Annotated in this window: 39 protein-coding genes, 1 tRNA gene and 1 riboswitch (2 of these 41 only partly in view); of the genes, 14 read left to right on the top strand and 26 right to left on the bottom strand. The window is 71.9% G+C overall.

What is annotated here, in order from left to right:
- The 3 genes in view from IE278_RS14700 to IE278_RS14685 are tightly spaced (at most 58 nt apart) and all read right to left on the bottom strand, a layout consistent with a single transcriptional unit that may run on beyond the window.
- Positions 1–703 carry the start of an amidohydrolase gene (locus tag IE278_RS14700; protein WP_189772377.1) on the bottom strand. Its footprint begins 872 nt before the window's first position, so only the first 703 of its 1575 coding nucleotides appear in the window; its start codon is at positions 701–703; its stop codon lies off the left edge, out of view.
- 12 nt (positions 704–715) lie between these two features.
- Positions 716–946 (bottom strand): MbtH family protein, encoded by a 231-nt coding sequence (locus tag IE278_RS14695; RefSeq protein ID WP_189772375.1) that lies wholly within the window; start codon positions 944–946, stop codon positions 716–718.
- A gap of 58 nt (positions 947–1004) precedes the next feature.
- Entirely contained in the window at positions 1005–20408 is a 19404-nt protein-coding gene (locus tag IE278_RS14685; RefSeq protein ID WP_246570317.1) for a non-ribosomal peptide synthetase, read from the bottom strand.
- A gap of 188 nt (positions 20409–20596) precedes the next feature.
- Between IE278_RS14685 and IE278_RS14675 the strand changes: the two genes are divergently transcribed.
- The 3 genes from IE278_RS14675 to IE278_RS14665 are packed head-to-tail and all read left to right on the top strand — an operon-like array spanning position 20597 to position 23602.
- The gene (locus tag IE278_RS14675) at positions 20597–21619 is read left to right on the top strand and encodes a FecCD family ABC transporter permease (protein WP_373311995.1); all 1023 of its coding nucleotides are present in this window, start codon (positions 20597–20599) and stop codon (positions 21617–21619) included.
- A 2-nt stretch (positions 21620–21621) separates the two neighbouring features.
- Complete coding sequence (locus IE278_RS14670) at positions 21622–22731, top strand: FecCD family ABC transporter permease (protein ID WP_189772373.1); 1110 nt, start codon at positions 21622–21624, stop codon at positions 22729–22731.
- 4 nt (positions 22732–22735) lie between these two features.
- Positions 22736–23602 carry an ABC transporter ATP-binding protein gene (locus tag IE278_RS14665; RefSeq protein ID WP_189772372.1) on the top strand — a complete coding sequence of 289 codons (867 nt, stop codon included), beginning with the start codon at positions 22736–22738 and terminating at the stop codon, positions 23600–23602.
- A gap of 210 nt (positions 23603–23812) precedes the next feature.
- Here the strand turns inward: IE278_RS14665 and argB are convergent, their stop codons facing one another.
- Together argB and IE278_RS14655 are read right to left on the bottom strand one after the other, a co-directional pair.
- Positions 23813–24655 (bottom strand): acetylglutamate kinase, encoded by an 843-nt coding sequence (gene argB, locus IE278_RS14660; protein WP_265650809.1) that lies wholly within the window; start codon positions 24653–24655, stop codon positions 23813–23815.
- Between the two features lie 116 nt (positions 24656–24771).
- Positions 24772–25719 carry a methionyl-tRNA formyltransferase gene (locus tag IE278_RS14655; protein ID WP_189772371.1) on the bottom strand — a complete coding sequence of 316 codons (948 nt, stop codon included), beginning with the start codon at positions 25717–25719 and terminating at the stop codon, positions 24772–24774.
- Between the two features lie 86 nt (positions 25720–25805).
- Here IE278_RS14655 and IE278_RS14650 point away from each other — a divergent pair, with 86 nt between their 5' ends.
- The 5 genes from IE278_RS14650 to IE278_RS14630 all read left to right on the top strand — a co-directional run bounded on the left by IE278_RS14650 (position 25806) and on the right by IE278_RS14630 (position 32720).
- On the top strand, positions 25806–27149 hold the full coding sequence (locus IE278_RS14650) for a lysine N(6)-hydroxylase/L-ornithine N(5)-oxygenase family protein (RefSeq protein WP_189772370.1): 1344 nt from the start codon (positions 25806–25808) through the stop codon (positions 27147–27149).
- Positions 27150–27374: 225 nt separating this feature from the next.
- Positions 27375–29069, top strand: coding sequence for an ABC transporter ATP-binding protein (locus IE278_RS14645; RefSeq protein ID WP_189772369.1), 1695 nt, complete (start codon positions 27375–27377; stop codon positions 29067–29069).
- Positions 29066–30988 carry an ABC transporter ATP-binding protein gene (locus IE278_RS14640; RefSeq protein WP_189772368.1) on the top strand — a complete coding sequence of 641 codons (1923 nt, stop codon included), beginning with the start codon at positions 29066–29068 and terminating at the stop codon, positions 30986–30988. The genes IE278_RS14645 and IE278_RS14640 overlap by 4 nt, the downstream gene beginning before the upstream one ends.
- Positions 30988–32055 (top strand): iron-siderophore ABC transporter substrate-binding protein, encoded by a 1068-nt coding sequence (locus tag IE278_RS14635; RefSeq protein WP_189772367.1) that lies wholly within the window; start codon positions 30988–30990, stop codon positions 32053–32055. The genes IE278_RS14640 and IE278_RS14635 overlap by 1 nt, the downstream gene beginning before the upstream one ends.
- Positions 32056–32183: 128 nt before the next feature.
- The gene (locus IE278_RS14630) at positions 32184–32720 is read left to right on the top strand and encodes an NUDIX hydrolase family protein (RefSeq protein WP_189772365.1); all 537 of its coding nucleotides are present in this window, start codon (positions 32184–32186) and stop codon (positions 32718–32720) included.
- On the opposite strand, the gene IE278_RS42250 is transcribed toward IE278_RS14630, so the two are convergent.
- From IE278_RS42250 to IE278_RS14615, 3 genes are all read right to left on the bottom strand, one after another.
- Positions 32683–33111, bottom strand: coding sequence for a hypothetical protein (locus IE278_RS42250; RefSeq protein ID WP_246570316.1), 429 nt, complete (start codon positions 33109–33111; stop codon positions 32683–32685). The genes IE278_RS14630 and IE278_RS42250 overlap by 38 nt on opposite strands.
- Positions 33112–33200: 89 nt before the next feature.
- Positions 33201–33956 (bottom strand): esterase/lipase family protein, encoded by a 756-nt coding sequence (locus IE278_RS14620; RefSeq protein WP_189772363.1) that lies wholly within the window; start codon positions 33954–33956, stop codon positions 33201–33203.
- Between the two features lie 293 nt (positions 33957–34249).
- A tRNA-Pro gene (locus tag IE278_RS14615) sits at positions 34250–34323 on the bottom strand.
- Positions 34324–34473: 150 nt separating this feature from the next.
- Here IE278_RS14615 and IE278_RS14610 point away from each other — a divergent pair.
- Both IE278_RS14610 and IE278_RS14605 read left to right on the top strand, forming a co-directional pair.
- Positions 34474–35172 carry a thiamine pyrophosphate-binding protein gene (locus IE278_RS14610; protein WP_189772361.1) on the top strand — a complete coding sequence of 233 codons (699 nt, stop codon included), beginning with the start codon at positions 34474–34476 and terminating at the stop codon, positions 35170–35172.
- Positions 35173–35288: 116 nt separating this feature from the next.
- Complete coding sequence (locus IE278_RS14605; RefSeq protein ID WP_189772360.1) at positions 35289–36200, top strand: transketolase family protein; 912 nt, start codon at positions 35289–35291, stop codon at positions 36198–36200.
- Positions 36201–36252: 52 nt separating this feature from the next.
- On the opposite strand, the gene IE278_RS14600 is transcribed toward IE278_RS14605, so the two are convergent.
- Positions 36253–36612, bottom strand: a complete 360-nt coding sequence (locus tag IE278_RS14600) for an MmcQ/YjbR family DNA-binding protein (RefSeq protein ID WP_189772358.1) — start codon at positions 36610–36612, stop codon at positions 36253–36255.
- Positions 36613–36840: 228 nt separating this feature from the next.
- Here IE278_RS14600 and IE278_RS14595 point away from each other — a divergent pair, with 228 nt between their 5' ends.
- Positions 36841–38118 (top strand): RICIN domain-containing protein, encoded by a 1278-nt coding sequence (locus tag IE278_RS14595; protein ID WP_189772356.1) that lies wholly within the window; start codon positions 36841–36843, stop codon positions 38116–38118.
- On the opposite strand, the gene IE278_RS14590 is transcribed toward IE278_RS14595, so the two are convergent.
- From IE278_RS14590 to IE278_RS14540, 11 genes are all read right to left on the bottom strand, one after another.
- Entirely contained in the window at positions 38113–38691 is a 579-nt protein-coding gene (locus tag IE278_RS14590; protein ID WP_189772354.1) for a GNAT family N-acetyltransferase, read from the bottom strand. The genes IE278_RS14595 and IE278_RS14590 overlap by 6 nt on opposite strands.
- The gene (locus IE278_RS14585; protein ID WP_189772460.1) at positions 38688–39242 is read right to left on the bottom strand and encodes a helix-turn-helix domain-containing protein; all 555 of its coding nucleotides are present in this window, start codon (positions 39240–39242) and stop codon (positions 38688–38690) included. Before IE278_RS14585 ends, IE278_RS14590 begins: the two co-directional genes overlap by 4 nt.
- 64 nt (positions 39243–39306) lie before the next feature.
- A complete protein-coding gene (locus IE278_RS14580) occupies positions 39307–40224 on the bottom strand; it encodes a LysR family transcriptional regulator (RefSeq protein WP_189772352.1) in 918 nt (305 codons plus the stop codon).
- Between the two features lie 21 nt (positions 40225–40245).
- Complete coding sequence (locus tag IE278_RS14575; RefSeq protein WP_189772457.1) at positions 40246–41445, bottom strand: glycine C-acetyltransferase; 1200 nt, start codon at positions 41443–41445, stop codon at positions 40246–40248.
- Between the two features lie 48 nt (positions 41446–41493).
- Positions 41494–42522, bottom strand: coding sequence for an L-threonine 3-dehydrogenase (tdh, locus tag IE278_RS14570; protein WP_189772455.1), 1029 nt, complete (start codon positions 42520–42522; stop codon positions 41494–41496).
- Between the two features lie 292 nt (positions 42523–42814).
- Positions 42815–43555: a GAF domain-containing protein gene (locus tag IE278_RS14565; RefSeq protein WP_189772350.1), complete on the bottom strand. Its 741-nt coding sequence runs from the start codon at positions 43553–43555 to the stop codon at positions 42815–42817.
- Positions 43552–44151: a GTP-binding protein gene (locus IE278_RS14560; protein ID WP_107019936.1), complete on the bottom strand. Its 600-nt coding sequence runs from the start codon at positions 44149–44151 to the stop codon at positions 43552–43554. Before IE278_RS14560 ends, IE278_RS14565 begins: the two co-directional genes overlap by 4 nt.
- Entirely contained in the window at positions 44129–44500 is a 372-nt protein-coding gene (locus IE278_RS14555; protein ID WP_189772349.1) for a DUF742 domain-containing protein, read from the bottom strand. Before IE278_RS14555 ends, IE278_RS14560 begins: the two co-directional genes overlap by 23 nt.
- Positions 44501–44502: 2 nt before the next feature.
- Positions 44503–44937 (bottom strand): roadblock/LC7 domain-containing protein, encoded by a 435-nt coding sequence (locus IE278_RS14550; protein ID WP_189772348.1) that lies wholly within the window; start codon positions 44935–44937, stop codon positions 44503–44505.
- Between the two features lie 71 nt (positions 44938–45008).
- Positions 45009–47192: an ATP-binding protein gene (locus IE278_RS14545; protein WP_189772347.1), complete on the bottom strand. Its 2184-nt coding sequence runs from the start codon at positions 47190–47192 to the stop codon at positions 45009–45011.
- A gap of 332 nt (positions 47193–47524) precedes the next feature.
- Positions 47525–48835 (bottom strand): MBL fold metallo-hydrolase, encoded by a 1311-nt coding sequence (locus IE278_RS14540; protein WP_189772346.1) that lies wholly within the window; start codon positions 48833–48835, stop codon positions 47525–47527.
- Between the two features lie 328 nt (positions 48836–49163).
- Here IE278_RS14540 and IE278_RS14535 point away from each other — a divergent pair, with 328 nt between their 5' ends.
- Together IE278_RS14535 and IE278_RS14530 are read left to right on the top strand one after the other, a co-directional pair.
- Complete coding sequence (locus IE278_RS14535; RefSeq protein WP_189772453.1) at positions 49164–50327, top strand: glutamate dehydrogenase; 1164 nt, start codon at positions 49164–49166, stop codon at positions 50325–50327.
- 376 nt (positions 50328–50703) lie between these two features.
- A complete protein-coding gene (locus IE278_RS14530; protein WP_189772345.1) occupies positions 50704–51369 on the top strand; it encodes a TetR/AcrR family transcriptional regulator in 666 nt (221 codons plus the stop codon).
- A 68-nt stretch (positions 51370–51437) separates the two neighbouring features.
- Here IE278_RS14530 and IE278_RS14525 read toward each other — a convergent pair whose 3' ends face one another.
- The 4 genes from IE278_RS14525 to IE278_RS14510 all read right to left on the bottom strand — a co-directional run bounded on the left by IE278_RS14525 (position 51438) and on the right by IE278_RS14510 (position 54913).
- Positions 51438–52223, bottom strand: coding sequence for an SGNH/GDSL hydrolase family protein (locus IE278_RS14525; protein WP_189772451.1), 786 nt, complete (start codon positions 52221–52223; stop codon positions 51438–51440).
- Between the two features lie 146 nt (positions 52224–52369).
- Complete coding sequence (locus IE278_RS14520; protein ID WP_189772344.1) at positions 52370–53089, bottom strand: DUF6250 domain-containing protein; 720 nt, start codon at positions 53087–53089, stop codon at positions 52370–52372.
- Positions 53090–53285: 196 nt separating this feature from the next.
- A complete protein-coding gene (locus tag IE278_RS14515; protein ID WP_246570315.1) occupies positions 53286–53951 on the bottom strand; it encodes an O-methyltransferase in 666 nt (221 codons plus the stop codon).
- 68 nt (positions 53952–54019) lie between these two features.
- Positions 54020–54913, bottom strand: coding sequence for an SDR family oxidoreductase (locus IE278_RS14510; RefSeq protein ID WP_189772342.1), 894 nt, complete (start codon positions 54911–54913; stop codon positions 54020–54022).
- A 223-nt stretch (positions 54914–55136) separates the two neighbouring features.
- Here IE278_RS14510 and IE278_RS14505 point away from each other — a divergent pair, with 223 nt between their 5' ends.
- Positions 55137–55715 (top strand): TetR/AcrR family transcriptional regulator, encoded by a 579-nt coding sequence (locus tag IE278_RS14505; protein ID WP_189772340.1) that lies wholly within the window; start codon positions 55137–55139, stop codon positions 55713–55715.
- A gap of 192 nt (positions 55716–55907) precedes the next feature.
- Here the strand turns inward: IE278_RS14505 and IE278_RS14500 are convergent, their stop codons facing one another.
- Both IE278_RS14500 and IE278_RS14495 read right to left on the bottom strand, forming a co-directional pair.
- Positions 55908–56861 carry a M23 family metallopeptidase gene (locus tag IE278_RS14500; protein WP_189772338.1) on the bottom strand — a complete coding sequence of 318 codons (954 nt, stop codon included), beginning with the start codon at positions 56859–56861 and terminating at the stop codon, positions 55908–55910.
- Positions 56862–56863: 2 nt separating this feature from the next.
- A riboswitch (cyclic di-AMP (ydaO/yuaA leader) is annotated at positions 56864–57041 on the bottom strand.
- A gap of 284 nt (positions 57042–57325) precedes the next feature.
- Positions 57326–57671, bottom strand: the end of a protein-coding gene (locus tag IE278_RS14495; protein WP_189772447.1) for an alpha-galactosidase. 1736 nt of this gene lie beyond the right edge of the window; only the last 346 of its 2082 coding nucleotides appear in the window; its start codon lies off the right edge, out of view; its stop codon occupies positions 57326–57328.

The raw sequence follows: 57671 nt of genomic DNA, 5'->3' as shown, positions 1-57671 counted from the left end.
GGACCCGCAGGGGCAGTTTGCCCTGCTCCGAGGCCAGTTGGTACGCGCCCAGCTCGACCGGGCTGTGCCCGAACAGGGCCCCGCCGATGCCCGCCTCGGCGCAACCGGTGATGCCCTCCGCCAGGCAGCCGCGTGCCGCGTGACCGATCGCGTCGGCCAACTCCTGCTGGGAGTACGGCAGGCGCAGGGCCCGTGCGGCGCCCATGGCTCCCTCGGCGAGGAAGCCGTTCCCGTCGGCGAGTTCGGCGGGCAGCAGGTCCAGGACGGCCGTGTTGACCATGCAGCCGTGTCCGGAGTCGTGCATGAGGAACACCTTGCGGCCGGCGCTGACCCCGTCCAGTTCGGCGGCGGTCAGATGGCGGCCGAGGCCCCGCTGGTCGTAACCCGCGAGGTCCGTCCAGCCGCCTTCCGGTGTGCGGGCCACCGCCTCGGCCACCGCGGCCAGGACGTCCTCGACCGACCGGCACGGCGCGATGCTCGGCGTGCCCGCCTTGAAGCCGGTCCAGGCCAGATGGACATGGCTGTCGATGAACCCGGGCAGCACGGTGGCGCCCTGGAGGTCGACCACCCTGCGGGCGGGCAGGGCGGCCACCTCCTCGTCCAGGCCCACGATCCGGCCCCGCCAGATGCCCAGTTCGCGGGCGACGGGACGGTCGGGGTCCATGGTGAGGAAGCGGGCGTTGGTGAGTCGCGTGGAGAGCATCGGTCCGGCGCCTCAGCCGGCCTGTTCCGCCGCCGTCCGCGTCCGCTCCACGAGGCTCTTGGGGCGCATGTCCGTCCAGTTGCTCTCGATGTGGTCCAGGCACTCCTGGCGGGGAGCCGGGCCGTGCGCGACGGTCCAGCCGGCCGGCACGTCCACGAAGTCGGGCCACAGGCTGTACTGGCCCTCGTCGTTGACGAGGACGGAGTAGGTGCCTTCGGGGTTCTCGAACGGGTTGGTGCTCATGAGGGTCCTCCGACTCGCTTGGTGTGAAAGGGGGTTCGGGTGGGAGACAGGGGTCGGTTCAGTCACCGGTCGTACGGCCCGCCGCGCGGGCGACCAGCGCCCTGAGCGCCCGGAACCAGGTCTCGGCCAGGTCGCGGACCGCCTCCTCGTCCAGGACCGCCTCCGGCCAGGACCAGTGGGCGGCCAGGACGGGGCCGTCGGCGCGGTCCTCGGTCACCACGTTGATGCCGAGGGCGTGCCCTTCCCGCATACCGGGTTCGGGGCCGATGTCCGAGACGTCCTCCTCGGGGGCGTAGGACCAGTCCGTCGCCTCCGGGATGCCGAAACGGCCGAGGTAGTTGAACTCGATCGGCGGCGCCTCGAAGCCGGCGAGCACCGGTGCCGTACGGGGGTTGAGGTGGCGGAGCATGCCGTAGCCGACGCCGTTCGCGGGCAGCGAGGCGAGGTGCTCGCGGGTCCGGTCGAGCGCGTCCTCGACGGCCGGGCCGCCGTCCAGGGCCGCGTCCAGGTCGACGGGGCCGGGGTCGAGCAGGACCGGGAAGACGCTGGTGAACCAGCCGACCGTACGGGACAGGTCGACGTCCTGCGCCACCTCCTCGGCGCGGCCGTGGCTCTCCAGGTCGACCAGGACCGGTCCCCCGGCGCCACCGCCGTCGTGTCGTCGCCGCCAGTCGGCCACGGCGAGTCCGAGGCCGGTGAGCAGGACGTCGTTGACGTTCGCGGTGAAGGCGGACGGTACCGCGGACAGCAGCGGGCCCGTGTGCTCGGCGGGCAGCCGCAGCTCCAGCCGGCGTACGGTGCCGACCGTGTCGCGGGCCGGGTCCAGGGGGCTCTTCAGCGGCAGAGGGGCGGCGCCTGCCAGCACGCCTGTCCAGAACGGCAGTTCGTCTTCCCTGGCCGGGTCCTGGGCCAGTTCTTCGAGTGTGCGGGCCCAGGTGCGGAAGGACGTGTCGACGGGCGGCAGTTCGGCGGGGCGTCCCGCCTCGACTGCCCGCCAGGCGGTCTCCATGTCCGGGAGCAGGACGCGCCAGGACACGCCGTCGGTGACGAGGTGGTGGGCCATGAGGAGCAGCCTGCCGGGCTCGTCGCCCGCGTCGAACCAGACCGCCCTCACCATGACGCCGGCCTCGGGGTCGAGTGTCGCGCGGGCGGCGTGGGCGCCGTCCGCTACGGCCGTCCGCAGTGCGTCGGGGTCGAGCCCGGTGACGTCGACGCGGTGGATCCAGGTTCCGGGGTCCACGGCTCCCGCGGGTGGCACCGCGATGCTCCAGTCGCCGCGGTTGCCCTCCGGGCTGGTGGTCGATTGTTGGGTGCGGGTGAGTGCGTGCTGAGCGCGCAGTTCCCCGCGCCCCTCAACGGGCGCCTGCGGCAGCCCCTGCGCGTGGGTGGCCGCGGCCTCGGTGCCCTCCGGGGCCGCGGTTGCTTGTCGGGTGCTGGTGAGTGCGTGCTGGCCGCGCAGTTCCCCGCGCCCCTCAACGGGCGCGTTGCGGATCAGCGTGCCTCGTAGCATGGCGTGGCGGTCGGCCAGGGCTTGTAGGACCGTCGTCAGCTTCTGGTGGTCCAGGGTGGCCGGGGTGCGGACCAGGGCCGACTGGTGGTAGCCCTGGAAGGGGCCGCCCAGTTCGCGGAGCCAGTGCATGACCGGGGTGAGCGGCACGATGCCGGTTCCCTCGTCGGCGGGGCGGGTATCGGCGGCTCCGGTGGTGGTCGCCACCTCCGCGAGCCCGGCGACCGTGCGGTGCCTGAGCACCAGGCGCGGAGTGATCCGTACGTCCGCCGCGCGGGCCCTGCTGACGAGCTGCATCGCCATGATGCTGTCGCCGCCCAGGGTGAAGAAGTCGTCGTCGACGCCGACCTCGGCCAGGCCGAGCACATCGGCGAACACCGTGCACAGCGTCTTCTCCAGCTCGGTGCCGGGCGCGCGCCCCGTGGAGAGCGCGGAGAAGTCCGGGGCGGGCAGCGCGGCCCGGTCCAGCTTGCCGTTGGCGAGCTTCGGCAGCCGGTCCAGGAGGACCACGGCGGCCGGGACCATGTGGTCGGGCAGCTGTCCGCCGACGTGGGCCCGCAGCCGACCGGGGTCGGGCAACACCCCGGCGACCGGGACCACGTACGCCACGAGCAGTTTCCGCGTGCCCTCCTGACGGACCGTCACCACGCCCTGCGCGACGTCCTGGTGGGCGGTGAGTACGGACTCGATCTCGCCCGGTTCGATACGGAAGCCGCGGATCTTGACCTGGTCGTCGGCGCGGCCCAGGTAGTCCAGGTACCCGTCGGACGTCCAGCGGGCGAGGTCGCCGGTCCGGTAGAGGCGGGAGCCGGGCGCGTCCGCGAACGGGTTGGCGACGAAGCGCTCGGCCGTCAGCGCGGGGCGGCCCAGGTAGCCGCGGGCGAGGCCGCCGCCGGCCAGGTACAGCTCGCCCGTCACCCCGGGCGGGACCGGTTGCAGCCGGTCGTCCAGGACGTAGGCGCTGGTGCCAGCGACCGGGCGGCCGACGAGCGGGCGGTCGCTGTCGCGCACCCGGGCCACGAGCGCGTCGACGGTGGACTCGGTGGGCCCGTACAGGTTGAACGCCTCGGTGCCGTTCAGCCGTCCGAGCCGTTCCCAGAGGGCGCCCGGCACGGCTTCGCCGCCGACGCCGACGACCGCGAGGGGGCTGCTGCCGTCCTCGCGTACGAGGCCGGTCTCCGCCATCTGCGCCAAGAACGACGGGGTGACCTCCAGGAAGTCGAAGCCGTGCTCGACGACGGCCGCGGCGAGGAGGTCCGGGTCGCGGCGCGTCTCGTCGGAGACGACGTGGACGCAGTGTCCGTCCAGGAGCCACAGCTGCGGCTGCCAGGAGGCGTCGAAGGAGAACGCCCAGGCGTGTCCGGCACGCAGTTGCCGCCGACCGGTGATCGCCTTCGCGGGCTCGTACAGCGTCTCGCGGTGGCTGTGGAAGAGGTTGCCGACCGTCTCGTGGGTGATGACGACACCCTTGGGGCGGCCGGTGGAGCCGGAGGTGTAGATGACGTAGGCGGGGTGGCGCGGGGTCAGGGGCGCGATGCGGTCCCTGTCGGTCAGGTCGGTCGCGGGCTCGGCGGCGAGCAGTTCGGTGGTCGCCTCGGCGTCCAGTTCCAGGACCGGTGGGCCGTCCGCAGGGAGCAGGGGTGCGATCTGCCGGGTGGTGAGCGTCAGGACCGGGCGGGCGTCGGCGAGCGTGTCGTGCAGGTGGGCGGTCGGGGCGTCCGGGTCGAGCGGCAGGTAGGCGGCGCCCGCCTTGTGCACGGCGAGGATCGCGAGGAGCGTGCGGGCGGTGCGGGGCAGGGCGAGCGCCACGAGCCGTTCCGGTCCCGCGCCGTGGGCGACGAGCAGCCGGGCGAGCCGGTTCGCCTTGGCGTTGAGCTGGGCGAACGTCAGCTTGATGCCGTCGGAGGCGACGGCGGGGGCGTCCGGGGAGAGCGCGGCCTGCCGTTCGAAGAGGGCCGGCACGGTGGTCGGTCCGGCGAGCGGCGGCCGGTCGTTCCACTCGGTGAGGATGCGTCGGCGCTCGGCGTCGCCGAGGATGTCTATCCGGCTGATCGGGGTGTCGGGGGCGGCGACCACGGCCCGCAGCAGCCGCACGAGCCGTCCGGCGATCGCCTCGGCCGTCCGGCGGTCGAAGAGGTCGGTGCTGTACTCCAGTACGCCGTCGACGCCGCCACCGCCCTCCGCGTCAGGACCGCCGTCGCGTTCCACGAAGTCGAAGGAGAGGTCGAACTTGGCGCCGGTCGCGCCGGCTTCCTCCCGTCGGGCGTCCAGCCCGGCGAGGAAGTCCCCCGCACCGCCCGCGGCCAGGTACACGACCATGACCTGGAACAGCGGGTGCCGGGACAGTGAGCGGGCGGGGCTGAGCACGTCCACGACCCGTTCGAACGGCACGTCCTGGTGGTCGAAGGCGGCCAGGTCGGCCTCCCGGACGCGGGCGAGCAGTTCGCGGAACGCCGGGTCGCCGGAGGTGTCGGTGCGCAGCACCAGGGTGTTGAGGAAGAAGCCGACCAGGTCCTCCAGCGTCTCCTCGGTGCGCCCGGCGATCGGGCTGCCCAGCGGGATGTCCGTACCGGCGCCCAGCCTGGTCAGCAGAGCCGCCACGGCCGCCTGGACGATCATGAACATACTGACGTTGCCGGACCGGGCCAGCTCGCGCAGTCCCGCCGCCAGCTCCGGCTCCAGGGCCATGTCGACCACGCCGCCGCGGTAGCTGGCCTCCAGCGGGCGCGGCCGGTCGACGGGCAGCGCCAGCTCCTCCGGGAGACCTTCCAACGCCTGCTTCCAGAAGCCGAGTTGACGGGCCGCCAGGCTCCCCGGGTCCTTCTCGTCGCCGAGTACCGCACGCTGCCACAGGCTGTAGTCGGCGTACTGGACGGGCAGCGGTGCCCACGCGGGCGCCCGGCCCGCCGCTCGCGCCTCGTAGGCGGCGGCCAGGTCGCGGGTGAGCGGCCGGTCCGACCACTCGTCGCCCGCGATGTGGTGGAGCAGGAGCAGCAGGACGTGTTCGTCCTCCGCGGTGCGGAAGACGTGCACGCGCAGGGGCGCCTCCCGGTCCAGCTCGAAGCCGTACCCGGTGGCTTCGGCCAGCCGTTCCGCCAGCTCCTCCTCGCCGGTCACGGAGTCGGTCCGTACGGCGACCCCGGCCCTTTCCGGCTCCAGGATGAGCTGGTACGCCCGCCCGTCCTCCTCGGGGAAGACGGTGCGCAGCGGCTCGTGGCGGGCCACCAGGTCGTCGACCGCGCGCCGCAGCGCGTCGGCGTCGAGTGCGCCGGTGAGCCGCCAGACCAGCGGGATGTTGTACGTGGGACTGGGCCCCTCCACCCGGTACAGGACCCACAGCCGCTGCTGGGCGAAGGAGAGCGGCAGCCGCTCGGGCCGGTCCGCCGGGGCGAGGACGGGCAGGTCGGCGCGAGCGCCGTCGGCCGCCCCGTCGCGGAGTGCCTCGGCGAGACGGGCGGGCGTCCGGGCCTCGAAGACCGTACGCAGGGAGGCTTCGGCGCCGAGCACCGCGCGGACGCGGGCGGCGAGCCGCATGGCCACGAGGGAGTGGCCGCCGAGGACGAAGAAGTCGTCGTGGACACCGACCCGCTCCAGCCCCAGGACGTCGGCGAACAGCCCGCAGAGGATCTCCTCGCGTGGGGTGCGCGGGAGGGTGTCGGTGGTGCCGGCGGCGAAGTCGGGTGCGGGCAGCGCCCTGCGGTCGAGCTTGCCGTTGGGGGTCAGCGGCAGGGTGTCGAGGGCCATGAAGGCCGCGGGGACCATGTGCTCGGGCAGCTCGGCGGCGGCGTGGCGGCGCAGAGCTGCAGCATCCGTGACACCTGCCGGGCCCGGGACCACGTACGCGACGAGTCGCTGGCCGTGCGGGACGACGACGGCCTGGGCGACCGTGTCGTGCCGTCCGAGGACCGCCTCGATCTCGCCGAGTTCGACACGGAAGCCGCGGATCTTGACCTGGTCGTCGGTGCGGCCCAGGTATTCGACCGTGCCGTCGGACGTCCAGCGGGCCAGGTCGCCCGTGCGGTACATGCGCTCGCCGGGTCCGCCGTACGGATCGGCGACGAACCGCCCGGCGGTCAGGGCGGCGCGGTCGAGATAGCCGCGGGCCAGCTGGGCGCCCGCGAGGTACAGCTCCCCCGCCACGCCCGGCGGCACCGGGCGCAGCGCGGCGTCCAGGACGTACACGCGGGTGTTCCACACCGGCCGCCCGATGGGCACCGAGGTGGCGCCGGGGCGCACCTGGACCGCGGTGACGTCGACGGAGGCCTCGGTCGGCCCGTACAGGTTGTGCAGCTCGACCTCGCCGAGCGTGCGGTGGAAGCGGTGGGCGAGCGGGACGGGCAGGGCCTCGCCGCTGCACATCACGTACCGCAGGCCCGTGCACCCGGCGGCCGACGGTTCCTCCAGGAACAGTTGCAGCATCGACGGCACGAAGTGCGCGACCGTGACACCCTGCCCCTGGATCAGTTCGGCCAGATAACGGGGGTCCTTGTGGCCGTCCGGCCTGGCGACCACCAGGGCCGCCCCGGTGATCAGCGGCCAGAAGAACTCCCACACGGACACGTCGAAGCTGGACGGGGTCTTCTGCAGCACCCGGTCCGCACCCGTCAGCCCGTACGCGTCCTGCATCCACAGCAGGCGGTTCACGATGCCCGACTGCGGTACGACCACGCCCTTCGGCCGCCCCGTGGAACCGGAGGTGTAGATGACGTAGGCGGGACTCGACGGGTCGTACGCGGCGGGAAGGGCGCCCTCCGTCCCCTCGGGCAGGCGGTCGCGGATCACGCACACCGGGCGGGCGTCCGCCACCATGTACGCGAGGCGTTCCTGCGGGTAGTCGGCGTCCAGGGGCAGATAGGCGCCGCCCGCGCGATGCACGGCGAGCAGGGCGACGACCAGGTCCGCCGAGCGCGGCAGCGCGACGGCCACCGTGCGCTCGGGACCCACGCCCAGACCGGCCAGCACGCGTGCGGTGTGCTCGACTCGCGCGTCCAACTCGGCGTACGTCAGCCGCTGTTCGCCGAAGACCAGCGCGAGCGCGTCCGGTGTGCGGGCCGCCTGGGCACGGAACAGCTCGGGGAGGGTGGTGGGGGCCGTCTCGTGGGCTGTGGCGTTCCAGTCCGTGAGGACGAGCGCCCGCTCGGCCGGCGTCAGCACCTCCACCTCGCGCACCGGCAGGTCCGGTGTGCCGGCGACCTGTTCCAGCAGCCGGACAAGGCGTCCGGCGAGGTGCCGCGCCGTCGTCTCGTCGCACAGGTCGGCCGCGTAGTCGAGCAGCAGGACCAGCCGGTCCGACTCGTCGACGAAGGTGAAGTGCAGGTCGAACTTGGCCTGGCCGGTGTCCATGTCGAACCACTGGGTGGCCAGGCCCAGCAGGTCGGGGTCGCCGTCGGGGCGGTAGTGGTAGCCCAGCATCACCTGGAACAGCGGGTTGCGGCCCGCCACGCGCGGCGGGTTGACGGCCTCCACGACCCGGTCGAAGGGCAGGTCCTGGTGCTCGAAGGCGGCGAGCGCCGACTCACGCACACGTCCGATGAGTTGACGGAACGTCAGGTTGTCGCCCGACAGGTCGGTCCGCAGGACCAGGGTGTTGACGAAGAAGCCGACCAGCTCGTCCAGGCCGCTGTCCGTGCGGCCCGCGATAGGCGCGCCGAGCGGGATGTCGTCGCCCGCGCCGAGCCGGTGCAGCAGGGTCGCCGTGGCCGCCTGGAGGAGCATGAACATGCTGGTGCCGGTCTCGCCGGACAGCTCGCGCAGGGTCCGGCCGACCTCGGCGGGCACCTCGTGGCGGACCTTGCCGCCGAGTCCGGTGGGCTCGGCGGGCCGCGGCCGGTCCAGGGGCAGCGTCAGCTCCTCCGGGAGCCCGCTCAGGGTCCGCGTCCAGTGGTCGGTCTGTTCGTCGCCGACCTGGGCGAGCAGGTGTTCCTGCCACAGCGTGTAGTCGGCGTACTGCACCGGCAGTGGCGTCCAGCCGGGTGCTTCGCCCGCGACCCGGGCCGCGTACGCGGTGTTCAGGTCGGCCAGGAACGGCCGGTCGGACCATTCGTCGGTGGTGACGTGGTGCAGCACGACGGCCACCACGTGGTCGGCCGGACCGACCCTGAACACCTCGCAGCGCAGAGGGAGTTCGCGTGCCAGGTCGAAGGGGCGGCGCTGCGCCGACTCGATCAGCCCGTCCAGTGCCTGCTCCGCGCAGTCCGTCACGGTGAACCCGGGCGCGGCCTCGGAGGCCGGGACGATGACCTGGTAGGGCTCTCCGTCGTGCTCGTGGAACATCGTGCGCAGCGTCTCGTGCCGCCCCGCCACATCGCTCAACGCGGTCCTCAGCGCGTCGACATCGAGCGCTCCGCGCAGCCGGAAGACCAGCGGGAAGTTGTACGCGACACCGCTGCCGGTGATCCGTTCGACCAGCCACAGCCGCCGCTGGGCCGGTGAGAGCGGGATGCGGTCGGGGCGTACGGCGGGGGCGACGGCCGGGCGGGCGGGGCGTCCGGTGTCGGCCCGGGTGGCGAGCAGTTCGGGTGTCGGCGCCTCGAAGAGGTCGCGGATCGCCAGTTCGGCGCCCAGTTCGGTGCGGGCCCGGCTGATCAGCCGGGTGGCGAGCAGCGAGTGGCCTCCGAGGTCGAAGAAGTCGTCCTCCGCGCCGACTTCGGGCAGGCCCAGCACCTCGGCGAAGAGGCGGCACAGCACCTCTTCCTGCGGGGTGCGCGGGCCACGGCCGCTGCCGAGGGCGACGGCGGGTTCGGCGTCGGGCAGGGCACGTATGTCCAGCTTGCCGTTGTCGTTCATGGGCAGCCGGTCGAGGGTCACGAACGCGGCCGGGACCATGTACTCGGGCAACTGCTGCTTGAGGTCGTCGCGCAGCCGCCGCACGAGGCTGTTCGCGCCGCGCGCCGCGGTGGGCTCGTTGGCGTACGGGGCCTCACCGCCACCGGGGAGGTACAGCCCGGCGGTCCGCCCGGGACCGTCACCGCCATCACTGCCGATGCCGGTGTCGGCGATGAACACCGCGTCGTACGTGCCGGGTTCGCGGGACCAGGTCGTCAGGACCCGGCAGCCCAGCCGGGCGCCGAGGTCGTGCAGCGTCTCGGGGTCCACTCCCCCGGCGGCGCCCAGGCGGGCGTCGGGAACGCCGGTGAACCGCAGCGGGGTGACCGCGCGGACGAGGTCGGGCAGGTCGAGGTCGTCGGTGAAGCCGACCGACGGTACGCGTTCCAGGGTGAGGTCGGGGTCACCGGCGTACAGGACGGCGTCGTAGCGGTGCCGGGTCAGTTCGTTGTGGTGGCGGGCGCGCTTGGTGCGCAGGTCGACGCGGTGGCCGAGGGTGGTGAAGTAGTCGGGGTCGACGAGGAGTTCCTTCTCCAGGCGCAGCCCGCGTTCGACGGCCCGCTCAAGGCCCTCCCCCGTGACGCCCCTGGCCTGCTGGATCTCCGTCTGGAAGGTGCGGGCGAGGCGCAGGTTGCGGACGTCGCCGACGAACAGGGCGCCGCCCGGGGCCAGGAGACGCATCGCTCCGTCGATCACCGAGGTCAGGTAGTCGATGCTCGGGAAGTACTGGATGACGGAGTTGATGACGATCGTGTCGAAGTAGCCGTCGTCGGGCAGGCCGGTCAGGTCGTCGGCGGGCTGGGCGCGCAGGGTGACCCGCGCGGCCAACTCCGGGTCCCTGCGCAGCTCTTCGCCGATCTTGCGGATGACGGGGGCGGCGAAGTCGGTCGCCCAGTAGGCCTCGGCCTCCGGTGCGAGCTTGGAGAGCAGCAGACCGGAGCCGACGCCGATCTCCAGGATGCGGCGCGGCCTCAGCGAGCGGATCCGGGCGACGGTGGCCTCGCGCCACTCCCGCATCTCCTCGAAGGGGATGGGCTGCCCGTCGTACGAGGAGTCCCAGCCGGCGTAGTCCTCGGTGAAGACGGCGGTGCTGATCTCCTCGTACTCGTCGGAGTAGATCTCCTGCCACTCGCCGACCTGTTCGCGTTCGGCGCCGTCGCGGTCGTCGCCGGTGAGCGGGGCCGGGACGACATAACCGACGAGCCGTTCATCGCGGACGACGACGGCGGCGTGCGCGACCTGGGGGTGCCGGGAGAGCGCGGTCTCGATCTCGCCCAGCTCCACACGGTAGCCGCGGATCTTGACCTGGTCGTCGGTGCGGCCGAGGAAGTCGAGGTTGCCGTCGGGGTTGCGGCGTACGAGGTCGCCGGTGCGGTACATGCGCTCACCGGGTTCGCCGAAGGGGTCCGCGACGAACCGCTCGGCCGTCAGGCCGGGCCGCTCCAGATAGCCGCGGGCCAGACCGATGCCCGCGATGTACAGCTCACCGGGCACGCCCTCGGGCACGGGCCGCAGCCAGGCGTCCAGGATGTGGGCGCGGGTTCCGCGGATCGGACGGCCGACGGTCGGGGTGGGGCTGTCGAGGGTGCCGCCGCCGAGGGTGTTGATGGTGTACTCGGTCGGCCCGTAGAGGTTGTAGCCGTACGTGCCCTCGGTGTCGCGGAGCCGGTTCCACACGGTCTCGGAGACGGCCTCGCCGCCGAGCAGCACGAGCGGCGGCCGGTGGCCCTCCAGCAGGCCCTGTTCGATGAGCAGGGCCGCGTAGGTGGGTGTCACGTTGATGACGTCGACGCGGTGGGTCTCGCAGTACGCGACCAGGGCCTCGGCGTCGCGCCGCAGCTCCTCGTCGCAGATGTGCACCTCGTGGCCCTCGACGAGCCACAGCAGCTCTTCCCACGACATGTCGAAGGCGAACGACACGGTGTGCGCGATGCGCAGGCCGCGCCCGCCCGCCGAGGCGATGGCCGGTTCGAAGATCTCCCGCTGGTGGTTGAGCTGCATGTTGGTGAGGCCGCGGTAGGGCGTGACGACACCCTTGGGCCGGCCGGTGGATCCGGAGGTGTAGATGACGTACGCGGGATGCTCCAGGCTGAAGACCCGGCGCTCCAAGTCGGCCGGCAGGGCGGCGAGTTCGGCGGCCACCTCCGGGTCGTCGAGGAGGGCGCGGGGGGTGTCGGCCGCCGCCAGTCGCGCTGAGACGGCCGCGTTGGACAGGAGCAGGGCGGGCCGGGCGTCCTGGAGCATCGCCACGAGGCGGTCGTCCGGGTAGTCCAGCTCCAGGGGCAGGTACGCGGCGCCCGTGCGCAGCACGGCGAACAGCGCGACGACCATGTCGAGGGAGCGGGGCAGTCCGAGCGCGACGACCCGCTCGGGCGCGGCGCCCCGGGCGAGCAGCAGCCGCGCCATGCGGTTGATGCGGGCGTCGAGTTCGGCGTAGGTGAGGGTCTGGTCGCCGAAGACGAGCGCGGTGGTGTCGGGCGTGGCCAGGGCCTGCGCGGCCAGCAGGTCGGCGATGGTGTCCTCGGGGTCGGGCACCCGTCCCTCGGCCCGTACGCGCTCCAGTTGGGCCTGCTCGGCGGGGAGTTGTGCGTCGAGTCGGCCGACGGGGGCTTCGAGGTCGTGGGTGAGCCGGTCCAGGAGCAGGGTGAACCGGTCGAGGAGTTCCTGGGCCTGCGGGCGTGCGATGACGTCGGCCCGGTGGGTCAGGGTGACCTGGATGGAGCGGCCGGGGGTGACGACGAGGTTGACCGGGTAGTGCGTGGCGTCGACGTTGGCGACGGCGGTGGCCCCGTGGCGGTCGCTCAGTTCGGCGAGGCGTTCCTCGGTGTCGCTGTTGCGCAGCACGAAGAGGGTGTCGAACAGTCGCCGGTGTCCGGTCTCGGCCTGCAGCACACCGAGGCCCAGGTACTCGTACGGCATGACGGCGAGGCGTTCGTCCTGGACGCGGCGCAGCAGGGTGAGTACGGGTTCGGCCGGGTCGTAGGCGATCCGGGCGGGGACGGTGTTGAGGAACATGCCGATGACGTTCTCGATCTCCGGCACCTCGCTCGGCCGGCCCGCGACGGTGGTGCCGAAGACGACGTCACCGCGGCCGGTCGCGCTCGCCAGGGTCAGCCCCCAGGCGGCGTTGAGGACGGTGTTGAGGGTCAGTCCGTGCCGGCGGCCGAGGTCGCGCAGCCGTGTCCCCACCTCGTCCGGGACGAACGCGTCGAGGCTTTCGGGGATGTCCGGTTCGAGGCCCTGGTCGGCGGCGGCGAGCAGGGTCGGTTCGTCGAGTCCGGCCAGGGCGGTGCGCCAGGCGGCGGTGGCGACGGCCGTGTCCTGGACCTCCAGCCAGGTCAGGTAGTCGCGGTACGAGCCGGGGGCGGCCAGACCGCTCGGGTCGCCGCCGGACGCGTACAGGGCGAAGAGCTGGTCGAGGAAGAGCCACGCCGACCAGCCGTCCCACAGGAGCAGATGGCGGCCGATGACCAAGCGGTCGCCGCGCTCCTCGCCGAGGCGGATGACGAGGATGCGGAAGAGCAGGGGGCGGGTCAGGTCGAAGCGGCGGGATCGTTCGGCGTCCGTCAACTCCCGGAGCCGGGCGTCCTGTTCGGCGGCGGGCAGGCCGGAGAGATCGATCTCTTCGAGGGGGATCTCGGGGTCGCGGACGATGAACTGCACCGGCTGGCGCAGTCCTTCACTGGTGAACCCGGCGCGCAGGCTGGGGGTGCGGTCCAGCAGGGCCCGTACGGCGGTGCGCAGGCGGTCCGTGTCGAGCGGGACGGCGATGTCGAACGACTCGTGGACGGTGTAGACGTCCAGGGTGCCGGCGTCGTACGTGGAGTGGAAGAACAGACCTTCCTGGAGCGGGGCGAGGGGCCAGATGTCGTCCACCGGGCCGGGGCTGAGGCGGTGGACGCGCTCGGTCTCCTCGGCGGTGAGGGCGAAGTCGGAGCGCGGGGAGCTCGTCTCGGCGACCGGGGTGGCCGCCGCCGCGAGGGCCGCCGGGGTGCGGTGCTCGAAGACGTCACGGGGGTTCAGGTCCAGGCCGGCCCGGCGGGCGCGGCTGGAGACACCGATCGAGGTGATGCTGTCGCCGCCGAGCATGAAGAAGTCGTCGTCGATACCGACCTCGTCGAGCTTCAGCACCGCCGCGAAGATCCCGGTGAGCGCTGCCTCCCGCTCGTCCCGGGGCGCGCGCACCTCGGCCCGTACCGTCTGCGGGGCGGGCAGTGCGGCGCGGTCGAGCTTGCCGCTGGGGGTGAGCGGGAGGGCGTCCAGGACGACATAGGCGCCGGGCACCATGGGCTCGGGCAGAACGTCGGCGAGTGCGGCCTGGAGGTCGGCGGGCTCGGGGTGTGCGTCGCGGGCGGGGACCACGTAGGCGACGAGCGCGCTGCCGCCGCTGCCGGTGGAGGTGACGGTGACGGCGGCCTGGGCGACGGACGCCTGGCGGGCCAGCGCGGCCTCGATCTCGCCGAGTTCGACGCGGTTGCCGCGGATCTTGACCTGGCGGTCGGTGCGGCCCAGGTACTCCACGACTCCGTCGGCGCGACGGCGTACGAGGTCGCCGGTGCGGTACATGCGCTCGCCGGGCCCGCCGTAGGGGTCGGCGACGAACCGCTCGGCGGTCAGACCGGGCCGGGCGTGGTAGCCGCGGGCCAGCTGGACGCCGGTCAGGTACAGCTCGCCGGGCACCCCTTCGGGGACCGGGCGCAGGCAGGAGTCCAGGACGCGCAGACCGGTGTTCCACACCGGCCTGCCGATGGGCACGGTCGTGCCCGGCGTCCCGTCGTACGGGTGGTACGTGACGTCGACGGCGGCCTCGGTGGGGCCGTACAGGTTGTGCAGCGGCACCCCCGTGAGGTCGCGCCAGCGGGCCGACGCGGCGGTGGGCAGTGCCTCGCCGCTGCTGAAGACGCGCCGCAGGGAGGCGGCCCACGTGGGGTCGTCGGTGATGTCCGGTGACTGCAGGAACGCTTCGAGCATCGACGGCACGAAGTGCAGGGTGGTGACGCCCTGTTCGCGGATCAGCCCGGCGAGGTAGGCGGGGTCGCGGTGGCCGTCCGGGCGGGCGAGCACGACCGTGGCGCCCTCGCACAGCGCCCAGAAGAATTCCCAGACACTGACGTCGAAGCTCGCCGGGGTCTTCTGCAGCACCCGGTCGTCGGCGGTCAGTCCGTACTCGCCCTGCATCCAGGCCAGCCGGTTGACGATGGCGCGATGGGTGACGACGACACCCTTGGGGAGGCCGGTGGAGCCGGAGGTGTAGATGAGGTAGGCGGGGTCGTCGGGACCGGCCTGGGCGGCTGGGGTGGCGGCTTCCGGCTGCTCGTCGGCCGGGGCGTCCACCAGCAGGTGGGTGAGGCCCGGGACCTCGGGCAGCCGGTGGGCGGTGCCGGAGGTGGTGACGACCGTCGTCGCTCCGGAGTCGGTGAGCATGTGGGCCACCCGGTCGGCGGGGTAGTCCACGTCGACGGGGAGGTAGGCGGCCCCGGCCTTGAGCACGCCGAGCAGGGCGACCATGAGGTGGGCGGAGCGCGGGACGGCCACCGCGACGACGGTGCCGGGCCCGGCGCCGGTCGTGACGATTCTGCGGGCCAACCCTGCAGCCTCGGCGTCGAGTTGCGCGTACGTGAGGGTCTCGTCCTCGTACACGACCGCCGTGGCACGCGGGGTGCGGGCGATCTGGGCCGCGAAGGCGGCGGCGAGGGTGGTGGCGGGCACCTCCCGGCGTTCGCCGGCCGGGTGAGCGTCGGACAGCTCCGCCGCGGAGAGCAGTTCCACGGCGGCGGCCGGCTGCCCGGGGTCGGCGGCCAGGGCGTGCAGGATCCGGGTGAGGCGGTCGGCGATACGGCGGACGGCGTCGGCGTCGAGCCGCTGGGCGTGGTGCTTGAGCCGCAGGTCGAGACGGCGGCCCGGCTTCACGATCAGGGCGAGCGGGTAGTGGACGGCGTCGTGGAACTCGTGGCCCGTGAGCCGGACTCGGCCGGAGGGGTCGGCGAGGCCGGTGGCGGCCGGGTAGTTCTCGAAGACGACGAGGGTGTCGAACAGCTCGCCGGTGCCCGCGAGCCCCGCGACCCGCTGGATCTCGGCGAGGCCGAGGTGCTGGTGGTCGAGAAGAGCGGCCTGCTCGTCCTGGAGCCGCCCGAGAAGGCCCGCGAGGGTGTCGGAGGGCTCCCAACGGAAGCGGGTGGGAAGGGTGTTGATGAACAGCCCGACCATGGACTCGATGCCCTCGACCTCGGCGTCCCGGCCGGAGACCGTGGTGCCGAACACCACGTCCTGCCGGGCGGTCAGCCGTCCGATCAGCAGGCCCCAGGCGCTCTGGACGACCGTTCCCAGTGTCACGCCCAGTTCGCGGGCGCGGGCCGACAGCCGGGCGGTGACCTGCTCGGACAGTTCGACACGGACCTGTGCGGGCGTGATCGGCGTGCCGTCGGCGGGCGTCTCGACGAGCCGGGTGGGCTCCTCGATCCCGGCGAGCGCGTCCCGCCAGGTCTCGCGCGCGGCGCCGCGGTCTGCGGCGGCGAGCGTGCGCAGATACGTCCGGTACGGGGCGACCTCGGGCAGCGGGGCCGGGCTCTCGCCGTAGGAGGCCAGCAGCTCGCGGTGCAGGACAGGCAACGACCAGCCGTCCGCGACGCTGTGATGGAACGTCAGCAGCAGACGGGCGCGGTCCTCACCGAACCGGATGAACGCGCAGCGCAGCAGGGGCGGGCGGGCGAGGTCGAAGCGGCGGGAGCGCTCCTCGATGGCGACCGCGTCGGCGGCATCCGGTTCCGCCGACAGGTCCACCTCGCGCCAGGGCAGTTCCAGCCCCTCGGCGATCATCTGCACGGGGCGCCCGTCGGCGAGCGGGCGGAAGCAGGCCCGCAGCGGGGCGTGCCGGTCGAGGACACGCTGGGCGGCCCGGCGCAGCGCCTCCGCGTCGACCGGGCCGGACAGTTCGAGGGCCTGCTGGACCACGTAGGCGTCGTGGTCGGCGCCGTCGACGAGGGCGTGGAAGTAGAAGCCCTCCTGGAGGGGGCTGAGCGGCAGCAGCTCCTGCACGGTGACCGGGTACTCGCCCTGCAGCTCGGCGAGTTCGGCGTCGGTGAGCACGACGAGCGGAGGCTGCCCGCCGGGAGCCGCCGTGGCGGTGCCGGTGTCCGCGTCCGCATCGGCGCGGACGCTCGCCGCCTCGGCGAGGGCCGCGACCCTCCGGTGCCGGAAGACATCGCGGGAGCTGAGCCGTAGCCCGGCCCGGCGGGCGTGGATGAGCAGTTGGATGGCCGTGATGCTGTCGCCGCCGAGGGCGAAGAAGTCGTCGTCGATGGTCGTCGAACGCAGGCCGAGCACTTCGGCGTAGGCCGCGCACAGCACTTCCTCGCGGGCGTCGCGCGGCGGGCGGCCGGAGCTGAGGGCCCCGTAGTCCGGCACCGGGAGCGCGGCGCCGTCGAGCTTGCCGCTGGGGGTGACCGGGAGGCGGTCCAGGGGGACGACGGCGGACGGGACCATGTACTCCGGCAGCTGCTCGGACGCGTACGAACGCAGCGCCTTCATCAGGGAGTTCACGTCACGGAAGGGCGCCGGACGGTTGGCGTGCGGCACGGTTCCGGACGGCCGGTACACCCTGCCCGACGCGTCGGCCAGGCCGTCGCCGGGGCCGAACACGACGTCGAGACTGCCGTCGTCAGCGACCCCGTTCCAGGTGACGACGGCCGTCAGCCCGTGCCGGGCGGCGAGCTCGTGAAGGACCTCAGGGTCCGGCGCATCAGCGGGAGACACGGCACGGCTGCTGTCGTCGAGCGCGGACAACGCGGCCAGATCCTCGGCGAGCCGAACATTGGGCAGACCGGTGACGCGGAGGGGGGTCGCACACCCGGCGAGCATGACACCGAGCGCACCGATCCCCCGCGGGCCACCCGCGGGACCACCGTCCCTGACCAGATCGGCCCAGGCGACCTCGCCGCCTTCGACCGGGCCGCTCGGGTTGGCGGGGTCGACCGAGGCCGTCGGGCGGGCCACCTCCGCCGAGCCGGTCGGGCCGGTCGGGTCCGCCAAGCCGTTCAGCCGGGCCGCGTCGGCTGAGGCGGCAAGGCCGTTCCGGCCGGCCGGAGTGGTCGGAGTGGTCGCAAGGCCGCCGGCCGGGGCCGAGCCGCCGACCGCCGGGGCACCGGCTGCGGCCGGGTCGTCCCCCGCGATCGGGGCGCCCGCCGTACTCGGGGCGCCCGTCGCCGCCGCAACACCGGCCCCGGGCGGCGTGTGCTTGGTCAGGACCACGTCGTAGCGGTATCGCGTCAGTTCGTTGTGGTGGGTGCCGCGCTTGACCCGGATGTCGGCGTCGAAGCCGTCGAGGGTCGCGAAGTAGTCGGGGTCCAGCAGGAGTTCGCCCTCCCAGGCGAGCGACCGTTCCACGGCGGTCCGCAACGCCTGCTTGTCGCCCGGGTCGGCCGCACGGCGCGTCTCCACCGCCGCGCGCAGGACGCGTAGCAGCCGGGCGTTGCGCACGTCACCCACGAACAGCCGTCCCCCCGGGGCCAGCAGCTCGGAAGCGGCGCCGATGACGTCGGTGAGGTAGTCGGCGCCGGGGAAGTACTGGGCGACGGAGTTGAGGACGACCGTGTCGAAATAGGCCCGGGGCAGCCCGGCGGTGTCGTGCGCGGGCCGGGCGCTCAGCTGCACCCGGCCGGCCAGTTCCGGTACCGCGTCGACCTGCGCGCGCAGCGCCCGTACCGCCTCCTCGGAGAGGTCGGTGCCCCAGTACGCCTCGCAGCCGGGCGCGATCCTGGAGAGGATCAGACCGCTGCCGACGCCGATCTCCAGCACGCGGCGCGGCGCCAGTTCCTGGATGCGCGTGACGGTCGCCTCGCGCCACTCCCGCATCTCCGCGACGGGGATGGGCAGTCCGTCGTACATGCTGTTCCAGCCGGCGAAGTTCTCCCGGAAGCCCGCGGACGCTCCACGACGGCCCTCGGACGCTTCGCGAGAGCCCGCGGACGTGTCCCGGCCGCCCTCGGAGCCCGCCGCCGCGTACAGCAGTTCGTGCAGGTCCTTCCACTCCTGGACCTGCTCGCCGAAGTCCCGGTCCACGTCCAGCGAGGGAACCACGTAGGCGGCGAGCCTGCGGTCGCCCGGGCGGTCCTCGCGGACCAGGACCGCGGCCTGCTCCACGGCCGGGTGGGCGCGCAGCACGGACTCGATCTCGCCGGGTTCGATACGGAAGCCGCGGATCTTCACCTGCGCGTCGGCACGCCCCAGGAACTCCAGCCGGCCGTCGTCCTTCCATCGCACCAGGTCACCGGTGCGGTACAGCCGTTCGCCGGGCGCGCCGAACGGGTCGGCGACGAACCGTTCGGCGGTCAGGTCGGGCCGCCCGAGGTAGCCGCGGGCGAGTCCGGCGCCGCCGAGGTAGAGCTCTCCCGGGACACCGGCCGGTACGGGCCGGAGCCGGGCGTCGAGCACATAGGCCCGGGTACCGGGGTCGGGGACGCCGATCGGCACGATCGTGCCGGCGGGGGTGTCGGGGTCGCACAGCCCGAGCGTGGAGTTGGTGGTCGCCTCGGTCGGGCCGTACGCGTTGAACATCATCCGGCCGCGCGCGTACCGCCCGACCAGCTCGGGCGAGACACGCTCGGTGCCAGCGAGCAGCGTGGCGGGCGGCAGTTCGACGTCCTCCGGCATCGCGGCGAGCAGCGCCGGCGGGAGGATCATGAAGGTGATGCCGTTGGCGTGCGCGTAGTCGGCGAGCGGTGCGCCGGGCACCCGCAACTCGGCGGGTACGACGACGAGTCGGCCACCGGAGAGCAGCCCGAGGCACAGATCCCAGAACGCGACGTCGAAGCTCGGCGACGCGAACTGCAGGACCCGGCTGTGCGGTCCGATCCCGAACCGCTCGGTCTGCGTGGCGACCAGCTTGGCGACGCCCGCGTGGGAGAGCACCACGCCCTTGGGCCGGCCGGTGGAACCGGAGGTGTAGATGACGTAGGCGGCGTTCTCGACCGAGAGGGGACGCACGGGCCCGCCGGGCTGATACTCCGTCAACTCCCTTACGGTGTCGGCCGCGTCCAGGACCACAACCTCCATGCCCTCGCACGGCGGGATGTCCGCCGCGACCTCGGCGGTGGTCAGCAGGCAGGCGGGTCGCGCGTCGGCCAGCATGTACGAGATGCGGTCGGCCGGGTAGTCGGTGTCCACCGGCAGATAGGCGGCGCCGGACTTCAGTACGGCGACCTCGGCGACGACCAGCTCGGCCGAGCGGGGCACCGCGAGGGCCACCACGCGTTCGGGTCCGGCGCCGCGCGCGACGAGGGCGTGGGCCAGCCGGTCGGCCCGGTCGTCGAGTTCCGCGTAGGTGAGCCGGGTGTCCTCGAAGACCAGCGCGATCTCGTCGGGCCGCTCACGCACCTGGTCGGCGAACATCTCCGGCCAGGTCCGCAGGGGGACATCGTGGTCGGTGTCGTTCCACTCCTCCAGGACGCGGTGCCGTTCCTCGGCGTCCAGCAGGTCCAGTTCGCCGACCGGGGTGTACGGCCGGGCGACCGCGTCGGCCAGCAGGGTGGCGTAGTGGCTTGCGGCGCGCAGCGCGGTCCCGTCCCGGAAGAGGTCCTGCCGGTACGTCACCCGGACCTCACCGGCGCGGACTTCGAGCGAGAGGTCCAGCGAGCCGCCCGAGGCGCCACCGGCAAGGCCACCGGAGGGGCCGCCAGAGGGGTCGCCGGAGGGCCCGTCGGAGGGGTCCTCGGACATCGGCGACCCGAAGGCCGTGTTGAACAGCAGCCCGCCGCCCCGGGTCGGCTGCGGCCGCAACCAGCCGACCAGCGCGGCCGGTTCGATACGGTGGGCCTCGGCCTCCTCGCACGCCTCACGGACGCGCCGGACCAGTTCGGCGAACCCGGTTCCGCCGTCGAGGGTCACCCGGACCGGCAGTCCCCGGTACCCGACGGTGAGGTCGTGCGCCCCGCCGTAGCGGTGCAGCAGCGCCACGAACGCGGACAGGAGGGTGACCTCGTCGGCCGTCGCGTCCAGCGTGCGGCTGATCGTGCGCGGCTCGCCGCCGGGGTGGAGCGGATACGGGAAGTCGACCGGGAGGACCGCCTCCTGGGGGAGGGGGTCGAGCCGTCGACGCCAGTACGCCGTCACATCGACCTCGTCGACACCGGACACACGTGATTCGAAACCGGACACAGCTGACCGTGCCTCCAGAGTGTGCGGAACCGGCTCAGCCGGAGGACCGCAGGTCATACTAAGGTAAGGATTACCTAACCAAAAGGCCCAGTCTCGGCGGACCCAGTCCCCCGCACTACGATTAAGGCCTGCCTAACCTAAGGGAGCTGGCCGTTGGAGACCGCAAGGTGACGGGTAAGAGAGTGCGCCCTGTCCTTCTCGTGACACTGCTGGGTACCGTCCTGGCCGTCCTCTGTCTGCTGTCACTGGCACTCGGCGCGGCCAACATCCCGCCGGACCAGGTGATCTCGGCCGTATTCGGTGAGGCACCGAGCCGGTTCGTGGACAACGTCATCTGGTCGGCACGCGTGCCGCGCACCGCGCTCGGGCTCACCGCGGGCGCGGCCCTCGGGCTGGCCGGGGCACTGATGCAGGCCCTGACCCGCAACCCGCTCGCCGACCCCGGAGTACTGGGGGTCAGCGCGGGCGCCGCCTTCGCCATCGTGCTCGCCGTCGGCGTGCTCGGCATCAACTCGCTGTACGGATATGTGTGGTTCGCGTTCGGCGGGGCGCTGATCGCCACGGTGGCCGTCTATCTGCTGGGCGGCCTCGGGCGGTCCGGGATGACCCCGGTGAAACTGGCGCTCGCGGGCATCGCGGTCACCTCGATGCTGTGGTCGTTCACGCAGGCCATCGTGCTCACCGACGTGGACGCGCTCAACAAGTACCGCTTCTGGTCGGCCGGTTCGCTCGCGGAGGCGGACAACGGCATGGTCTGGCGGGTCCTGCCCTTCCTCGTCATCGGCGCGGTCCTGGCACTGGCCTGCGCCCCGGCCCTCAACAGCCTGGCCCTCGGCGACGACGTGGCGGCCTCGCTCGGCCGGCGCCTCGGCCTGGTCCGGCTGGCGGGCGTCGCGGCGATCACCCTGCTGACGGGGGCCGCGGTCGCGGTCATCGGCCCGGTGGTCTTCATCGGCCTGGTGGTCCCCCATGTGGCCCGCGTGCTCGCCCAGTCGGCGGGCATCGGCCCCGACCAGCGCTGGCTGCTGCCCCTGTCGGCGGTCCTCGCTCCCATCCTGCTGCTCGCCGCGGACATCCTCGGACGCCTCGTGGCACGGCCCACCGAGATCCAGGCGGGTGTCCTGGTCGCCTTCATCGGCGGTCCGTTCTTCATCGCCATGGTCCGTCGGCGCAATCTGGCGGAGGTGTGAGCGTGCCGAACCAAGACACGGAAACCGTTCTCAAGTCCCGGCCTGGCGGGCCTCGTTCGGCCGCCGGCGCCGCCCACCACCGCACGTACCGGCTGGCGCTCCCGCCCGTCTCCGGCGTGTTCCGCCCCCGTCTGGTCGCCCTGTCCGCGGTGCTCGCCGCGGGCACCTTCGTCCTGTTCTGCTGGGGTCTGACGACCGGCGACTACCCGATCGGCTTCACCGACGTCGTACGGGCCCTGTTCGGCTCCGGTGACCCCGGCACCGTCCTCGTCGTGGAGGAACTGCGGCTGCCCCGCGCCCTGGTCGGACTCCTCGCCGGGATCGCCTTCGGGGTCTCCGGCGCGCTCTTCCAGACCATGACCCGCAACCCGCTGGCCAGCCCCGACATGATCGGCCTCACCCAGGGCGCGGGCACCGCCGTGGTCGCGGGCATCGTGCTGGGCTGGGACGGCGGCCTCGGCACGCAGGCCCTCGGCCTGCTCGGCGCCCTGGTCACCGCCCTGACCGTGTACGCGCTGGCCTGGCGGCGCGGCACCACCGGGTACCGCATCATCCTGGTCGGCATCGGCGTGGCCTGGATCTGCACGAGCGCCACCGACTACCTGGTGGCCAAGGGCGGACGCTTCCAGGCGCAGGCCGCGCTCGGCTGGCTGGTCGGCAACCTCAACGGCCGCACCTGGGACCAAGTGGGCCCGCTGGCCATCGCGTTGGCGGTGTTGCTGCCGACTGCCCTGCTCCTCGGCCGGCTGCTGCGCACACTCCAGTTGGGCGACGACGTGGCCACCGGCCTCGGTACGCGCGTCCAGCCCGTACGCCTCGCCATCCTGCTCACCGGGGTCGGCCTGATCGCCTTCGCCACCGCGTCCGCGGGTCCGGTGGCCTTCGTGGCACTCGCCGCCCCGCAGATCGCCCAGCGGCTGGCCGGCACGGCCTGGCCGCCCACCGTCGCCTCGGGACTGACCGGGGCGCTTGTGGTCCTGGGCGGCGACCTCATCGCCCGTACGCTCGTCTCCGGCACGGAACTGCCGGTCGGCATCGTCACCGGTGTGCTCGGCGCGCCGGTCCTGCTCTGGCTGCTCGTCCGCGCCAACCGCGCGGGCTCAGGAGGTTGATCCCATGTCGGCTGAACCCTTGTCGACCCCCGACCCCGATCCCGATCCCGATCCCGACCTGCGGGCGAGCGGTCTGCGACTGGCGTACGACAACCGGCTGGTGGTCGACGGTCTCGACCTCGCCGTGCCGCCCGGCCGGATCACGGCCATCGTCGGCGCCAACGCGTGCGGCAAGTCAACCCTGTTGCGGGCGCTCGCCCGGCTGCTGGCCCCCAAGGAGGGTGCCGTACACCTCGACGGCCGGGCACTGCACTCCATCCCGAGCAGGGAACTGGCCCAGCGGCTCGGCATCCTGCCGCAGAGCCCCGTCGCCCCAGAAGGGCTGACCGTCATCGACCTGGTCAACCGGGGGCGCTCACCGCACCAGACCTGGTGGCGGCAGTGGTCGAAGGCGGACGAGCAGGCCGTGCACCAGGCGCTGGCCGCCACGAACATGACGGACCTCGCCGACCGGCCCGTCGACGAACTCTCCGGCGGCCAGCGGCAGCGCGCCTGGATCGCCATGGCGGTCGCCCAGGGCACGCCGGTCCTGCTCCTCGACGAGCCGACGACGTACCTCGACCTGGCACATCAGATCGACGTCCTGGACCTGGTCACCGACCTCAACCGCCGGGAGAACCGCACGGTGGTGATGGTGCTCCACGACCTCAACCAGGCGTGCCGCTACGCCGATCACGTCGTCGCCATGAAGTCCGGAAAGATCGTCGCGGAGGGAACCCCGGCGGAGGTCATCACCGCGGAAACGGTGGAAGACGTCTTCGACCTGACCTGCCGCATCACCCTGGACCCGGTAAGCAACACTCCCTTGGTCATCCCCATGGGCCGCCACCACAGCACCCCCTTGGAACCGGCAGTCCCAGCAGCAGACTGAGGAAACCCCTTGGGGGGAGGCGCCCCGAAGGGCGCCACCCCCGCAAGGGGCGCGGGGAACGGCGCAATCTTTTGGTCTTTGGGGGCGCGGGGAACGGCGCTCTCTTTTGCCGTTAGGGGCGCGGGGAACGGCGCAATCCTTTCGCCTTTAGGGGCGCGGGGAACTGCGCAATCCGTTTGCCTCCAGGGGGCGCGGGGAACCGCAACCGACCTACACCCCCCGGCAGCCCCCGTCCGGCAGGACACTCGTCCCGACCCCGACCCCGCCCCCACCGACCAGCCCGTCAAGAAGCGCATGCGGCGCCCGCCCGTCAAGAACCCGGGCAACGCCCACCCCACCCCGCACGGCCCGCAGACAGGCCTCCATCTTCGGCCCCATCCCCCCGTTCAGCCCGGGCAGCACCCGCTCCAACTCCCCCGCCCCGATCCGGTCGACGACCCGGTCGGAGCGGGGCCAGTCGGCGTACAGCCCCGGCACATCGGTGAGGACAACGAATACCCGCGTCCCGAGCGCGGCGGCCAACGCCCCCGCGGCCGTGTCCGCATTGACGTTGTAGACCTGCCCGTCCTCGCCCCGTCCGACGGAGGAGACGACCGGGATGTGGCCACCGTCCAACAGAAGCCGTACGACAGTGGTGTTGACCCGTGCCACATCCCCGACCAGTCCGATGTCGACGCTCTCACCGCCGACTTGGGCGTACCGCTTGACGGCGGTGAGGGTGTGCCCGTCCTCGCCGCTGAGACCCACCGCGTGCGGCCCGTGCTCGTTCAGCAGTCCGACCAGGTCCTTCTGGACCTTGCCGGACAGCACCATCCGTACGACCTCCATGGTCTCGGGGGTGGTGACCCGGAGCCCGTCGAGGAAGTCGGACTTGAGCCCGAGCCGGTCCAGGTGGGCGGCGATCTGCGGGCCCCCGCCGTGCACGACGACCGGCCGGACACCGGCCCCGTACAGGGTGAGGACGTCCTGCGCGAAGGCCCGCCGGAGCGTGTCGTCGGTCATCGCGTGGCCGCCGTACTTGACGACGACCGTGTGCCCGCGCAAGGGCTCCAGCGCCACGAGCCGCTCGGCGAGGCCGACGGGTACGGTGCCGTCGGCCACCGCGCCCGTCAAAGCCGTGTCCGCCGAAGCCGTGTCGGCCACGACCGCGCCGCTCACCGCCGTGCCGCTCACGGGCGACCCGTGAGATAGCCGCCCATCGTGCGGAAGTAGTCCGTCGCCGCGTGCTCCGCCCCGTCCTCCGTGCGGACCCGCTTGACGACCAGCCCGCGCAGCCGCCCGTTCCTCGCCTCCGTTCCGGCAACGATGACCACGCCGTCACCCTCGCGGATGAAGACGCGCCCCGGAGTGCCGCCGTAACGGCCCTCCGACACCGCGGACTCGACGATCCGGATGCGCTGCCCGCGGTGGTGGGTGAAGGCGTTCGGGTACGGGTCGCACTGGGCCCGTACCAGCCGCTCGATGTCCTCCGCCGGCCAGGTCCAGTCGATACGGCTGTCCTCCAGGGACCGCTTGTGGAAGAAGCTGGCCCGGCTGCGGTCCTGCGGTATCCACTGGGCGCGGCCCGAGGCGATCAGGTCGAGCGACTCGTTCACGACCGGGCCGATCAGATCGACCGTGCGGTGGAACAGGTCGGCGACGGTGTCGGCCGCGCCGACCGGTACGGCCCGCTGCAACAGGACGTCACCGGCGTCGAGTTCCTCGTTCATCCGGTGCGCGGTGACACCGACCTCCCGCTCGCCGTTGATGAGGGCCCAGATCAGCGGGGAGAAGCCCGCGTAGGCCGGGAGCAGCGAGTCGTGGATGTTGAGCGTGCCGTGGGGCGGCAGGTCGAAGACCTCCTGGGGCAGCACGGTGCGCCAGTTGTTGGCGACGATCAGGTCCGGTTCCGCGTCCTTGAGTGCGGCGATGAGCTCGGGGTCGTCGGGCCGGTTGCGCAGCAGCACCGGTACGCCGTGCTTCTCGGCCAGGTCGGCCACCGAGTCGTCCCAGATCTTCTCGTACACGTGGTCGCTCTTGGGGTGGGTCACGGCCATGACCACCTCGTGGTCGGAGTCCAACAGAGCCTGGAGGGTGCGATGCCCCCAGGTCTGGTAGCCGAACATGACGACCCGCATAGTCGATCCTCTCTTAGGACACACCATTGCAAGGTAAGGCTAACCTTATTTAACATCAGTGGCGCCTAGGGGAAGGAAAAGTTGCGGTGAACGCACTGCACGACGAACCGGACGCCGTCCTTGACGTGCTCGGTATAGGGTTTGGGCCGTCAAATCTCGCACTGGCCATTGCGGTTGAGGAACACAACGCCCAAGCCGCTCCGGAGAACCGGATCCGCGCGGGATTCCTGGAGCGTCAGCCGTCGTTCGGCTGGCACCGGGGCATGCTCATCGAAGACGCCACGATGCAGGTGTCCTTTCTCAAGGACCTGGTCACCATGCGCAACCCGACCAGCGACTTCAGCTTCCTGTGTTTCCTGCGGGAGCGGGGCAGGATGGTGGACTTCCTCAACGCCAAGACGCTGTTCCCCCTGCGGATCGAGTTCCACGAGTACTTCGAGTGGGCCGCCGCCCGGGTGGCGCACCTCGTCGACTACTCGGACGAGGTCGTGTCCGTCGATCCGGTGACGGGCCCCGACGGCGAGGTCCGCTGGTTGGACGTCGTCAGCCGCGTACCCGGCGAACCGGGCCGGACCGTCACCCGGCGGGCCCGGAACATCTCGGTGGCCGTCGGCCTGGAGCCCCATCTGCCCCCGGAGACCGCCCTGTCGGACCGCATCTGGCACAACAGTGAACTGGTGCCGCGCGTCCGCGAGCTGAACGCCTCCGGTGGCGGCGACGCGGTGGGCCGTGTCCTGGTGCTCGGCGCGGGCCAGAGCGGCGCCGAGGCGCTCGACTACCTGCACCGGTCCTTCCCCGAGGCGGAGATCTGCGCGATCTTCGCGAAGTACGGGTACACACCCGCCGACGACAGTCCCTTCGCCAACCGGATCTTCGACCCGGAGGCCGTGGACGTCTACTTCCGGTCCACGCCGGAGGTCAAACAGTCCCTGGTCGACTACCACCGCAGCACCAACTACTCGGTGGTCGACATGGATCTCATCGAGTCGCTGTACGCGACGATGTACCGCGAGAAGGTCCAGGGCCGTGAGCGGCTGCAACTGCGCAACGTGTCCCGCATCCGGGACGTCCGCGGCTTCGACGACCACCTGGAGGTCACCGTCGAGTATCTCCCCACCGGGGAACGGGAGGTGATCTCGGCGGACCTGCTGGTCCATGCCACCGGCTACCGCCCCAGAGACCTCGACACCCTGCTGGGCAGAACCGCGAAACTCTGCCTGCGGGACGACAAGGACGCCGTACGCGTCGGGCGCGACCACCGTGTCGAGCTGACCCCCGACGTCACGGCGGGCATCTATCTGCAGGGCGCGACCGAGCACACGCACGGCCTCACCTCGACCCTGCTGTCCACCACGGCGGTACGGTCCGGCGAGATCCTGGAGTCCCTGATCGCCCACCGCGCGAGCGACTTGGCGGTTTCTGCGGGCTGAGGGGCCCGCCCCGTGCGGGTGTGACACCACGCCACACCCGCGCGGACGGACCAGTACCGCCACACCCGCGCGGACGGATCCGTACCGCCGCACCCGTGTCGGACACCCCTACCACCGCGTCCGCGTGGGGCTCCCGCACACATGCCCGCCCTGGGCAATGCCATGGCCAGCAACTTAGAGTAGCCTCACCTAAGTTTTCTTCGTCCGATCCCGGAGGGGTTGCGGGTGAGTCCTACATATCCGTCAGGGCGTGACGTCCTGCGGGAGTCGGTCAGGGAGCAACGCCGGGACGTCGGTCTCGGCGCGCTGCTCGCCTCCGGACACCAAGTCGGGGAAGCCCTGGTTCCGGTCCTGATCGGCGTAGTGATCGACCGGGCCGTCACCGGCTCCGACACCGGCGCCCTCCTCCTGTGGCTCGGTGTCCTCGCCGTGGTCTATGTCGGGCTCGCCCTGTCCTTCCGTTTCGGCGCCTGGGCCGGCGACCGGTCCGCGGTCCGCTCCGAACACTCCCTGCGCATCGCCCTCGTACGACGGGTACTGCATCCCGGCGGTGGCGCCGAGGACGGCCGGCTGCCCGGCGCGCTCGCCAACACCGCGACTGAGGACGCCAAGCGCGTCGGCGGCGTCAACACGGCCGTGATGTACGGGATCGCGTCCCTGGCCGGCATCCTCACCTGCGCCTTCGTACTGCTGCGCACCTCGGTCCTGCTCGGCCTGGTCGTCCTGCTCGGCACACCCGTGCTGCTCTGGCTCGGGCATCTGCTGAGCAAGCCCCTGGAGACCCGCAGCGAGGCCGAGCAGGAGCGCGCCGCCCACGCCTCCGCCGTCGCCGCCGACCTGGTGGCCGGCCTCAGGATCCTCAAGGGCATCGGCGGCGAGTCGGCGGCGATCGACCGCTACCGCACCACCAGCCGCGACTCCCTGGCGGCCACGCTGAAGGCGGCCCGCGCGCAGGCCTTCCAGAGCGGCATGGTGCTCTCCCTGACCGGCTGCCTGATCGCCCTGGTCGCCCTGGTCGGCGGCCGGCTGGCCGCCGAAGGCAGCATCAGTCTCGGCCAGTTGGTGTCGGCCGTCGGGCTCGCGCTGTTCCTGGTCGGCCCCCTCGAAGTACTCGCCTGGGTGAACGCCGAACTCGCCCAGGGCCGCGCCTCGGCCGGCCGCGTCGCGGAGGTCCTGGCCACCCCGCACGCCGTCACCGCCGGCGAACTGAGCCTGCCCACGGAGGTGCGCGGCGGGCTGCGGCTGACCGGTGTCAGCCACGGCGGACTGCGCGAGGTGGACCTGGACATCGCGCCCGGCGAACTGCTCGGCGTGGTCGCGACCGACCCCGCCCACGCCACCGATCTGCTGCGCTGCCTGGCCCGGCGAACCGACCCCGACACGGGCACGGTGGAACTGGACGGGGTGTCCCTGCGGGACCTGGACCCGGCAGAGATGCGTACGGCCCTGCTGGTCGCCGAGCACGACGCGGACCTCTTCGAAGGCACCGTCCGTGACAACGTGACGGCCGCCGCCCCCGAACACGTCGACCCCGAGCCCGCCATGACGGCGGCCGGAGTGGCCCAGGTCGCGCAGACCCTGCCCGAGGGCGAGGACACCGCGGTCAGTGAGCGCGGCCGTTCCCTCTCCGGCGGACAGCGCCAACGGGTCGCGCTCGCCCGCGCGTTGGCCGCCGACCGCGCCGTCCTCGTGGTTCACGATCCGACCACGGCGGTCGACGCGGTGACGGAGGCGGGGATCGCGACCGGTCTGCGCGAGGTCCGCAAGGGCCGCACCACGGTGCTGGTGACCACCAGCCCCGCGCTGCTCGCCGTGACCGACCGGGTGGTGCTGCTCGACGGCGGCCGGGTCACCGACACGGCGCCGCACGCCGACCTGATTGCCCGTCATGAGACCTACCGAGCGGCGGTTCTGGCATGAGTGCGACTGCCGACGAGACGCGTGACACCGCCACCACCGTGCACCGCGAGTTGCTGCCCACCGCGACTCAGGCCCGTACCCGTGCCGCCGTACGCGAGCTGGTACGCCCGCACCGGCGCCTGGCCCTCGCCGGGTTCGCCATGATGGTCGTGGCCACCGCCGTCGGCCTGCTGGTCCAGCCGCTGCTCGGCCGCATCGTGGACCTGGTCGCCGACCAGCGCCCGCCGGGGAGCATCACCCAGCCGGTCGTCCTGCTGGTGCTGGTCGCCCTCGCGCAGGGCGCAACCACCGTGCTGGGCCTGTCACTTGTGGCCCGGCTCGGCGAGACCGTCCTCGCGCAGCTGCGTGAGCGGTTCGTCGAGAAGGCCCTGCGGCTGCCCCTGGAACAGGTGGAGAAGGCCGGGGCGGGCGACCTCACCGCACGGGTCACCCGGGACGTCTCGGTGGTGGGCGAGGCGGTGCGCTCGGCCCTGCCCGAACTGGCCCGCTCCCTGCTGGCCATCGTGCTGACCCTGGCCGCGATGGCCGCGCTGGACTGGCGGTTCTTCCTCGCGGCCCTCATCGCGGTGCCCGTCCAGGCCTCCACCGCCCGCTGGTACGTACGCAACGCCGTACCGCTCTACGCCGAGCAGCGCATCGCCACCGGGTCCCAGCAGCAGCAGTTGCTGGACACCATCGCGGGCGCGGGCACCGTACGGGCGTTCCGTCTTGAGGAGGAGCACACCGCGCGGGTGACCCGGCGGTCGTCGGCGGCAGTCGAGCTGACCCTGCGCGGCGTACGGCTGGTGCTGAACTTCTACAACCGGCTGCACGTGGCGGAGTACGCCGGACTCGCGGCGGTCCTCGTCACCGGGTTCCTGCTCGTGCGCGGCGGCTCGGTGTCCATCGGTACGGCCACGGCCGCCGCGCTCTACTTCCACAGCCTGTTCACGCCGGTCAACCAGGCGCTCGTCCTCCTCGACGACGCGCAGTCGGCGACCGCCGCGCTCGCCCGCCTCGTCGGAGTCGCCGACCAGCCGTCCCCGGCGCAGCCGTCCCTCGCCAGGACGTCCCTCGCCGAGCCCACCGCCTCCGAGCCGTCCGCCTCCGGGCCCTCGGCCGCGCACGGCACCGTCACCGTGACCGGCATCGACCACGCCTACGAGCCGGGCCGCCCCGTCCTGCACGGCGTGGACCTCACGCTGCGGGCCGGTGAGCGGGTCGCCCTGGTCGGCGTGAGCGGCGCAGGCAAGACCACCCTGGCCAAGCTGATCGCGGGCGTACACCGTCCGACGTCCGGCTCGGTACACGTGACGACCGACGACGGCGTGCCCCGCGAGGGCCTGCCCGTCGCACTGGTCACCCAGGAGACACATGTCTTCGCCGGGCCGCTGGCGGACGATCTGCGGCTCGCGCGGGCCGGCGCCACCGACGACGAACTGCGTACCGCGCTGGCCGCGGTGGACGCCCTCGACTGGGCCGGGGCGCTGCCCGACGGCCTGGACACGGTCGTCGGCGACGGCGGGCACCGCCTCACCTCCGCCCAGGTCCAGCAACTCGCCCTGGCCCGCCTGGTGCTCGCCGATCCCCCGGTGGCCGTACTGGACGAGGCCACGGCCGAGGCGGGCAGCACCGGCGCCCGGCTCCTGGAGCAGGCGGCCGACCGGGCGGTCGAGGGCCGCACGGCGCTCATCGTCGCCCACCGTCTCACCCAGGCGGCCACCGCGGACCGGATCGTCGTCATGGACGGCGGCCGGATCGTGGAGAACGGCACCCATGACGAGCTGTGCGCCGCGGCCGGCCCCTACGCCTCCCTGTGGGCGGCGTGGTCCGGCACCCGCGCCACGGCCGACCGGACCCCCACGCACCACGACAGCCCTCACACCAGCACCAGCCACGTCACCACCAGCCCTGACACCACCACCGTGAAGGACCACTGATGCCCGGCTCTTCCAGAGGCGCACGCCTTGTCGCGACGCTCGCCTCCGCACTCCTCCTGTTCACCACCGCGGCGGCCTGCGGCTCCGACGACGACTCCGGCTCGGACGCGGCGGGCGCGGACAAGTCCGCGTCCGCGAACAGCGCCTTCCCGGTGACCCTGGCCCACAAGTACGGCGACACCACCGTCAAGTCCGAGCCGAAGCGGATCGTCACGGTCGGGCTGACCGACCAGGACGCCGTGCTGGCCCTCGGCAAGGTGCCCGTCGGCACCACCGAGTGGCTCGGCGGCTACAAGGGCGCCATCGGCCCCTGGGCCACCGACAAACTGGGCGGCGGGAAGACCCCGACCGTGCTGAAGGACACCGGCACGGGTCCGCAGACGGAGAAGATCGCGGCACTGAAGCCCGATCTGATCCTCGCGGTCTACGGCGGCCTCACGAAGGACCAGTACGCGACCCTCTCGAAGTTCGCCCCGGTCGTCGCCCAGCCGAAGCAGTACAACGACTTCGGTGTGCCGTGGCAGCAGCAGACCGAGATCATCGGAAAGGCCCTCGGGCAGGAGTCCGCGGCGAAGGACCTCGTGAAGGGCGTCGAGTCCGACTTCGCGACCGCCGCCAAGGAGAATCCGAAGTTCGCCGAGTCCACCGGCGTGATGGCGACTCCGTACGAGGGCATCTTCGTCTTCGGCAGCCAGGACTCGCGTTCGCGGGTCCTGACCGACCTCGGCTTCAAACTGCCGACCGACCTCGACAAGGTCATCGGTGACAAGTTCGGTGCCAACATCAGCAAGGAGCGCACCGACCTGCTGAACACCGGCGCCGCCGTCTGGATCGTCGGGGACCGGGCGAAGGACGAGGCCAAGCTCCACAAGAACGCCCTCTACGGCGATCTGGACGTGGTGAAGCAGGGCCGCGAGGTCTTCGTCGAGGAGACCAGCGACTACGGCAACTCCGTGTCCTTCGTGTCGGTGCTGAGCCTGCCCTACATGCTGGACCGCCTGGTGCCGCAACTGGCCGCCGCCGTCGACGGCGACACCGCCACGAAGGTGACCGAACCGACCTCTTGAGAGTGACCTCGCGATTGCCGCGGGGCCCAGCGGACAGAAGGTCCGGGGCACGGATGATCCGTGGCCCCGGACCACGCTGTGTCGGGCGACACGCTCGCGACACCAGAGGCTGAAAGTATGATCACCCAATGTCTGACTTGACCGAAACCACGCCCGGCTGGCTGCCCCACGACGAGCTCGAGCAGGCCCGCGCCCGCATGCCGATCCTGTACGTCGAGGCCGTGCCGGTACGCGTCGACGACAGCGGCGAGGTGACCAGCATCGGACTGCTGCTCCGCATGGGCTCGGGCGGAGCGGTCAGCCGCGCGCTCGTCTCCGGCCGGGTACTGCACCACGAACGGGTCAGGGACGCCCTGCTGCGCCACCTGGAGAAGGACCTCGGCCCGGTCGCGCTGCCCCGGGTCCCGGCCTCGCTGCAGCCCTTCACCGTCGCCGAGTACTTCCCGACGCTGGGGGACACGCCGTTCCACGACCCCCGCCAGCACGCGGTGTCGCTCGCCTACATCGTGCCGGTGACCGGCGACTGCCGTCCTCGCCAGGACGCCCTCGACCTGGTCTGGTTCAGCCCTCAGGAGGCGTCGTCCCCCATGGTCCTGAACGAGATGCCGGGTGGCCACGGGGCCCTGCTCAAGCAGGCCCTCGCGCATGTGGGCGCTCTGTCCTGAAGGGCGCGGGGACCGCTGTCCGGCAGCCCGGCGTCCACTCAGGCCGTGGGAGTGGACGCCGGCGTGGGGAGACGCCCTCGGCATCGTCCACCACCGGCAGCCCCTTGAGGGTGCCGAGTGTGGCGTCGACGGCCGCGGCGAACCCCGGTCCGGCCATGCCCTGTTCGGCGATCTTCGAGATGTGGTAGCCGATGGCGCCGGTGTGGACGGTGCCGCGTACCCCGACGGAGGCGATACCGGTGGTCCTCGCCCGCGTCACAGCCTCGGCGGCGGCGCTCAGTGCCACGGGCAACGCGGTCGACCACCAACCGGAGTTCACCGCCGCGTGCCGCACACCGGCAGCGGACCGGGCCGTACCCGACGGGGCGACCGGCACGGCCTGGACGGCCATCGTCGTCGCTTTCGCGGCCCGGCGGTCACAAGCGCCCCCGAACGCAGGGTAGGGGCCACCCCTTGGATGACCCCTACCCGCACTGACGATCAGGAAGCGACGAAGCGGGCGATCTGCCCGAGTACGGCGCTGTCCGTCAGAAACCCGATGTGGGTCTGGCAGAGCACGTTGTTGTTGGTCGCGCCGTCGAGCCGGGTGCTCGTGTACGGGAGGATGATGCCGTCGCACGCCGAGTACCAGGTGGCGTACCTCGTGGAGCCGGGCGTCTCGTCACCGGAGGTGATCTGGGAGATGAACGAGGAGCCCGGGTACATCTGCTGGCAGGTCGTGTAGATCAGACAGGCGCCGGCGTAGGTGGTGCCGTGGTTGGCGCCCGCGATCGAGGCGAGGTGGCTGACGTTGGTGTTGCCGCCCAGCACCTTGAGGTAGTACTGGCTGACCAGCCCGCCCATCGAGTGGTTGACGATCGCGACCTTGCTCGCGCCGGTCCGCGCCTTCACGGTGTTGACGTAGGAGGCGAGGCCCTGGGCGTTGGTGACGTTGTTGCCGTACGAGTTGTACTCGTAGGCGAACAGGTTGGAGCTGGACCAGCCGTTGGCGCGGAAGACGCTCATCCCGGTGACCCAGTTGGAGGCACTGCCGGTGTAGCCGTGCACGAAGACGACCGGCGTACTGGTGGACAGCGGCTGCGCGGCGGCGGCCTGCTCGGTGCCGGCCCGCGCGACCGTGGCCGCGGTGTCGGCGGCGCCGGCCGTCGTGGCGGAGGAGAAGAGGGTGAACGCGACGGCGGTGGCGGCGAGTACGCCGAACAACCGGCGCGGGGAACGACGAGGTGTGGAGCCCATGGAGCCCTCCTGACGGGGATGCGGGTACCGGATCCCGACCAGAGTCATGGGCCCGGCCCCGGGCGCCATCGGCTAAATCACCAGTGCACGCGCGCGGCCCGCTCGCGCCGCACGGAACGCCGGAGGAGCGCACCTCGGTTCCGTCGGTGGAGCCGGACGCGTTGCCGCCACCTCGTGAGCGCGTCCGTCACGGAGCGGACACCGTGAGCCGACCGGCCCGCCGACAGGGGCACAACAGAAAAAGGGCCGTTCGAAAACGGCCCTTCACCTGCGACGTTCGATCGAACGAACTGTCGGGACGACAGGATTTGAACCTGCGACCCCTTGACCCCCAGTCAAGTGCGCTACCAAGCTGCGCCACGTCCCGTTGTCCGTCGTGACCTGGGGTTTCCCCTGGCTGAACGGACATCGAAACTCTACCGCACTCGGGTCGGTGGTCGCGCACTCCTTTTGTCCCACCGCCGCCGCACACGCTCCCCTTGACCTCAACCTTGCTTGAGGTTGCACGATCGTCCGTATGACGACGACAACGGCTGAACACCGGTACGAAGCCCTGCCCGGCCTGATGGAGCTGATGAGCGGGGACGAGAAGCACGGACCTGCGGCGACGTCCACGCTCGACGCGCTCTGGGTCCTCTACGACCGGGTGCTGCGGGTCGGCCCCGACCGGACGGGCGACCCCGGGCGGGACAGGTTCCTGCTGTCCAAGGGGCACGGCCCGATGGCCTACTACGCGGTCCTCGCAGCCAAGGGATTCGTCCCGGTCGACTGGCTCCCGGGCTTCGGCTCGTACGACTCGCCGCTCGGCCACCATCCGGACCGCGTACTCGTGCCCGGCGCCGAGATCGGCAGTGGTTCGCTCGGGCACGGGCTGCCGATCGCGGTCGGCACGGCGCTGGGACTGCGGGCCCAGGGGCTCGACGACCCGCAGGTGTGGGTGCTCGTCGGGGACGCCGAACTGGACGAGGGCAGCAACCACGAGGCCATCGCCTACGCGGGCCCCGCCGGGCTCGACCGCCTGCACACCGTCGTGATCGACAACTCCTCCGCCAGCTACGCCCGGCCCGGCGGGATCGCGGCACGGTTCGAGGCGGCGGGCTGGTCCGCCGAGACCGTCGACGGGCGGGACCACGAGGCCCTGTACGCCGCGTTCACGGCACCTCACCCGGGGCGCCCACGCGTGATCGTCGCCCAGGTCGAACCGAAGGACGACTGAGACCGGCCACCACCCCTCGGCCCACCCTCCCCTGCGCCCCTCCGCGCTTCTCGCCCTGCATCTGCTTTCCGCTTTCTGCTGTCTCCTTCTGCTGTCTGATTTCTGAGAGGTTTTCCATGGACACCATGCGTGATCGGTTCGCTCCCGTCGTGTCACGGCTGCTCGACGAGGATCCGCGCGTCGCCGTCGTCCTCGCCGAGATCGGTCTGGCCGGTTTCGAGGACGCTCGGCGCCGCCATCCGGACCGTGTCATCAACGTCGGCATCCGCGAGCAGCTCCTGGTCGGGGCGGGCGCGGGTCTGGCGCTCACCGGTCTGCGGCCGGTGGTACACACCTTCGCCAGCTTCCTCGTGGAGCGGCCCTTCGAGCAGCTCAAGCTGGACCTCGGCCACCAGGACGTGGGCGCGGTACTGGTCAGCGCGTCCGCGTCCTTCGACTGGCCGGCGGGCGGCTACACCCACATGTCCCCCGGCGATGTCGCTCTCCTCGACACCCTGGACGGCTGGACCGTACATGTGCCGGGACATCCGGACGAGGCCGAGACGCTGCTGCGGCACGCCGTCGCGGCGGGCGACGACAAGGTGTACGTACGGCTGTCCACGCAGTCGAACTCGCAGGCTCTCCCCGTCGACGGCGCCCGGTTCCGCACCGTTCGCGAGGGGCGGGCCGGGGTGGTCGTCGCGGTCGGTCCGATGCTCGACCCGGTACTCGAAGCGACCGAAGGGCTCGATGTCACCGTGCTGTACGCCACGACCGTGCGGCCCTTCGACGCGACGGCGCTGCGCCACGCCACGGAAGGGGCGGGCACCGACGTGGTCCTGGTCGAGCCGTATCTGGCCGGTACGTCGGTCTCCGCCGTGAACGACGCCCTCGTGGATCTCCCGCACCGCGTGCTCGGCCTCGGCGTCGGCCGCCGGGAGCTGCGCCGCTACGGCCTCGTCGAGGAGCATGTGGCCGCGCACGGGCTGGACGCGCAGTCCCTGCGGGAGAGGATCGACGGATTCCTGGGGGTACGGGCACACGCCTGACCGAAGCTGCCCGGACCCCGCTGGTTTCCGGTCCCCTCCCTCCCCCTCCCCCTCAGCCGTCCGCCACGACCCCCAACTCCGGGTAGGAGTCCAGCAGCCGCGTCGGGGCCGCCTGGCGCCAGGAGTCCGCGAGGATGTCACGCAACTCGTCCGCGTCCTCGACGGCCGCCAGGCGCACCCGCACCCACGCGGACCCGGCCTCGTGAGCGGCGACCCAGAACTTCTCGGGCTCGGCGAGGACCAGTTCGTCGCGCTCCGTCTTCGGACAGCGCACGGCCATGGAGGTCTCCTCCTCGGGCAGGGTGACGAACATCTTCCCCGCCACCCTGAAGGTGGGCATGCTCCAGGCGATCTTCTCCACCGTGTCCGGCAGAGAGAGACAGATTCGGCGTACGTCATCGGCATCCTGCATGGAACGCACCGTAACCAATGGCACTGACAAGACCGTCGATCCGGGCCCGAAGGTGCCACAACCCGGGCCTGAGCTCCGGTAATTCACCGCCTGGGCGACAGCTTCCGACACAACACCAACTACTCTGGCCCCAGCCGTACGGCCCGCGCCCCCGCACCCCGGGTCGTGCCCCGCCCCACAACAGTTTCCTCTCTTCCCCGTTGGCCCAGAGGAAAGGTATGGAAGTACATGTCCGACCAGCAGCAGGCATCGGGAGAGTCCTCCGCCCGCTCAGCGGCATCCAGCACTCCCGACGCCGAGGCCGTCGCGGCCCAGCTCACCGGTGCAGGCGCCGGGAAGCCCCAGACCGCCTCCACGTCTGAGGGCACCGCCGCGGGAAGGGCCGCCGCGAGCGAACCGCAGGCCGGTACCGACACCGGCACGGACGCCGAAGCCGAAGCCACCGCCACCGCCACCCCCAAGGCCGAAGCCGACCCCGACGCCGATGCCGATACCGACGCGGATACCGACGCCGAGAAGGCCGCGAGTGGCCCCGCGGAGGGCGGCAAGCCCGAGGCGGAGGCCGAAGCCGAGGCCGTCGCGAGCGCGCAAGCAGTCTCCGCCGCGGCCACCGGGGAGCAGCACGAGGCCGTCGCGACCGCGGCCACCGGCAAGAACACCGCCGCCACCACCCAGGGCGCGGTCGGCAGGCCCCGTAAGCCGGTGCTCGCCGGCGCCGCGCTGGCGGGCGCCATCCTGATCGCCGTACCGCTGCTGATCACGGTGACGGACAAGGACGAGGACAAGAAGGCCGTCGACACCGCGGCGGCCGACACCGTCCTGAACGAGGCCACCGGTCCGGCCGGTGTCTTCGCGACCCAGACCCCCTCGCCTTCGAAGACGGCCCCAAAGAAGAAGAAGGAGGAGAAGGCGAAGGCCGTGGCCGCGCCGCCGGTCGCCGAGGAGGCCGCCGCACCCGCTCCGAAGCCCAGCCCTTCGCCCAGCAAAAAGAAGAAGAAGGCTGTCACGAAGAAGGCGCCGAGCACGCTGCCCGCCGTCATGACCAGGGTGCTGATCAAGAACAACACCAACGGCACCTGCGTGGACGTCCCCGGCTTCAGCAGTGGCAAGGCGGACGGGCCGGTGACGCACGCGACGTGCAACAGCAACACCGACGACAACCAGCTGTGGAATGTCGAGAAGCGGTACGACAAGGCCGGGCCCGGCGGGGTACCGCTCTTCCAGATCCGCAATGTCATGGACAGCATGTGCCTGGACCTGCCCGGCTACCAGGGCGTCGGCGGTGCCACCAAGGTCACGGAGTTCCCCTGCAACGGCACCACGAACGACAACCAGCTGTGGTGGCTGGACAAGCAGTCCGACGGTCGGTTCTGGATACGCAACGCCGCCAGCAACAACCAGTGCCTGGACTCCTACGCCAACAACGACTCCACGCGCAGCCTGATCATCTGGCCCTGCGCTCCGGAGGGCCAGAACAACCACGAGTGGTTCTTCACCCGTTCATGAGCGGGCCGGGCTCGTACCCGCACAGTCGGCATGTACGTGTTGAAGCACGTGCTTGTAGAAGATCGTGGTCGGGTGCAGCTCCCCCGAGGGAGTCCTCGCGTAGTCGGGGATGACGCCCGCCCTGGTCCACCCGGCCGACCGGTAGAGCGACTCGGCCGGGCTGTCGGTCTCGGTGTCCAGGCTGAGCAGGGTCACCCCTGCCTCGGCCGCGGCGCGTTCGGCCGTGGCCAGCAGCGCGCGTCCGAGGCCGCGCCCCCGCCCCGCCCTGTGCACCATGAGCTTCACCAGCTCGGCCCGGTGGCGGCTGTTGGGCTTGTCCGGGAAGACGAGGCTCACCGTGCCGACGATCTCGCCGTCCAGGTACGCGGCCCACACGGCGAGGGAGCCGTCCGCGAGCGCGTCCGCCCGCCTTCGCCACCAGTCGACTGCCGCGGCGCGGTCGAGCGGGGCGAGGAAGCCGATCGACGCGCCTGCGTCGACCGTGTCGGCCAGCAGCTCCCCCAACTCCCCTGCAGCGGCGAGCAGCTGATCAGCCGTCAGCCTTCTGCACGTGACGGCGTCCCTGGCGGTCATGGCAGCACCACCGCCAGTGCGTAGCGCGCGTCCCGCGGGCCGGGGCAGCGGAACCGCGTGGGCCCCCACACCCGCAACCGCAGGCAGTCACCCGCGTCGAGCCGGTGTTCGGTGTCCTGGGCCGTGACCGCCAGCCGCCCGTCGAGCACCCAGATGTGCTGTTCGAGGCCGGGTACGGGCGGCCGGTCGTAGGCGATGTCGGCGCCGGCGGTGAGCCGTCCCTCGACGAGTTCGCCGCGCAGCCCCGCGTGCGGCGGGGACACCGAGCGGCGTACGAAACCGGAGGCCCTGTCCTCCCATACGGCCTGGTCGGCAGCCCGCACCAGCGGGACCGGTTCGGCCTCGGCCTCGACCTCGCTGAGCAGTCGCGACATCGTGCGCCCATGGACGGCGCACAGGCGGTTGAGAAGGGCGGCCGTGGGGCTGATCTCGGCGCGCTCGGCCCGTGACAGGGTCGAGCGGCTCACCCCGCTGCGTTCCGCCAACTCCCCCAGTGACCAGCCTCGTTCGGCCCGCAGCTCGGCCAGCCGGGCGCCGAGCCGGACGTCCATGGGATCGGGCTGGGGGTCCCCGCCATGGGCCACAGCTTCATCATCGCGTCTCACATTCGGGATTCTATCCCAGATGCGGGACGCCGGGTGCTGCCTCCGCCAGCGCCTCCAGCACCGGCAGGATCAGTGGGTGGGTCTCGGCTCCCCGGCGTACCGCGGCGAAGACCCGGCGGGTGGGCGCGACGCCGTCGACGGGGCGTACGACCACTCCCGCGAGGTCCATGCCCTGCAGGGCCGAGCGCGGTACGAGCGCGACCCCCGCGTCCGCCGACGCGAGCGCGACCACCGCCCGGAAGTCGTCCGAGGAGTGTTCGAGCCGGGGCTGGAATCCGGCGTGCTCGCAGGCCAGGACCACCACGTCGTGGCAGGGGTTGCCCGGGTACGGTCCGATCCACGGATCCTTGGCCAGCTCGGCGAGCGGCACTTCCCCGCGGTCGGCGAGGCGGTGGGTCTGGGGCACGACGGCGTCGAACGGTTCGGCGTACAGCGGGATGTGCGCGAGACGCGGGTCGTCGGCGTCCGGGGCGCCGCGGTACTCCACGGCGACCGCGACGTCGACCTGCCGGTCGAGCACCATCGGCAGACTGGCGTCGCCCTCGGCGTCCTGGACGCGCAGGAGGATGCCGGGCGCCGTGCGGGCGAGCCGGGCGAGGGCGGGCGCGACGACGAGGCCGATGCCGGTCGCGAAGGAGGCGACGCTGACCGTACCGGCCGACCCCGAGCTGTACGCGGCGAGCTCCGCCTCGGCCCGCTCCAGCTGCGCGAGGACGGCGTTGGTGTGGCTGAGCAGGATCTCGCCCGCGGGCGTCAGCCGTACGCCCCGGGCGCCGCGCTCGACCAGACGGTGTCCCGTCTCCTGCTCCAGGGCGGTCAGCTGCTGCGAGACCGCCGAGGGCGTGAGGTAGAGCGCGGCGGCAGCGGCCGTCACCGTCCGGTGGTCCGCCACCGCCCGGAGAATGTGGAGCCGCCGCGCTTCGATCATGCGGCCGATTCTCTCAAAGGTTCACGCGTCCCCCGCCAGCTCCGCGCGGGCCGACACGAAGGCGTCCACGGCGCGGTTCACGTCCTCGGTGGAGTGCGCGGCGGACAGCTGGACGCGGATGCGCGCCTTGTCCTGCGGGACCACGGGGTACGAGAAGCCGATCACGTACACACCTCGTTCGAGCAGCAGCTCCGCCATCCGTCCGGCGACGGTCGCGTCCCCGATCATCACCGGGGCGATGGCGTGGTCGCCGGGGAGGATGTCGAAGCCCTCCTCGGCCATCCGGGAGCGGAACAGCGCGGTGTTCGCCGCGAGCCGCTCGCGCAGGTCGTCCGCCGCCTCCAGCAGGTCGAGGACCTTGAGCGAGGCCGCGGCGATCACCGGGGCGAGGGTGTTCGAGAAGAGGTACGGGCGCGAGCGCTGGCGCAGCAGCGCGACGATCTCGGCGCGGGCGGCGACGTAACCGCCCGACGCGCCGCCGAGCGCCTTGCCGAGGGTGCCCGTGATGATGTCGACCCGGTCCATGACGCCGTGCAGTTCGGGGGTGCCCCGGCCGCCGGGGCCGACGAAGCCGACGGCGTGCGAGTCGTCGACCATGACCATCGCGTCGTAGCGGTCGGCGAGGTCGCAGATCTCGCGCAGCGGGGCCACGTAGCCGTCCATGGAGAAGACGCCGTCGGTGACGATCAGCCTGCGGCGGGCGCCCGAGGCCTCCTTCAACTGCTGTTCCAGATCGGCCAGATCACGGTTCGCGTAGCGGAACCGGCGGGCCTTCGACAGCCGGATGCCGTCGATGATCGACGCGTGGTTGAGGGCGTCGGAGATCACCGCGTCCTCCGCGCCCAGCAGCGTCTCGAACACGCCGCCGTTGGCGTCGAAGCACGACGAGTAGAGGATCGTGTCCTCCTGGCCGAGGAACGCGGACAGCCGCCCCTCCAGCTCCTTGTGCACCTCCTGCGTACCGCAGATGAAGCGCACGGACGCCATGCCGTAGCCCCAGCGGTCGAGCGCCTCGTGGGCGGCGGCGACGACCTCGGGGTGGTCGGCGAGGCCGAGGTAGTTGTTGGCGCAGAAGTTGAGCACCTCACCGGGACGGCCGCCCGCGGTGACGGTCACGGTCGCGGACTGCGGGGTGCCGATGACCCGCTCGGGCTTGTGCAGGCCCGCGGCGCGGATCTCGTCGAGGGTGGTGCGGAGGTCGTCGCGTACGGAGTCGAACATCATCAGTCCTTGGAGAGTCCGGAAGACAGGGGAAGCGGTCCGGAGCCCTTAGCGGGTCCAGTCGAGGATGACCTTGCCGCCGCGGCCGCTCGCCGCGTCCGCGAAGGCCGCCTCGAAGTCGCGGTGGCCGTAGCGGCCGGTGATCACGGGCGCGAGGTCGAGGCCGCCTTCGAGGAGGACCGACATCGCGTACCAGGTCTCGAACATCTCACGGCCGTAGATGCCCTTGATCGTGATCATGGAGGTGACGATCCGGGACCAGTCGACGGCGAACTCCTCGGACGGCAGCCCGAGCATGGCGATCTTTCCGCCGTGCGTCATGTTGGCGAGCATGTCCCGCATCGCGACCGGGTTGCCGGACATCTCCAGGCCCACGTCGAAGCCCTCGCGCAGGCCCAGCGCGCGCTGCCCGTCCGCGATGCCCGACTCCGCGACGTTCAGCGCGAGGGTGACACCGATCTTGCGGGCCAGCTCCAGGCGGTCCTCGCTCACATCGGTGACGACGACGTGCCGGGCGCCCGCGTGCTTGGCGACGGCCGCCGCCATCAGGCCGATGGGGCCCGCTCCGGTGATCAGTACGTCCTCTCCGACCAGCGGGAACGACAGCGCGGTGTGGACGGCGTTGCCGAACGGGTCGAAGATCGCGGCGATGTCGAGGTCGACGGGGACGCGGTGCACCCAGACGTTGGACGCGGGCAGCGCCACGTACTCGGCGAACGCGCCGTCGCGGCCGACCCCGAGGCCCACCGTAGCGCGGCACAGATGGCGCCGCCCGGCCTGGCAGTTGCGGCACTTGCCGCAGACCAGGTGGCCCTCGCCGCTGACCCGGTCGCCGACCGCGATCTCGGCGACGTCACGGCCCGTCCCCACGACCTCGCCGACGAACTCGTGGCCGAGCACGAGCGGCGCCTTGACGGTCTGCTGCGCCCAGCCGTCCCAGTTGCGGATGTGCAGGTCGGTGCCGCAGATCCCGGTCCGCAGGACCTTGATCAGTACATCGCCGGGGCCGACGACCGGCTCCGGTACGTCCATGAGCCGCAGCCCGGGCTCCGCCTTCTCCTTGACCAGCGCCTTCAACGGGGCTCCCGTGCGTGAGGTCCCGGATCCAGGCATGCCGAAGGACACCCGCACCGGGGAGAGGACTGAATTCGATCAGCAATCTGCCGTACATCGGCCCCCGGGTCCATCGAGGTTTTCTTAACCTCTGCCGCAGCTTTCCTTCACACCGTCGACCTCCGACTCCGTGCGCCCCCAGGCGTTACGGGGATCGGTGTCCTGCGAGGTCTATGTCCCGACCCCCATAGCTCAGGGGCTACAGATCGCGTACGAACCATGTGGCGCCAACACACACGAGCGGGCCGGTTCGTGGTCAGAGCACACCCGCCCGCAACTCGATCTGCTCGACCAGCTCCGCCGCCATCGCCTTGATGGTGTCCAGGCCGGACCTCCCCCACGGCCTCGGCTCGACATCGGTGACACACACCGTGCCGAGCGCGATGCCCGTGCGGTCGAGGAGGGGGGCGCCGAGGTAGGAGCGGATGCCGTACTCGTCGACGACCGGGTTGCCGGCGAAACGCGGATAGTCCCGGACGTCCTCCAGGACCAGCGCCTTGCGGCGGACCACCACATGGGGGCAGAACCCATATTCGCGGGCCATATGGCGGCCGGGTCCGATGGACGGCGGGACCGAGCCACGGAGGACGGTGTCGCCGCGGGCCATGTCACTGCCGTGGTCGCTGCCGGAGCCGGTAACGGTGCCGGTGCTGATGCCGGCGCTGGTGACGCCGGCGCTGTGCCGGGTGTCCGTGAGCCCGGAATGCGGAGGCTGGGCATGGGGAGCCTGGACATGTGGGGGTTGGACATGTGAGGGCTGGACATGTGGCGGCCGGGCGTGCAGGCCTGCGAAGAACTGCCGTTCCTCGCCGACGAAGTTGACCATCGCGTACGGCGCCCCGGCCAGCTCGGCCAGCCGCCGCGCGAACGCGTCGAGGGCCGGTTCCGCGCGCTCCCCCAGGCCCAGCACACGCAGTCGGCACGTTCGGGCGGGTGCCTCCTTGTCCTCGGGCGTGAGCAGCAGCCGACCGGCCGGGCGCGACGGGTCGTAGCTCATGTGTGTGCTCCATGGCTCGGGGCGCGCGTGGGTGCGTGGGCGAGCAGATGCCGCACGAGGGTGAGCAGGGTCTGGACTCCCGAGCTGGAGATCCGCGCGTCGCAGCGGACGACCGGCACACCCGGGTCGAGGTCGATGGCGGCGCGCACCTCCTCCGGGTCGTAGCGGAAACCGCCGTCGAACTCGTTGACGGCGACGATGAAGCCGAGGCCACGCTGTTCGAAGAAGTCGACGGCGGCGAAACAGTCCTCCAGACGGCGGGTGTCGGCGAGGACGACCGCCCCGAGCGCGCCTTCGGAGAGCTCGTCCCACATGAACCAGAACCGTTCCTGTCCGGGCGTGCCGAACAGATACAGCACATGTTCCGCGTCGAGGGTGATGCGTCCGAAGTCCATCGCGACGGTCGTCTCGACCTTGTTCTCGATGCCGTCGAGATTGTCGGTCGCGGCGCTGACCGTGGTCAGCAGTTCCTCCGTGCTGAGCGGCGCGATCTCGCTCACCGCGCCGACGAAGGTGGTCTTGCCCACCCCGAAGCCTCCCGCCACCAGGATCTTCAACGCGGTGGGGAAAGGGTCAGAGCTGTCGTCGTAGTCCATCGAGCACTGCCTCCAGAAGAGACCGGTCAGTGGGGTTGTGGTGGAACGTCGGAGCCTTCGTGGTCAACGCCCCGCAGTCGACGAGGTCGGACAGCAACACCTTGGTCACTGCTGCCGGCAGCTTCAGATGCGCGGCGACCTCGGCCACCGACACGGGGTCCCGGCACAGTTCGAGCGCCTGGGCGTGTTCGGGGCCGAGGTAACCGAGGGGGGTGACGCCGGTGGACATCACCTGGGACAGCAGGTCGAGCGCGGTGCTCGGCCGGGTCCTGCCGTTGCTCACCTGGTAGGGCCGCACCAGGCGGCCGGCCGCGCCGTCGAGCCAGGGCCCGTCGCCGGCCGCGGCCACGTTCAAGGCCTCATCGCCGACGGTTCGACGCTGTGTTGCCTCGGCGCGGTCATCAGGTACGGGCGGACGCTCTTGACCAGCATCGCCATCTCGTAGCCGAGTACGGCCGCGTCCGCGTCACGCCCGGCCAGCACGGCCAGGCAGGTGCCGGAACCCGCGGTGGACACGAACAGCAGCGTGGAGTCCAGTTCGACGACGACCTGGCGCACGTCGCCGCCGTCGCCGAAGCGGACGCCCGCGCTGCGCCCGAGGGAGTAGAGCCCGGAGGCCAGGGCGGCCATGTGGTCGGCGCTGTCGGGGTCGAGCCCGTGCACCGACTTGACGAGGCCGTCGCAGGAGAGCAGCACCGCGCTTCTGGTGTGCGGGACGCGCTGTACGAGGCCGCTCATCAGCCAGTCGAGATCGGATGCATGACCGGTCGGCGCATCGCTCGCCATGGGGGATCGACTCCTTGAAATACGAAGGTCTTCGGGAGCGGAAGTGTGGGTGGGAGTGGGGGTGGCGTGGTTCATCCGGCTGGTGTGCTCCCGTCGTGCCGGGCGGACTCCATAGGGGCAGGCTCCATGGGCGTGGGCTCCACGGGGGTCGGCTGCATGGGAGGCGCCTGCATGGGTGTCGCCTCCATGTGGGCCGAACCTGTGTGGGCCGAACCCATGGGATCCATCTCCCTGCACTGGGCCTCGGCGAGTCCGATGCCCCGCTGGAACGCCGCCATCAGACCGGGATCGTGTCCCACCAGGAACTCGGACTCCTGCCGGGGCGCGGGCCCCCCGCGCAGTTCGGGCACGATGTGCTCCTGGGCCCGCCGCCTGGGCAGTTGGGGCCTGCTCATGCTGCCGCGGACCACGCCGTTGCGCGGGGTGGGCGGCGTGGCGGTGTTCTCGGCGACGGCCCGCCTGTCGTCGGGCCGGATCCCGGGGACGGCCTCCGCGGGGTTGGCCCTGTTCTCGGCGCCCCGCACGGGAAGGGGAGCGGGACCGCCACCACCGCCCCCGTTCACGACGGTCAGCCCGACCGGCGTACCGTCCGGCTGCAGTTGCCCGTGCGCCTGCGCGGGCACGGCGGTCCAGGCCTCGTGCGCAGGAGTCTCATGGGTTGGGGACCCATGTGCTGGCGCCCCATGGGTCGAGGTCCCGTGTGCCGGAGTCGCGTGGGCCCGGCCCTCATGTGTTGAGGCCCCATGTAGGGACACTCCATGTGCGTGCGCCCCAGGGGCAGTTGGCCCCTGGGTGGGGGTCCCACGAGCGGGAGCCCCGTGTGGCGGGGTCCCATGTGGCGGGGTCCCATGTGGCGACGCCCCCTGTATGGGCGCCCCATGTACAGGAGCCCCATGCGCAGGCCCCCGATGCGCAGGGCCCCCATGCGCAGGCGTGCCCTGTACAGAGTCCCCCGCGACAGCGGGAGCACCCGGCATCACCGCACCCCGTACCGGCGACCCGTTCACCCCCGCGGGCGCCGCCGTCCGCGCCCCGGCCGGCGCGCCCTCCTCGTCCCCCAGCAGCGCCTGCGGTACGACCAGTACGGCCTGTACTCCGCCGTAGATGTTGGTCTGCAGCCGGACGGCGATCCCGTGCCTGCGGGCGAGCTGGGAGACGACGAACAGCCCGATCCGGCCGTCCTGGAGCAGACTCGCCACATTCACCTGGTCGGGATCGGCGAGCAGCGCGTTCATCTTGTGCTGCTCGGCCAGCGGCATGCCGAGCCCGCGGTCCTCGACCTCGACGGCGAGCCCCGACGTGACCACGTTGGCCCGCAGCAGCACCTGGGTGTGCGGCGCCGAGAACACCGTGGCGTTCTCGACGAGTTCGGCCAGCAGATGGATGACGTCGGCCACGGCGTGCCCGCGCACGGTCCCGTCGATGGGCGGTACGAGTTTGACCCGTGAGTACTGCTCGACCTCCGCGGTCGCGGAACGCAGCACCTCGGTCATGGAGACCGGGTTGCTCCACTGGCGGCGCGAGACGGCACCGCCGAGCACCGCGAGGTTCTCGGCGTGGCGGCGGATGCGGGTGGCGAGGTGATCGACGTGGAAGAGGCCCTTGAGCAGGTCAGGGTCCTCGATCTCGTTCTCCAGCTCGTCGAGGATCGAGATCTCGCGGTGCACGAGGGACTGGAGCCGCCGGGCCAGATTGACGAAGACCTCGACCTTCTGCTCGCTGCCCGCGTGGCTGGACAGCTGGGAGGCCTGGACGACCGCGCCGATCGCCCCGTCGTGCGCGGACGCCAGATCCTCGGCGAGGAGGTCGAAGTCGTCGGCGTCGGGGGCGGGCCGGCCGCGCGGTCGGCGCACGGGTGGCCCGTCACCGCGGCGCAGTGTCTCGACGAGGCCGACCAGATCGGCCTGGCCCCGGGCGCTGATGCGGCGCAGCGCCCCGATGCGGTCGTGCACGGAGCGGGCGGCCCGGTCTGCGGCCACGGTGGCGATCACGATGCCCGCGAGAGCGACCGCGAGGGCTCCGGAGAGCACGATCCACAGGGTGGGGCCGGGGCGTGCGCCGGTGGTGCGGACGGTGAAGAGCACGGCGGCGCTCGCGCTGAGAGCCACCGCGAGGGGCGGCAGGATCGCGAGGCGGAGCAGTTGGGGCCGTATGTGGGTCTCGGGCAGTGTGGGGGTGTTGCGGGCGACCGGTCGCCCGTGCCGCCCGCCCTCGCGGCGGTCTGCGCGTGCGGCCGGTGCGCGAAGGTGAGACATCGACGTCCTCGTACTGGTGTGTCGGGGCTGTGGGGATCCCCCGGTCGAGAGAGCCGAAGAAATCGGCCCTCTGTCGCTCAGCGGCCACTCACAGTAGTCGCCACCGCATCATGTGCGGTGGGCAGTTGACAAAGTCCGACGGCTGACATCCCGCTCTGGTATGAGCGTTCGTACGACAGACCGATAAACCCCTCGAACACCCGCGCCTATGTCTCGCCGAACCGATCAGACCTGGTCAGAAGCGGTCAACGACAAACGGCGAGGGCCGAGGAGCAATTCGCTCCTCGGCCCTCGCCGACCGCCTTCGGGCAGCCCTCAGGTCAGCCCTCAGGTCAGCCCGTCGGCACCGATTCCGGGTCTCCGGCGTCCGTCGCCTTGTCACGCGGAGTGTCACGGACCGCCTTCCCGACGACGCCCTCGTCCGCGACGGCCTCGTCCGCGACGCCCTCCTCCGCGACGGCCTTGTCGGCACCGGCCGCGTCGGCGACGGCCGTCTCCCCGGTGGCCGTCTTCTCGACGGCGGGCCAGCCGCCCTTGGGCACCAGGGCCACACCCCGCCACCACGGCTCGGACGGAACGCTCTCGGCCGTGGGTTCGAAGGGCTCACCGGGCCGGGGCAGCGCGACCCGGGCGCCGGCCGCATGGGCGGCGGCGACCGTGCCCTCGCCCGGCTCGGCCCACGGGTGCGCCGCGAGGTTGAACGTGGCCCAGTGGATCGGCATCATCACGCCGGTGGGCCGGTCGCCCTGGAGGTCGAGGTGGGCGCGCATGCCCTCCTCGGGCGTCATGTGGATGTCGGGCCAGAAGTCGCTGTACGCGCCGATCTGGATCATCGTGGCGTCGAAGGGCCCGTACTCGGTGCCGATGTCCTTGAAGCCGGTGAAGTAGCCGGTGTCGCCGCTGTGGTAGATCCGGTGCTCGTCGCCCGCGACCACCCAGGAGGCCCAGAGGGTGTGCTGCGTGTTGCGCAGGCCCCGGCCGCAGAAGTGCCGGGCGGGTGTGGCGGTGAGGGAGATCCCGCCGACCTTCGTCGTCTCGTGCCAGTCCAGCTCGCGCAGCCGGTCCGCCGGGACGCCCCAGTGCTCCAGATGGGCGCCGACGCCGAGGGGCACCGCGAACAGCGTGTCCGTGTCCGCGAGGGCCTTGATCGTCGGCAGGTCGAGGTGGTCGTAGTGGTCGTGGGAGATGACGACCACGTCGACCGGGCCGAGCGCCGCCAAGGGCACGGGCACGGGATGCAGCCGCTTGGGCCCGGCGAAGGCGAACGGGGAGCACCTCTCGCCCCAGACGGGGTCGAAGAGCACCCGGTGTCCGTCGATCTCCGCGAGCACACTGGAGTGGCCCATCCACGTCAGCCGCAGCCCTGAGGCCGGCGGCGCGGCGAGGTCGGCGAGGGTCGTGGCGTGCACCGGCACGACGCCCGCGGGAGCCCGCTGGACGCGCTCCTCCTTGCGGAAGTAGGACTTCGCGAACTCGCGCATGGCGCCGTCCGGGCGAGGGGCGCCCTCGGGATTGCGGAACACGCCGTCCGCGTAGTTCGGAGATCTGCGGATGCGCTGCATGCGCTCACCACTCGGATCCACGCCGAACGCGGCGGGGCGCAGAGCACGGAGCCCGGAACTCAGGGAACGGGAGCCGGTCACGGCACCTCCAGTGGGTCGGTCTGAATATCCATTATGGTCGCCGCCTCTGACAGCGCCGGGTCGGGCGCGTGACAGGGCGGTGTCCGTGCCGAGCACGGCGAGGATCACCCCGTACCCCATCACTCACACCGAAGATCCGTTCAGCACGTCGACAGACACGATTGACAGATTTGCCCGGCACTTTCGATACTGACCGATCATTCAGTAGCGAGGGTGCGGGACCGGCACCCGGACGCTCTGTGCGCCCGGCTTCCAGCCGGTGAAACGTCCCGAAGCCGATCCCTGTTCCCGAGGAGACCCTGTGACCGACCCGGACAGCACCCCATTGATGTCGCTCACCTGGACCGACCACGTCACGGGCCGTCAGGGGCACCTGGTCGTGGACCGCCTGGTGCGCGGTGTCTCCAGCGGCGGGCTGCGGATGCGGGCGGGGTGCACGCTGGCCGAGGTCGCGGGGCTGGCCCGGGGCATGACCATGAAGGAGGCGCTGCACTACAACCCCGAGGGCCGTTACATCCCGCTGGGCGGCGCCAAGGGCGGCATCGACTGCGACCCCCAGGACCCGGAGGCGTACGGCCTGCTCGTGCGGTATCTGCGCGCCATGCGCCCGTACATCGAGCAGCACTGGACCACCGGGGAGGACCTCGGCGTCACCCAGGATCTCGTCGACCGCGCCGCGAAGGAGGCGGGTCTCGTGTCGTCGATCCAGGCGGTGTACCCGCTGCTCGACGACGAGGAGGCGGCACGCCGGCGGCTGGCGGACGCGTTCGCCGTCGAGGTGGACGGCATCGGCCTGGACGAGCTGGTCGGCGGCTGCGGGGTGGCCGAGTCGGTGCTGGCGGCACTGGACCGGGCCGGCGTGGCGTACGCGGGCACACGGGTCGCCGTACAGGGCCTGGGCACCATGGGCGGGGCCACGGCCCGGTTCCTCACGCGCGCGGGGCTGCGTGTCGTGGCGGTCGCCGACGTGAAGGGCACGATCGCCAACGCCGAGGGGCTGGACATCGACGCGCTGCTCGCGGCGCGGGACACGTACGGCACGGTCGACCGCTCGGCCCTGCGCCCCGGCGACCGTGAGCTGCCCGGTGACGCCTGGTTGTCGGCGGGGGCCGATGTGCTGGTGCCGGCCGCGGTCTCGTACGCCGTCGACACCGGCAACCAGGAGCGCATCACGGCCCGTTGGATCGTCGAGGCGGCCAACATGCCCGTCCTGCCCGAGGCGGAGGAGCTGCTGGCCGCGCGCGGCGTCACCGTCCTGCCGGACGTCGTGGTCAACTCCGGTACCAACGCCTGGTGGTGGTGGACGCTGTTCGGGGACATCGGGGCCGACGCGGAGGAGGCGTTCGCGTACACGCGCCGCTCGATGCGGGCCCTGATCGACCAGACGCTCGCCCGCGCGGAGACCGACGGCTCGACACCGCGCGCGGCCGCACACGCCATCGTCGCGGAACGCCTACCGGAGATCGCGAACCGGTACGGCTGGTATCGCTGAAGCCCTCAGCGCGCCGGGGCCCACCCCGGTCCCCGCCCGCCGGCACCGGCCCCGCCTTACGCTCGCGCGGGCCGACGGCGGTCCCGACGCAGCCGGATCCGGCACGGTCCCGACGCGACCCGACCCGACCCACTACGGACCCCGGCCGCCCGAACCGGCGCGGACTCCGGCTCGACCGAAGCCGGCACGACCGGATCCGTGAGAGCCCCGTGTGCCCGAACCGAGCCGTTCCGGGCACGGCCGGGCCAAGTCAGGCACCGACGATTGCCACGCGACCGGACCGGCCGGAGCCGCACGCCCCGACCTGCCCAGGTCCTCGCGGCCGGTAACCGCCCCTCCGGCCGCACCGGTCCCGGCCACGCAATAGGGTTGCCCGGTGGCGAGAGTGCGGTTGGGTGTGGCGGAGCGGCGTCAGGAGTTACTGCGGGCCGCCATCGGGCAGATCGAGGAGCGCGGGGTGTCCGCGGTGCGGATCGCCGACGTGGCGAACGCGCTCGGAGTGAGCAACGCCCTGGTGCTCTATCACTTCTCCACGAAGGAGAAGTTGGTCGCCGCCGCGTTCACGTACGCGGCCGAGGACGACCTCGCCCATCTGCGCAAGCTGCTCGGCCGCCGGACGACGGCCCTGCGGCGGCTGCGCGCGGCCGTGCGCTGGTACGCGCCGACCGGGCAGGCGAAAGGCTGGCGGCTGTGGATCGAGGGCTGGGCGGTGGCGCTGCGCGAGCCGGCGCTGCGGGACGTCACCCGTGACCTGGACCGGCAGTGGAAGGCAGCGCTCACCGAGGTCATCGCCGAGGGCGTGGCCGCGGGCGAGTTCCGGTGCCAGGACCCGACGGGCACGGCGTTGCGCCTGACCGCCCTGCTGGACGGGCTGGCCGTGCAGATGACGGCGTACCCCGGCGCGGTGTCACGCGCCCGCACCCAGCAGTGGGTGGACGAGGCACTGGCCAGGGAGCTGGGGCTCGACCGCGTCGAGCCCCAGACGATTGAATCCCGGACCGCGGAACCCCAGACCGCGGAACCCCAGACTCCGGATGCCTGAGGCAACCATCCCTCAGACGAACCGCCCCGCAGCCCAGCCCAACCCCCTTCAGTCCCCCTCAGCCCCGTTCAGGCCACGGCCTCTATCCACGACTTGATGTCGTTCGGGGACAGGCTCCCCTTCGCCTCCACGCGGTCGCCCGAGGACTCCCCGCGCAGCCGCCTGCCGATCCACGGCACCAGGTACTCGCGCGCCCAGTGGATGTTGTCCCGCCGCATCTCCAACGTGCCGCGCGGCGGCAGCACGGGCCACGGCTGGTCCGGGTCCGCGGGCACCTCCAGGCCGAGCACCTGGCCGGCGCGCAGGGCCACCCTGGTGTGTCCCTCGGCCGACAGGTGGAGCCGGTCACCGTCCCAGGCCCGCCGGTCCTGGATGGTCTTGAGGGACCACAGGTCGAGGACCGGACAGTTGTACCGGTCCGCGATGGCCCGCAGATGCAGGTTGTACGTGGCGATCTTGCCGCGCATGTGCCGGAGCACGGGTACGCCACGGGTGTCGAAGCCGGTGGTCACGAGGACCGTGCCGACGACCGACGTGAGGTCGGCGACGGCACGCTCGTAGCGCTCCGCGACCTCGTCGGGATCGGTGCCCGGCCGGATGATGTCGTTGCCGCCCGCACAGAAGGAGACCAGGTCCGGCGCGAGCTCCCTGGCCCGCGTCAGCTGGTGCTCGACGATCTGGTCGAGCAACTTCCCGCGGACCGCGAGGTTGGTGTAATTGAAGTCGCCCTCGGGCCGCCGGTCCGCGAGCAGTACCGCGAACCGGTCGGCCCAGCCGACGAACGCCCCGTCCGGGCCAGGGTCGCCGACGCCCTCGGTGAAGCTGTCCCCCACCGCCACGTACGACCCGATCACTGATCTGTTGTCGTCTTTCGAATCGTCTGCCACGTCGGCCCATGATTCACCTTGAGGTGTGACCTACGCGACCGTAGGAAGGGGTTGACGCCCGGTGAGATAAGCCACTCGTCAAGTGTTGGTCAACCCCGGAATAAGGGGCGCGTTCAGTGGCGTCGCCGCAGCTCCCTGACCTGGAAGTGCTGAATCGCGAAGTGGCTCCAGGTGGTCCGGAAGGCGAAGTGCCCCCGCGTGTACGGCTCCGGGTCCGTGTAGTCGAAGACGAGCCGTCCGTTGTTCCACCACCGGACGGTCGACCCGTCCGAGACGATCCGGACCCGGTGGGGCCGGTTGGCCGTGAGCAGGGGTTCGGTGTAGTCGAGGATCAGCGGCCGTACGCCGGCCTCACCGACGTACCGGCGCAGCCTGGTCGTGGTGTTGGAGTTGGCCCCGTAACCGACGTAGTACGTCCTGAGGTGGTCGTACTCGACGAGCGCGCCGCCGCGGGGCGTGGCGAAGAGGTCGTCCGGTGAGCGTGCGTCGACGGCGTTCCAGAAGTTGTTGAGGTCGGACACGCGATCGTTGGCGCCGCCCGCGGAGATGGGCGTGGCGGTGTACTCGATGACGTACGGCCCCCGCAGCGCACGCTTGAACCAGACCGTCGCTCCGCTGGGCACGTCGATGTCCAGGACTCCCCCGGAGGCGCTGACGCTGCCGCCGTCCTGCAACTCGGTGACCCACTGCCCCAGACCGTGGCGGAAGTCGTCGCGGGCGATCAGCCCGCCCCGGCCGTGACGCTCCGAGGCGCCCGCCGGCTGTCCGGGCACGAGCGCGGCGAGACCGGCTCCCGCGGCCAGCGCTCCGAACGCTCTGCGTGTGGTGGTCATACGGGACTCCTCCGGAGGGCAGGGGACATCGAGGGGCGTGGGGCGTGGGGGCGTCGGGGACGGTTCGTCCGCCGCACAGAAAGCGCTTGTGGAGATCACTGTGCCGCCCCCGACGCGCCCTGTCGATGCAGGCGATGTTGCAACCCCGTGTCGTACGTACGTACCCGGCGACCGGAGCTGTCAGGAGGGAGCCCGTTCAGAGGCGGCAGCTGATTTCGAGGCCGTCCTCCACCGGGAAGGTGACGCTGTGGTAGCCGTTGGCGGTGTCGCGCACGTGGTCGAGGTAGGGGCCGAGGTCGGGCAGATCCACGTCGTCGGCGACGACGAGGGTGCCGGGCGCGATGCGCGGCTCAAGGAGCCGCAGCACGGGCAGGCAGAGGTCCTTCCACCCGTCCAGGAACAGGAAGTCGACCGGCTGCCGCAGTGCGGCGAGCGTGTGCAGGGCGTCCCCCTCCAGCAGGGTGATCACGTCGTCGAGACCGGTGGCGGCGAAGGTGTCACGGGCCGAGGCCGCCTTGGTCCGGCTCATCTCCGTGGTGATGACCCTGCCCGTGCCGTTGTCGCGGACGGCGGCGGCCAGGTGGAGGGTGGAGATGCCGTACGAGGTGCCGAACTCGACGACGGTGGCCGGTTTCGTGGCGCGCACGAGGTTGTAGAGGAGCCTGCCGCCGTCGGCGGAGACCGGCATGTAGATCTCCTGCGCCGCGTCGGCGAGTTCCTGCGCCGTCCGCGACTCCAGGTCGTGGGACCGGTCGCTCCGTAGCCGTGACACGGTCTCGTCGTCATGGGCGGCGGTTTCGAACATACGGGTCAGGGCGGCGGATACACGTGGTTCCGCGAGGGTGTACGGATACGTGGGCACGGTGCTGGCTCCTTCGGATCGGTGCTGGTGCCTGTACTTCAGGTCGGGTGGGGTGGGCGCCCGTGCCGTCAGGCCGTGTACGCGCCCGCGTCGATGTCCGCGAGCAGGGCCGGCCCGGTGGGCTCCCAGGACAGCAGCCGCCTGCTGGCGTCGCTGGTCGCGGTCATGGTCGAGGCGAAGAAGCGGCCGACGAACCCGAAATGGGCTCCGGCGTCCCGCGGGGCGACGGAGTCGACCGGCAGGCCGAGGCTGCGGCCGATCGCCTCGGCGATCACCTTGGTGGTGACGGCCTCCTCGGCGACGGCGTGCAGGCGCGTCCCCGCAGGCGCCCGCTCCATGCCGAGGCGGACGAGCCGGGCCGCGTCGTCGCGGTGGATCGCCGACCAGGCGGCGGAGCCGTCGCCGACGTATCCGGAGACTCCCCGCTCGCGGGCCGCCGCGGTGAGGAAGTTGACGAACCCCCAGTCGCCGTGGCCGTGGACGCTCGGCGCGAACCGCGTGATCACGGTGCGCACGCCCTGGGCCACGTAGTCCAGGGCGAGGTTCTCGCTGCCGCCCCGGTTGGAGTCCGGGCCGACGGCCGGACTGACGTCGTCCTCGGTGGCGGGCCGTCCTTCGACGAGGCCGGAGAGAGGCGCGGCGACCACGAACGGGCGGTCGGTTCCGGCGAGGGCGTCGCCGAGGGCCCGGACCGCGGCGCGTTCGGAACGGTCGGACTCGGCGGGGTCGCCCCAGTCGTGCTTGTTGGCGAGGTGGATGACCGCGTCCGCCTGGTCGGCGCCTCGCCGCAGCGAGCCGAGATCGTCCAGGTCGCCGCGGACGACGCCGACGCCCTTGGCCGCGAGGGCCTGCTCGGCCCGGTCGGACCGGGCCAGACCGATGACCTGGTGGCCCGCGGAGACGAGTTCGTCGACCACGGCGGAGCCGATCCAACCGGTGGCTCCAGTGACAAATGCACGCATGAGCGTGACCTCCTTCGCCCTGAGAAGGGCAGGCGAAAACGGCAGGTTGCAGGGGTAGTCGAAGGACGGAGACGGGTGTCGTGGGAGTGGTCAGAGCACGGCGCCGACACCGCCCGGCAGGCCCCCGGGACAGGAGGAGGCAAGGCCGGACACTCAATTTCGAGTCACCATGCACCGTAAAGGTAACACATACGAGACACCATGCCTCGCATAGAGTGGCGGCATGGTGGATGGAAGTGGCCGCGGACGGCCCCGCAGTGAAAGCGCACGGGCCGCCGTGCTGCACGCCGTCGACGACCTGCTGGTGGAAGTGGGGTACGCGGCCCTGACCATGAAGGGCATCGCCGAGCGGGCGGGCGTGGGCCGGCAGACCGTGTACCGCTGGTGGTCGAACAAGGCGGAGGTCCTGTACGAGGCCAGCGCCATCGACGCCCGGGAGGAACTGTCCGTGCGACGGAGCGACGATCCCCTGAAGGACGTCAAGGCGTATCTCGACGCCCTCGTGGCCTTCCTGGCACACTCCCACGCGGGGGCGGCCTACCGCGCCCTCATGGGTGAGGCCCAGCACGACGCGGAGGTCGCCGCGCTGCTCGCCTCCCGCGACATCCTCGGGGAGAGCGCCGCGGAGGTCGTGGAGGCGGTGCGCGAGCGGAGCGACACCACCCTCTCGCTCGAACAGGCGACCGCGCTCCTGATCGGCCCGCCCTTCTTCCACATCCTGACCGGGCGCGACGCGGGCGGCATCGACACCGAACGGCTCACGGAGCAGTTCGTGCGCACCCTGAACCATCCGGGGGCATGACCCGCCCCGGCGCCGCAGCCGTCCGACTCGGCATCGCACCCGGGATGCCGGCGGACCGGGGCCCGTCCGGCCCGGGACATGCCGAAGGCCGGACCCCGGGGATCACAGGGTCCGGCCTTCGGAGACGAGCGGGTCGGTCGGCGCCGGTCAACGCGAATCAGCGCGGATCGACACCGGTGGACGTCGAGGGCGTCAGATGGAGACGCCCTTGGCGCGCAGGTACGCCAGCGGGTCCACGTCCGAGCCGTAGTCCGGGGTGGTGCGGATCTCGAAGTGCAGGTGCGGGCCGGTGACGTTGCCCGTGGCACCGGAGAGGCCGACCTGCTGTCCGCCGGTCACGGCCTGGCCGGCCGAGACGGAGAGGGAGGACAGGTGCGCGTACTGGGCGTAGTGGCCGTCGGCGAGCTTGATGACGACCTGGTTGCCGTACGCACCGCCCCATCCGGCGGAGACGACCGTGCCCGCGCCGACGGACTTGAGCGAGGTGCCGGTGGGAACCGCGAAGTCGACACCGGTGTGGTAGCCGCTGGACCACATGCTGCCCGACATCTTGTACGGGGTGCCGATGGTCGCGTTCCCGACCGGCAGCGAGAAGCCGGTGGCCGTCGAGGTGTCCGCAGCCTTGGACGCCGTGGTGGTCTTCTTGGCCGCGGGCTTGCCCGCGGACTCGGCGGACGACTTGTCGGCCTTGGGGGCGGTGGAGCCGGAGGGGGCAGCCGCCGCCTTGCCGCCGAGGGCGAGCTTCAGGCCCGGGTGGATGAGGGCCGGGTCGCCGCCGATGGCCGTGCGGTTGTCCGAGTACAGCTTCTTCCAGCCGCCGGTGACATCCTGCGCGTCGGCGATCTTCGACAGGGAGTCGCCGGAACGCACGGCGTACGTCCTGGTCGCGACCTTCTTCGCCTCGGTCTTCGCCTTCGCGTCGGCCTGCTTCTCGGCGGTCGGCGCGGCAGCGGCGGACTTGCTCGCGATGTTCGAGACGTTCGCGGCGCTCGCCACGGAATCGGCGGCGGTCTGCGGAGTCGCGGCGTTCGCTCCGGCGGCACCGAGCAGCGGGAGGGCGAGAGCCGCTCCCCCGGTTCCGGCCACGGCTATGGAGCGGGTGAAACGCTGGGACTTGGGACGGCGGTGCTTACCCTTCGCGGGCATGACGAATTCCTCTCCGGCGCCTGCGAGGTGAGCTGTCGGGTGCGAGCTGGAGATGCCCGGCCGCGCTTTCACGCGACTTAACCCCAAGCCGTTCCGGAGACCGGAACAGGCGTAGTACCTGTGGGTCCCCCGCTCCTGCCACGTACGGGTGAGTGTGCGGATTCCGGGCGGCGGCAGGATTGGGCGTCCGTCCGGATTGGAGGTGAACGTAAGCGACATGAAGAGGCGGGAACAAGCTTGAGGGTTTCCTGTGTGCCCCGTTTTCTTGATCCTCGACCGAAATACCGGTCACCCTGCGTGCATATGGACCGTCCCGGGTTTGTTAAACCCCTGAAAACAAAGCGGACTTACGTGAGCATGGCGACAGCGGAACGTCACGTGTATGACGCTGCTCACGGAGGACCGCCCCAGGAGCCCCCACTCCGGCGCGAGTTGGAACGAAGGCTCCATTACGGACACATCAGTCACATGCGACGCAGGCGGATAACTGCCGCATCGAGGTCGCCCCGCAGCCCCGTCCGCAGCCCGTGGTGCAAAAGCACCGCACCCCGGTGGACTTCGCCCGTTTCGAGGCATTCGTACGACGCCGACGGGTCGAGGCCCCGCAGCCGCACCGGCGGAACCGGCTCTCCGTAGTGCTGGGCCTGGAGCCAGGCGAGGACGACGACCTCGCCGTCACGGACGTACTGGACGGCGCTCAGGCCGCCCTCCGGCGCCCGCAGCCGGTGAAGCTCACCGCCCTGCACGACGGGCCTGATCTTCTTGTAGAGCTCCACCCAGGTCCGCGCCTCGGCCAGCTCCCCCTCGGTC

Source organism: Streptomyces tauricus, from assembly GCF_014650955.1.
In the GTDB taxonomy this organism is placed as follows: Bacteria; Actinomycetota; Actinomycetes; order Streptomycetales; family Streptomycetaceae; genus Streptomyces; species Streptomyces tauricus.
The sequence above is the reverse complement of the archived record's forward strand: the minus strand, read 5'-3'. Positions and strand labels throughout refer to the sequence as shown.

Excerpts from the sequence above, each read along its gene's own strand:
- IE278_RS14560 (WP_107019936.1), bottom strand. The coding sequence starts at position 44,151 with ATGGACTACGACGACAGCTCTGACCCTTTCCCCACCGCGTTGAAGATC.
- IE278_RS14640 (WP_189772368.1), top strand. The coding sequence starts at position 29,066 with ATGAGTGCGACTGCCGACGAGACGCGTGACACCGCCACCACCGTGCAC.
- IE278_RS14595 (WP_189772356.1), top strand. The coding sequence starts at position 36,841 with ATGTCCGACCAGCAGCAGGCATCGGGAGAGTCCTCCGCCCGCTCAGCG.
- IE278_RS14510 (WP_189772342.1), bottom strand. The coding sequence starts at position 54,913 with ATGCGTGCATTTGTCACTGGAGCCACCGGTTGGATCGGCTCCGCCGTG.
- IE278_RS14545 (WP_189772347.1), bottom strand. The coding sequence starts at position 47,192 with ATGTCTCACCTTCGCGCACCGGCCGCACGCGCAGACCGCCGCGAGGGC.
- IE278_RS14505 (WP_189772340.1), top strand. The coding sequence starts at position 55,137 with ATGGTGGATGGAAGTGGCCGCGGACGGCCCCGCAGTGAAAGCGCACGG.
- IE278_RS14590 (WP_189772354.1), bottom strand. The coding sequence starts at position 38,691 with ATGACCGCCAGGGACGCCGTCACGTGCAGAAGGCTGACGGCTGATCAG.
- IE278_RS14550 (WP_189772348.1), bottom strand. The coding sequence starts at position 44,937 with ATGGCGAGCGATGCGCCGACCGGTCATGCATCCGATCTCGACTGGCTG.
- IE278_RS14585 (WP_189772460.1), bottom strand. The coding sequence starts at position 39,242 with ATGGACGTCCGGCTCGGCGCCCGGCTGGCCGAGCTGCGGGCCGAACGA.
- IE278_RS14520 (WP_189772344.1), bottom strand. The coding sequence starts at position 53,089 with ATGACCACCACACGCAGAGCGTTCGGAGCGCTGGCCGCGGGAGCCGGT.
- IE278_RS14695 (WP_189772375.1), bottom strand. The coding sequence starts at position 946 with ATGAGCACCAACCCGTTCGAGAACCCCGAAGGCACCTACTCCGTCCTC.
- IE278_RS14575 (WP_189772457.1), bottom strand. The coding sequence starts at position 41,445 with ATGTTCGACTCCGTACGCGACGACCTCCGCACCACCCTCGACGAGATC.
- IE278_RS14665 (WP_189772372.1), top strand. The coding sequence starts at position 22,736 with ATGTCGGCTGAACCCTTGTCGACCCCCGACCCCGATCCCGATCCCGAT.
- IE278_RS14635 (WP_189772367.1), top strand. The coding sequence starts at position 30,988 with ATGCCCGGCTCTTCCAGAGGCGCACGCCTTGTCGCGACGCTCGCCTCC.
- IE278_RS14620 (WP_189772363.1), bottom strand. The coding sequence starts at position 33,956 with ATGGGCTCCACACCTCGTCGTTCCCCGCGCCGGTTGTTCGGCGTACTC.
- IE278_RS14600 (WP_189772358.1), bottom strand. The coding sequence starts at position 36,612 with ATGCAGGATGCCGATGACGTACGCCGAATCTGTCTCTCTCTGCCGGAC.
- IE278_RS14610 (WP_189772361.1), top strand. The coding sequence starts at position 34,474 with ATGACGACGACAACGGCTGAACACCGGTACGAAGCCCTGCCCGGCCTG.
- IE278_RS14535 (WP_189772453.1), top strand. The coding sequence starts at position 49,164 with ATGTCGCTCACCTGGACCGACCACGTCACGGGCCGTCAGGGGCACCTG.
- IE278_RS14580 (WP_189772352.1), bottom strand. The coding sequence starts at position 40,224 with ATGATCGAAGCGCGGCGGCTCCACATTCTCCGGGCGGTGGCGGACCAC.
- IE278_RS42250 (WP_246570316.1), bottom strand. The coding sequence starts at position 33,111 with ATGGCCGTCCAGGCCGTGCCGGTCGCCCCGTCGGGTACGGCCCGGTCC.
- IE278_RS14565 (WP_189772350.1), bottom strand. The coding sequence starts at position 43,555 with ATGAGCTACGACCCGTCGCGCCCGGCCGGTCGGCTGCTGCTCACGCCC.
- IE278_RS14630 (WP_189772365.1), top strand. The coding sequence starts at position 32,184 with ATGTCTGACTTGACCGAAACCACGCCCGGCTGGCTGCCCCACGACGAG.
- IE278_RS14655 (WP_189772371.1), bottom strand. The coding sequence starts at position 25,719 with ATGCGGGTCGTCATGTTCGGCTACCAGACCTGGGGGCATCGCACCCTC.
- IE278_RS14605 (WP_189772360.1), top strand. The coding sequence starts at position 35,289 with ATGGACACCATGCGTGATCGGTTCGCTCCCGTCGTGTCACGGCTGCTC.
- IE278_RS14500 (WP_189772338.1), bottom strand. The coding sequence starts at position 56,861 with ATGCCCGCGAAGGGTAAGCACCGCCGTCCCAAGTCCCAGCGTTTCACC.